This is a genomic window from Dyadobacter sp. CY327 (genome assembly GCF_021390415.1).
Classification (GTDB): Bacteria; Bacteroidota; Bacteroidia; order Cytophagales; family Spirosomataceae; genus Dyadobacter; species Dyadobacter chenhuakuii.
The window spans coordinates 2,191,517-2,248,741 of the sequence record NZ_JAJUXJ010000001.1 but is presented as its reverse complement, the minus strand read 5'-3'; the positions used below and the strand labels follow the sequence as shown (position 1 = coordinate 2,248,741).

Genomic DNA, 57,225 nt, shown 5'->3' with positions numbered 1-57,225 from the left:
GTTCATATATCCGCTTTACATTAACTACAAAATCTTGGTCAGTCGTTTCCATACTATCAGACCTGTATTCTAATTAAAGGTTAAGGTTATACTATCAGCCGCGTGCAATTTCTTTTTCAGTGAAACGGCTTTTGGAAAAAAGGTATCAACTTCTATATATGAGCTTAAGCAGATCAAGCTCCCAGCCCTCATTGTCTTGAAGGACCTGCGGCATCAGCGTTCCTGGACCTGCATCTCAATAATACGATGTTGGGTTTGAGCCGGAGGTTATAAAATCACACGTGATGGATCGCTTTGGTAGTACTTGATCTTGTGTTCAAACATTTCGGCCATTTTCTGCGCCCTGACCTTTGCTTCTTTGGCCTTCACGCCAGTAAACAGTTCATCAATGGTCCCGAAAAATAAATCCATCCATTTTTCAAAGTGCGTATGGTCAACCTGTAACATAGCGTGCGGCGTAAACGGGCTGCCGTAATAGGTATGCTCCTTCAAAAGCACTGTTTGCCAGAACTTATACATTTTTTCCATGTGCTGCGGCCAGTTATCGCTGATCCGCTCATTAAAAACAGGCGATAGTAATGCATCTTCCCTGACTTTTGCGTAAAAAGAATCTACCAGAAGCTTGATATCGTCGATGTCGAGTATGTCTTGTTTCGTTTTCATTTCAATTATTAATCAAGTCAATGTATCGGATAAGGTAATAGATCGACCATCCTAAAAAGCCGATGAGTAAGATCCATATCCACGCAGGAATGCTTTGAGGTGTTTCACTTCCGGTAATCAGAAATCGCTTTTGGTCCCCTTTTCCGTATGCATTGATCATTAATGGAACTACTCCATCCACAACTGCATTTTCGGTGATACCCTCGACTGCAATGGCAGGCCCATTTTTTACCTCGAAAGGAATAATGCGGATACCTTCCTTTCCTGTCGGATCTTTACTGATGATTTTCAGTTCATGTTTGCCGTCAACCATTTTACGGGTATCCAGCTCAAAATTCACAGGAGAGATAAACTCAGCGATTGGCGTTTGTTCCTTATCCAGGAAGAGAAAAACTGTGCTTTTATCGTCCATGTCATTGAATGTTTATAATAAGCCTTTTGATATGGTCGCCGGATTTTTCACCAGGTTTGATCAACATCATTGCCGAGAAGAAGAGCGTCAGTATCACAATGATGGCGGCTACCGAAACGATCAGATAGTCCCAGTTGCTTTCCGGGCCCGAACCATGCGCGATACCTCGTAATAACTTTGGCTGACGCTGGTCACATACTGGGCAAGCGGCAGCAAATAGGCCCATAAAGATAAATAAGGTTAACAAAAAGGCTTTTTTCATATCAAATCTCAGTTCTATAAATTTGAAAATTCCATTATTAACTATTGCACAGGCATTTCTTTGATTTTCTGCACAATCTGCTCCACTTCCTGCACCGATACCTTGGGCGCATCGTTGCCCCAGCTACTGCGCTCGTGGTTGATAATGCCGGCAATTTGCTCGGGACTTAAATCCGCGTTTGCTCCGACAGCGGGCATCACTCCGAATTCCTGGCGGGCGTCATACCCCCGCATGATGATGTTCACGATTAATGAGGGATCTTTATCAAGTACAACCGTACTACCTTTCAAAGGGGGAAAAGCGCCTTGCAAGCCTTCTCCGCTTTCCTGGTGACATGCCTGGCAATGGGTGGCGTAAAGCATCTGGCCACTTTCGCAATTATCAGTATTGGACGGCATGGCTTGGCTCGCGGCTTCTGTTTTTTGCTGTTGTTTTGGGTATAAAAAAGCAGGGGAACCCGTTGAACCAGGGAGCTCGGTCTGTTTCAATGACTGTAAATAAGCGACCAGGTCCAGGGCATCCTGAGTGGCTACCAAAGTCATCCCTTCTCTCTGAAACGCATCTGGAACATTTACAATCACATCCTCTTTCGCTGGCTCGGCTTTACTTTCGAACAGCCAGGGATATGCCGGCATAATGGACTGCTTGATGACAATGCGTGGATTATATAAATGCACCAGGTTCCATTCACGGCTGGGCTGGCGGCTTCCGATAGAAGTCAGGTCAGGACCGGTCCGCTCGGTACCCATCAGCGTGGCGGTATTACGCCAGAAATCGGTGCGGCGGTTGGATGCATAGTCTGCCGCCAGCCCTGGCCGCTGGCCCCAAACCTTATCCATATCTACATTCCGGACTTGCTGGGTATGGCACGCCACGCATCCGTTGGAAACATACAATGCTTTTCCCCTGATCGCCTCATCACTGAGCGCCACAGCACCCGGCAGCGGCGCATTGTTTTGTTCATTATTAATGGCAGGTAAAACGGCCACGAAGGCAGTTAAGCCAATGAAGAGCAGGAAAGCAGCGCCAAATAGCTTGTTATGATTATTGAAAAAATCCATGATTTCAATCGGAAAGGTTTTACGGTTTCAGGACACTCGATCCATAGATCTTAGCTTTTCAAATGCTGTTTCTTTAATATCAACCGTGCCCGGCACGACCATCATCCGGTAGAGATTATAAGCGAAAAACAAGTGCGAGAGCCACATCAGACTTCCCCCGATTGCCCGCCAAAGCCAAAACGGCGCCATAAAGCTGACCGAGTCAATAAAGGGTTTGGCTTCCATCCACATCAATCCGCGCATGGTACTGCCATACATCAATGGTATCGTATAAAACAAAAGTCCAATCAATGCCAGCCAAAAGTGCGCGCCAACTGTAACCTGCGGCGGCTCATGGCCCGTAATGCGCGGCATGAGTGCATAAATGCCTGCCCAGAGCAAAAAGCAGATAATGCCATACATTGTCAAGTGGGAATGCGCGACGGTAAAATCAGTAAAATGCCATATCAGATTGGTTGACCGGAACGCTTCGGCAGTTCCCTGCATGGAACCGGTAAAGTAAAAAAGGATACCCGTCAAGAAGAACGGAAGCGTATAACTGTCGGTGATCTTGTACCATGCGCCTTTGAATGTCAGCAGGAAATTGGTTGTTCCTGCCACTACCGGAATGATCATACCCACACTGCCTACAATGGCGACCGTTTGCAGCCACCAGGGAATCGCGCTGAAAACAAAATGATGGGTCCCAATGAGCGTATAAAAAAGGATCTGGGTCCAAAAAGCGAGTATGCCCAGGCTATACGAATAAATCGGTTTATTGAGCTGCTGGGGTAGGAAGTAATAAACAATCCCGAGCGTAAAGAGCATGAACCACATTCCCACACCCTGATGCATGTAATAGCCTTGAATGATCGTTTCACCCAGCCCATTTTGCCAAAGAGGCACGTATGCAACGATTACGATCACAATTCCGAAAATTACCGAAGAGACAATGTACCAGTTTGAAATATAGATCTCCTTCGTAGTGCGGCTTGCGACTGTCTTAAAGTAATTGATCAGGGTCAGCAGAAGCCCAATGCCAAACAGCAGCATCACCGGCCATATATATTCCCGGTACTCCCCGCCCCCATTATTGATTCCAGCCATCAAACATAATGTGCCCAGTAGCACTGCCGTATTAATCAGGATCAATGAGTACCAGCCCAGTTTTATGCTGAACAGTTTTGCATTGCTTACCCTGGGCACGACATAATTGCCTAACCCAATCATTGCCAGCGATGCCCATCCCCAGAAAACTGCATTGGTATGGACCGGCCGCAGCCGCCCAAAACTCAGCCAGCTGACTTGATCCGCATCTGGCGAAACAAATTTTATCCCAATGTATTCCCCCACCGTCGTCCCGAAAACAAGCCAGAATGTCGCAGTGATAATGAACCAGGTGATGAGCCTGGAAAGTTGCGGGTCTACTTTCGGGCGGACATGCGCCTTTCTTTTACGTGCCACGAAGGGAAGCGAAGCCTCATGTTCCACATTGTTGATCAAGCCCTTATGGTCTTTGGCAGGCAATCCACCCGATAATTCATTATGACTCAATGCAAAATCCAGCGCATCTTTTCTTTGTTGCAGTGCTGCTGCAAGCACCTCAACTTCAATTCCATCTAAATATGCTGCCACACGCCCGGCCTCTGCCACGCGCTGCTGGTTTCTGTACCTGTTTAATGTGTTGGTGATTTTGAAAAATAAGAAGATAGCTCCTGCCAGCACAGGGATTGCTATCAGGACAATGGTAATTAATATACCGCCCTGGCTCAGTAGCGAGTTAATATTTGGCCGACTCGACTGTGCGAATGCGGAAGAATTTACTAAACTCAGGATTGCAAGTAAAATGAACCCTAAATGCTGCTTTTTTACAATCCGGTCGAGCAGTAACGAGATCTGTCGACTGCTGAGGTTCTGGAGATATTTTGAATAATCCTTTTTACCAGGGTAGATCTTACTTGTATGATAATTTTGCACAACGTCTTTGACCAAGATCAATATAGAAAGCAACCCCAGCGCCATCGCCAATGCCACAATCCCTACTAATAGCGCAACGGCTTGTCTGAATTGGGTTTCGGCATGAGCAGGTATGGCAACCAAGTAAATACTAAGGCATAAGCCACTGGCGATTTTACACTTACTAACAGTCATCATATTGTATATATTAAGACCCGAATATCTTTTAATCTATAAAAATTTATCTCTCTCTAATGTAGCTTAGCCCTAAATTCAAATTCTCATTAAACTCTCCGATTGTCGCCGACTGCAATGTGAGATGCATTTTTTTTCTGATTTCTTTAAATTCATTGTGCAGCGGGCAGGGCTTTGTTTCAGAGCAACTTTTTAACCCCAGGCCGCAGCCCTTAAATATTTTTTCCCCGTCAATCGCTTTGACAATGTCGGCCAGTGTATTGCTTTGGGCGCTACTGTCAACATAAAAGCCACCATTTGGACCCTTACTGGATTGTATGAGCTCCCGTTTGCTGAGATCCTGGAGAATCTTGGCAATGAAGTGTTCTGGTGAATCAATACCAGCAGCAATCTCCTTAATGCCTATTTTCCTGCCTCCTTCTGATTTCTGGGCTATAAAAATGACTGCTCTTATTGCGTACTCGCACGTTTTTGAAAAAAACATCTGCATCTGGTTTATATGCAAATATATATTCAAGACTCGAAAAATAAAATACTTTTTAGTCTTTTATTTTCAATACAACCCTGCTCCATGCTGTGCTTATGCCCGTTATCCCATTTGGGGATGTTAATTGCGTAATTATTACAGACTGACCAGTAAAGAAGGCTGGGCAGCAATAGAAATCAGGCTAAAAGGATGGGTAAATCCTTTTTCGTTGTGCTGTAATCATTAACTGCCTAATGTGCAAAATGATCGAATCCGGGTCGAGTTTGGAAAGCTTTTGATGATAAGCCTGACTTCCGTAGCGGTTGTTTGGATATCCTTCCGCTTTCAGGCTTTTAAAATTATGCGGAAGAACGTCTCTTTCCAGCAATTGAACAGAAAGTTGCTGCGCAAGTCCGCCGGTGCTGATATGTTCTTCGGCCACCAGAATGGAGGGCGCTTTTCTAATCAATGTTTCCAAATCGCCGCTGATTTCCAAGGGGAAATGCAATGCAGTAACCACATTCACTTTGGACACCAGATCCTTTGAAAGAGAAAGCGCTGTCATGACATTGTTGGCAATAGGGCCGAGTGCAAAAACGGTAACCTCAGCGTTTTCGGGGGCGTGAATCACTTTAAAAGAACCAGACATATAACTATTGTCCGGAGTCGTTTGGCCAGTGCCTAATCGCAGGTAAGCAGGACGCGCATCTGCCACAATTTGCCGCATAACAGGCTCTACTTCATCCGAAAAGGCAGGAACCCACACATTTGCATTCTGTTGTCCACTTAAACAGGCCAGATCTTCAATAGCATGGTGACTGCTCCCCATGATTCCGTAACCATAGCCGCCACCGTTTCCAACCAGGAATACAGGCAAGTTGTTAAAACAGACATCGTTGCGGAACTGTTCCAGACAACGGTAGACAATAAACGGGGCAATGCTGTAACAAAAAACTTTGTAACCTTTATGTGCAAAACCCGCTGCCACACCGACCATATTTTGCTCTGCAACGCCTGCATTTATAAATCTATTACCCAACTTGGGCTGTAAATTTTCCAATGCATTATAGCCAAGGTCGCCGGTGATGAAAACAATGGAATCATCCTCCACTGCTAACTGCTCCAAAGCGTTCGAAAATTCTCTTCTCATTTGGTTTGTATGATGTTGTCCTTTACTTCCAGCGTGGCTTGCTCGTATTGGTTTTTGTTCATCGGTAAATAATGCCACTCTAACCTATTCTCCATATAGGACACTCCTTTGCCCTTAACTGTATTGGCAATAATCGCCTTAGGAAGCCTGTTCTTGTGTGTTTTCAATTCACCAATTGCCTGACTAATGGAAGCAATGTCATGACCATCGATTGTAATGGTTTCAAAACCGATCGCATTCCATTTTTCCACAGAAGCCGTTTCACCTAAAACTTTATCTGTAGTCCCAAAACCTTGCAAACCGTTGCTATCAACAATCATAAAAAGGTTATCTAGTCCGTTCTGAATCGCATAATGTGCTGCTTCCCAGGTTGTTCCTTCATTTGTTTCTCCATCTGAAAGCAATGCAAACGAATAAGTTTCTTCACCGCTTACTTTGGCTGCGTGTGCAATTCCCGTGGCAATCGGCAAACCGTGACCTAATGATCCGGTTGCAAATGGAATCCCCTTAAATTGTCTTGGCGCAGGGTGGGCAGGAAGTGAGGTTCCATCTTGATAGAAAGTATCAAGTTCGTCGTCCGTGATTTCGCCAGTAACATTCAGGCAGGCATATAATGCTGCTGCTGCGTGCCCTTTGGATAAAATGACTGTGTCATCTTCTGACTTTTGAAGAAATAGCACGGCAATCATCAGATCAATGCAGCTTAGTGAGCAGCCGATATGTCCGGCATTTGCCTTATGGTAGAGGCCCAATATTTTAAGCCGAAGTGCTCCGCTGATTTGTTTTGAATCATTCATTATCTCTTCTGCGCTCATGCCTGTATATAATGTTGTTGCTTCTTTTGATATAACTGCTTTGATCTTGCAAGACGTTAAGTAATGGAGTCGTCAATGCCCCACTTATAAACAGGAACGCAGGAAAGTAAAAGCGAGGCTGCACTAACGGTGAACACAGAGGAAGCAAACGGTGCATTTTTGCCTACGAAGAAAAACATGCTTAATGCAAAAATTAGGGTTAATAAAAAACTTCCGAGGGATGCTAGCCTGGTTTTGAAACCGATGATCAGCGCGATGGCAAATATTATTTCAGCAGCCGTTGCGGCAGCACCCATAAAGTTTGCCACCGCAGCATTTACGTATGGCAGCAGGACATTGGTGTATCCCACAAAATTTTCCCACTTACCCCAGTTAATCCCCTTTTCGCCAGGTTGGCCCAGCAGACCAAAACGGTCCAAAACCGGCAGCAAGAAACCAATGCCTAGTGAAAGGCGTAAAAATAATTGAGCAATTTCACATCTTATTTTCATATGAATATTAAAGAGAATGTATGATTTAAATTTGGTCAATTGGAAAGCGGGAATGCCGCTATCAAGTTTTTGAATTTTGATCGGCTTCGCGGTTGTCTGTATGGAAAATCATTCTTAAAACCTGGTCATTGGTTAGGTAAGCCACGATCCAGTTATAGAATGTCTTGATCATATTATTGTAATTGACCAGGGATATCAAATGGATAAAAAGCCAGCTTAACAATCCCAGGATGCCACTTAAATGCAGCTTGTGTTTAAACAGGTCAGCCACGGCCATGTTTTTACCAATAATGGCCATATCGCCGCGATCAAAATATTTGAAGGCCCTTAGCTGTTTGCCCTTTGCCATCCGAAGCAGGTTTTTAGCCAAAGATGCGCCTTGTTGTATGGCCGGCTGGGCTAGTTGTGGATGCCCAGCAGGATAGATTTCATCAGTAAACTGAATACCAATATCGCCAATGGCGAAAACATCATCGTAGCCTTTTACGCGGTTGAATTCATCGGTAACCATTCGGTTTCCCCTGCCCAGACGGTCCGCCGAAATTCCATCAAAAGTTTTCGCTACTACACCAGCCGCCCATATCATTGTTTTGGCTTCAATGGTTGTCCCGTCAGATAAACTGACCAAATCATTTTCAAAGCTGGTAACCTGGACATTGAGCTTAATGTGGACACCCAATTTGCTTAGCGCATTGTAGGCAGCATGGTGCGTTTTATCACTCATCGGGGCTAGTAAAACCGGGAGGCCATCGATGATATGGATAGCGACTTCGCTTTCATCCAGTTCGGGGTAATCCTTTTTCAACATGTATTGCTTCATCTCGGCCAGCATGCCTGCCAGCTCTACGCCCGTTGGCCCGCCACCGGCAATGACAATCGTCAATAATTTCCGGCGCTCATGTATGTCTTTTTCCAGCGAAGCTTTTTCAAGAACTCTGATCAATTCGTTGCGCATGTAAAGCGCATCGTCAATCCCCTTTAATGAAAGTGCGTTTTTACAAACAGTTTCATTTCGAAAAAAATTAGTGCTGGTGCCAGCCGCAAAAACAAGTATATCATAACCCAGTGTTTCCCCATCACTCAGAAATAATGTTTTTTCAATTGTATCAACTTTTTCCAGCGCAGCCATTCTAAAATGAATGCCCTTGTTCCTGAAAATCTTCCGGAACGGATAACTAATGCTGGTGGGTTCCAAAAAACTGGTTGCGACCTGATAAAGTAATGGTGTAAAATAATTGTAATTGTTTTTATCGATCAGCGTCACTTCATAGTAACTGTTATTGAACAGCTGCTTGGCAAAATTAAGGCCGGCGAATCCGCCGCCAATAACTACAATATGTTGTTTTGGTTTCATTGCCTTGTACATTTAAATGTATTACAGCAAAAATTCAGCTGCAATTAAAATCCGTATCTCTGCTGCCGCATTTCTTGCAGAAATTGCATGTGCATCTCTTTCAAACATCGCCCCATTCAATGCCACTTCGCGGATGTCGGTGATGCCTATTACATTAAAAACACGTCGGAGATAAGGCGCCTGAAAATTAATTCTATCATTATATTCTCCCGGCTCGTAACCTTCGGCGCCTCTTGAGAATAACAGAAAAACAGTTTTATTTTTGAGCAGCCCAATGTAGGGGTCAAGCCTGTTTTCCCGGTTCAAAGCCCAGGTCTCATCCATCCGCAGTACCTGGTCTATATAGGCTTTTAAGGAACTGGTAATAGACCAGTTATACATCGGTGCCCCTATAACAATGACATCAGCCGCTTTCAATTCGCAAATCAGTTCCGTGCTGATTTTGAGTGCTTCCAACTCGTCATCGTTTCGCTGCGATTCGGGCTTGAATGCAGCAGAAATCCAGGTTTCGCTTACATGCGGAATATTGCTGGATGCCAGGTCCCGGAAAGTAATCGGGCTATCGGGATAAGCCTCTCTCCAGGTGTCGGCGAAGACGTCCGTCAGTTTCCTGCTGTGTGAGCCGGCCGCGCGAGGACTTGAATTGATAATTAGTAATTTTTTCATAGTTTGTTTGATAAAATTATGAGGCACAATTTTCGTACTTCATAAAGTGAATGAAGAAAAGATTCAAATCTCAAAACCTTGCCCAGGCATTTTTCCCTTCACGTTCCAACTGCCTGTAAAGCGTTCTTATATAAATCAAATCCAGCAGGAATGTGGCCCCGATGATGATATTCATCAGATCTGCTTTTCCTTTATGAAGATCAAATAAATAATAGATACCAACGGTAAGCCCCGTTCCGATACATTTAAAAACACCAATTGTGAGTGACTGCCCCTCACTGCTTCTCCGCTGCCAAATCATCAAAAGGAAACAAATGGAAATAACTAGATTCTGCACATAAGCAATGAATATAGCCCCCTGGAAAATATCACCCTTGAAATACGGAATGAATTGCCCTAAAAATGGCCCGCCTGCAAGCATGATCCCGAATGCAAGCACAAATGCAAAAACCGAATAACCAATCCATTGCAATTTTGACATGCCATAATACTGCTCATAATACTTATAGCCGTAGTTAAAATAAGTATAGATGATCCCAATGTCACAAACCATCCAAACCGCATTGATAATGATACCTGCTAAGCCCGTTGCAGCCGGTGGGTAGACCATTGAAAAGACAGTTTCCCAGGCAAAATTTAAGGCCAGTGGCACCAGTGGCATTCCATAAGATTTGTCTTTAATTCCCCTATATACGAGCGCAAAATAAACGATCGTCCATGCAATCCCGCTAGTGCCCGTAGCGATCAACTCTGTGTTCACACTATTCTCGCAAAATGATTGCATGCTAGCACATAGCGGTTATTTAGATAAAGCCGGTGCGCATCGTGAAGGTCATAACCGCTATCCAGATGGATCGTTTTAATACCGGCTTGGGTAGCCTCGCCAGCGACAAAATCCAGTAATTTTCCAGCAAATCCTCCACCTCGATAAGCAGGATCCGTGTATAGGTCGTCGATGTAAATCATCCACCCGGTAAGAAGCATGTGCTTTGTACGGAAGCCAATAAACGCAGCTGCCTTTGTATTGTCATGGTTAGGCAAATATGCTAATATGTAATTTTGATCGGTGATCATATGCATGATCAGGTCCAGGTATGTTGCTTCCTTCACGTCGGGTCTGAATGCAAAAATGATCTCCTTACAAAACTCGATTTGCTCTCTTGTCTTTGCTACTATAATTTCCATTATTATTTGTTAAAAGTGATACATTATCTTATTGTTGGAACAAACTTACCCTTGATACAGGCCCAGAAAAGGAACCAGATACAAATAAACTGGTAGTCCAGTAAAAATTTCCTCTGGACTACCAGTTTGTAACTTTCTGGTACCCTGCCAGGCAAGTGTGTTCTTATAGTTTTGCAGCGTAAATCAAAAATATTCTTATGAAAATTTTGCATATTGATTGCAGTGTCCGCAATGAGGAATCTGATTCAAGACAGCTTTCAGGGTACTTCCTAGGGCAATTGCGCGATAAAAATTCCGACATTCTAGTCGATTACCTTGATCTGGCTGTGACCGCGCCACGCCATCCATCGCCATTATTTATTGAAGGCATATACTGCCCACCCGACCAACGTACTCCTGAAATGCTGGAAGAACTTGCAGAATCGGATACACTTGTGGACCGTATGCTGGATGCTGAATTATATGTCATCGGTATGCCAATGTATAACTTTACAGTTCCCTCTAATTTTAAAGCTTTCATCGACAACATTGTACGCGCGGGACGGACATACAGAGGCACGTCTACCGGTATCGAGGGTGTACTGACAGATAAAAGAGCGGTTATAATCAATACGCGCGGTGTTGATTTCTCACAAGAAAAGATGGCATCCATGGATCAGCTGCAACCATACCTGAAAACGATCTTTGGCTTCATTGGGTTAACTGATATCCATTTCATTAATGTGTATCCAGTAAAATTCAGCTCAGAGGAGTTGCGAAACAAGGCGATTCTGAATGCACAGAAAGAAATCGCTGCCATGGTCGAAAGCCTCTGATATATTTATCCGGGATAAGAAGCATTACAACTGCCCTTGTCCCGGAAAACTACTCGGATCATTCACCTTAAAATTTCCCGCATAATAGAGATTGCCTGCCCCATTCGATCTTCTGACAACGAGGCAAAGCCAAATCTGAGACTATTAAGATTTGCAATGTGACCTTCAAAGTAAGCGCTGCCTTGAAAATGCAAATTTCGTGCAGAAGCTTTTACCAGGATCTGTGCAAGTGGGTAACGATTGTCAAAGCGTAGCCAAAGCGCCATTCCTCCTTGCGGCTTTTCAAAATAAATGGATTCAGCAAACGGGTCGGCAATAAGTTTTGAAGCACTTTCGAGCCGGTCAGCGTAGATTTTTTTGCTGCGTCTAATATGTCTGCCCAGCTCTCCATTCTCGATTAAGTTTGCCAGTGCAGACTCCATCATAAAGTCGCCGCGAATGTCAATCAGTCTTTTGAAACGTATCGCCTGGTTGATGAAATGCTTTTCGGCCACCATATAGCCAATCCGGAATGAGGGGCCAAGCAGCTTGGTGTAAGACCCAATGTAAATGATTCGTCCACCGTGATCGGCGCTTGCAAGGGGAAGAATCGGACTATTACGGTAATGAAAATCGTAGTCATAATCGTCCTCAATGGTCCATAGCCCGTATTGTTTAATCACATTGAGCAGTTGTATTCTTCTGGAACTGCTCATTGTAACAGTCGTAGGATGATGGTGGTGCGGGATTACATACAGCATTCTGAACTGTTTTGTTTTTAATAGATCTTCCAGCTGGTTGACATCCATCCCTTCCTGATCCACAGCAACCCGATGGATCACAGCCCCCAATTTTTGAAAAATGAAGTCGGCAATAAAGTAACTCGGGTCGCTTACCACAATGTTATCCCCAGGCCGGATCAGCAACGCCGCCGCCATATAAATAGCCATTTGTGCCCCGCGCGTTATGATTAAATGCTCATCGGTGATGTTCAATCCTCGCGAGCGGTTCAGGAACGTGCTGGTAGCGGATTTCAAATGTGGCACGCCGCCCCGGTCTATGTGCAATGAAATCTGGTATTGCTCCTTGGATCGAAGCAGCTGCCTGTATTGCTGCAAGAAAGATTCATGCGGGCTTAACAAAGGGTCAGGGAAACCGTCATCAACGATGATAGCCCCATCTGTTGGCTCACTCACCCAGCCTGGACGGACCAAAACTGGCAGCTGCAATAAATCCTCGGTCAATGATATTGGCTGCGAGAAATTGCTTTTGGGATGATACGTTCGAGGTTTGACTACCGGAAGATCCGGTACGACGCGAAACCCTTTTTGTGGCAGCGACTCGATCCAACCCTGAGTGGCAAGTTCATCATAAGCATTGATGACTGTTTTGCGGTGAATCTGAATTATCCGTGCCATTTCCCGTGTTCCAGGTAAGAATGTACCCGGAATAATCTTGCCATCACGGATTAGATTGATCAGTCCATTAGCCAGCTGAATATATACTGCCGGGTGGCCGGTACGGTCAATTTTGATCAGGGTTTTGAATGGAAGCATGCTCATAGGAGTCTGTGCGCCGGCGTTTGTTTCTGGTACAAAGATCATATATCAAATTGATAGAACCGACAGGCCAAACTCGTCGTAATGGATAAAGTAAGCGTTGCCCTACTATGTGAGTAGCCCACTAGGCTGTCTGCTTTATCGCATGCGTAGCAACCCATTCACCGAAAGCCACCATAAAATCTTTCAAAAAGTCTTCTGTAGAGCTATTGGTAAGGATGCCGTTATCATCAAACATCCCCGTTGCGTATCCTATATAGGCTTCCGGCTGCGCCATTGTGGGCACATTCAAAAAGAACAATGACTGGCGCAAGTGGTGGTTTGCGCCAAAACCGCCAATGGCTCCGATAGAGACACTTACCACGGCAGCAGGTTTTCCGTCCCATGAACTCTGCCCATACGGACGCGAGCCCACATCAATAGCATTTTTCAATACGCCTGGTATGGAGCGGTTATATTCAGGTGTGAGGAAAAGCAAGCCATCAGCGTCGCGGATTTTCTCCCGAAATGACACCCATTCACGCGGCGGTGTCTCTTCCAGATCTTCATTAAAAATAGGAAGTTCCGCGATGCTCACCAATTGAAGTGAGAGTGACTCCGGTGCGAGCGCCATTAGGATTTTCGCTGTTTTCAGGTTAAAGGATTCTTTGCGAAGGCTGCCTACAACAACAGCGATTTTATAGTTTTCCATTGTCTTAATTAAGTTATATACATCAACTGCACAAAGGTATCCTGCATAAAAGAGGATTTGACTAACCAGAAATTAATATGTAGGTAGTCCAGATGATTTTAGTGCATTCCCAACAGCAAAAACATCTGGTCTAGCACCTCATCATTGTCTGGTCCGTCAAATGGATTTTAGTGCAGCGTACTTTTACATTGTTATCAATACAAAATGTAAAATAATCATAACCATGGGATGGTTTTTCAAATCATTTAGAAGCTCTATCGGAAAAAAGATTTCAGTAGCGATGACTGGCTTTTTTCTAATCAGTTTTTTAATTGTCCATGCCGGAGTTAATGCACTCATTTTTTACAATGATCAAGGAGAGACATTTAATAAGGCAGCTCATTTCATGGGAAGTAATCCTATCATTAGGACGATCGAGATTTTATTGGTGATTGGCATACTTTTGCATATAATTCAGTCTCTTCTGCTCTGGCGTTCCAATAGAGCCGCACGTTCAATAGGCTATGCTATGGTAAAGCCAACACCGGAAGTCACTTGGTACAGCAAGAGCATGACATTACTAGGAACCTTGATATTATTGTTCCTAATAGTACATACATCTAACTTTTGGATACCGAACCGTACACATCAGTTTCTACATGGTAAAGAGTTGCCATTGTATTTAATGATGTTGCAAAAATTTAGCAATCCAATAGAGGTTATTATTTATTTACTGGGAATATTCTCTTTGTTTTGGCACCTGTTACATGGCTTCGCCAGTGCTTTCCAGAGTCTGGGTATAAATCACCGGAAGTATAATTCACTGATAAGATACTCAGGGGGAATATTTGCTTTTATTATTTGTCTAACGTTGGCCATGATGCCTATATCGATCTTTTTGAAATGGATAAAATGATAAAATATATCCTTTTTCACAGCAGGAGGAAAAACATCATGAAAAAATGGAACAAATAAGACGGTTTTGATGGTGAAGGATTATTTACAGTTGTAGTTATAAAGCCATCCTAGCTTCTGGGTTGGCTTTTTTCGGACTTGACAAATTCACTTTCATCATATCTCTCATTCCTTCGCAGGGTTACTTTTAAAAAAGAGACCATTACTAGAAATGGGCTCACAAAGTGAGGTGAACGAATATTACAAAACATCCACGACAATAGCTGTTTTGATCTCAGAAAACCTAACTGATCATCCTTGGATCTAGGTTTATTTATTATTAGGTGATTACCTAACCTTCATTGGTACATTTTTACCTGTACTATCACTACTTAAGTGTACATTAATGTCATTTCTAATGCTCATAACTCATATAATCATTTGACGGGCCAAGTTCGTTTATACCACGGTATTTGTGTACTATCCGAAATTCAGAAATTACTAAGAGGTTTGGATACACCCATCCTTGCCACGGCCATTTGATGGCGGTCGTCGATAACCTTAATAACTCCATGGGTCAAAACAAGGTGCTACAAGCAGGTCAGGGCTTGGACACGCGTTGGAAGATGAAGCAGAACAAACTGTCTCCCCGTTACAACACCCGGATTCAAGAGATCATTACGATTCATGCTAAACAAAGCCTGAAACAAACAGCTAATTTGGATAACTACTTCAAGGACAAACAAAAAGGCTTGGAGTTATCCTAGCCTAACGGTAGTTGCATTCGAATTCTTCAAGGTTTGAAAAGGCTAATCGCCTTTTTTAAGCTTGTGTGGTTTTAAGGAAGGCGTATTGCCTGGAGACTCCTTATTGTCCCGTTGGCGCTTGTCCCGCTCATCGGTCGACTTGGCAACTTTTTTAGGTCCTGTTTTTATTCCCAATTCGATAATCGTTTTGTGTTACAGATAGGTAAAATACAAAAGCTATACCATCAGTTGCAGTTTTGCTGGGATTAACTAAGGTTTGCGATCAGCTACAATAAATGACCATCTACTTTACAGATCCTTGATCTGCTCAGTCAATTTAGTCATTATCTCTACTAGCAAGGTTTTATCTCGCTCCTCAACCGAATAGCTTTTCACCCTAAGGCTACTATGGGAAATGTCGGTGCGGTGTGGCGTAGATAAATATGGGGCCACTGTATGAAAAATTGCCGATAATGAACGCGCTGATATGATGTTCGACATATCGGCAGCTTTGAAAAACAGCGAGAGTTGGTCAACGGTAAGATTGCACAGGATCTTATCCGAAGTCTTTCTTTCATATTTCTTCCCGGGTTTTTGTGGCTGCTCACAGGGCTCACTTATTGCAACGCGACTCTTTTTTGACTGAAAATCAATCTCCTGAATAAACCACGCATTGATGGTGAAACTCAGGTCGTCGAATTGACTATTAAAAATCGTATCCTTCATGACCGGGATCTGATTGAATGTTTTTTGCCAGAAGGCCAGGTTTTGCGCGACTGATTCCGGATCGACAAAACTGTCGAGTCCATCAGAAAATTTGGAAGTCAGATATTTCACGAATAACGGCGAATTAAAATTTCGCTCTATCATGATCAGTTCCAACCTGTCTAACGGTTCGATCACTTCTAATGAGCCAGCACCGTGCGTGACTGCCTGACTTACGCTGACCCAATTATCAAGTTTGCGTATTGTGATTTCACCACCTCGATGATCAACGAAAATATCGCAGAACGTTTTAATCACGAGTTTCGCTAATTCAGGATTGCGTTTCATGACGTAACTCTCTTCAAGACTCTGTAGATCATGTGCTCCTTGATCAGAATTAATCATGTCCAAAGACAGATCCGGATCGACTAGATTCTTATAACGGAACGCTATAAACGCAGATACTTTACGAATACATGAAAACACACTTTCTAGAGCGACGCGATAATTATCCGCTCGGACAGGTATTTGATTTAAATTCCTCCCAGCGACTCCCATCAAACTTTCTGCCGCAGAAAGATAATGGTTAACTGAATTTCTAATCTGCTTGGTTTTCTGTTCTTGGAAAACGAACTGTTTAAACAATTGGATAAGCCGTTTTTCCTCCTTGGCAGCCTTTTCCACGATCGCCATAGCTTGATGATTATCCAAATTCTCCGGCCTTATTCTCTGCGGATCTAGCTCGTGAACCATCTGGTCCAGCCAGTCCAAAGCATACTCTTGTGCCATACCTTAAAAGTTAAGTGCGCATCACAACATCGCTGAATGTCTGTGACGAAACTCAATGATTTGGGACAAGAAGTAAATACGAGAAAACAACTATTTCAATGCTTTTGACCTACGCAAAAAGACGCAAATCATCTACGCGAAAACACGTATTTCGTGCTTGGAAGCCTAAATTAGCCACTTTCCCAAATATCCAACCGATTGAGCAACTCAAGACGGCTCGACACACCGAGTTTCTCAAAAATATTTTGGACATGCTTGCTCACAGTCCGTTCGGAGATGAAAAGTTCATCGGCAATGACCTTGTAAGTCTTACCGACTTTTATCAATCGGACAATTCCTTTTTCCCTCGCGGTAAGCCCAACGGTATTCAAATTGATCTCAAAGCGCTGTGAAGGAGAAATTTCGCTCGACTGTAGTTGTTTGACCATTTGATCGATTAAATCTAGCTTTGATAGTGAGACTTGCCCGTCTCCGCCTGCAAGCTTGCTCAGCCGCTCGTATTCTTCCCGACTTTCTTGTATTGACCGTCTAATAAACAAGACTGTGATCACGATGAAGCCGATGTTTGTTAATAATGCCTCTGGGACTTGGTGAATCCTGAAAAATGCGAAGAATGGAAGTGATGCCCACGGTATTACGGCCATATAGACCGCTGTCACTTCAAAGAATCTTCGATCCTGAATGTCTTTCTTATATTTGGCTTGGATTGACTGTTGAATCAAATACAAAAGTACTAACGCATATCCGGCGGGAATTACCATACCGTAGTTGATCGCCTTGTCTATATTGCCGTCAAAAATGAATTTACCGGGGAATATGATAGCAAAGGGCAAAAGGATAAATAGTGGAACGCCATATAAGGCGTGCCATCGCAGACGCGTTAAGTCAAAGGCCTTGTAAAAGTAATAGGGAAAATAAGCACCCATCAAAAACCCCATTCCATAGGCTATGGCATATTGAACGACGATTGGAGGGCTATCAAGATTTGGATCAGGAAAGAAGCCACTTGCTGTATTTTTCAAAATCAAAAACAGCAACAATCCCACATAATATAATCGCTTTCTGTCTTGTGGGTGAGACAGGTAATAAAACACCTGATAACTTTTGGCGGCTTTTATTTAGTCTCAGGAAATAGGGCCACTTATTTAGCTGCGCTTTTGCCGAGTTTGTTTGTCAGACATAATCAATGAGCTATTTCAAATTCCCTTCAATTCGAGTTTCAAACGTAATGCATCCATGTCATTGCTAACTTTCTTGTCAACTATTTTTGCATAATGTTGGGTAGTTCTCAAATCCTTATGACCTAACATTTTTGAAACACTCTCAATAGGCACATTGTTGGATAAAGTCACGGTCGTTGCAAAGGTGTGACGGGCCAAGTGAAAAGTAATATTCCTTTCAATTCCACATACGTCAGCAATTTCTTTCAAGTAAGAATTCATCCGTTGATTCGTCATAACAGGCAGCAATCTGTCTTGACTAATGCATTGAATGTGATCAGCATATTGTTCCAAGATCTTTAAAGGAATTGGTAACAAAGGAATTTTAGAAGGCGTGTCAGTTTTCTGCCTCTTGATAGATAACCACTTCCGACCGTCGAAGCCATCAATGATTTCAGACCGTTTTAGTTTTTGAACATCAACGTAAGAAAGTCCAGTATAACAGCAAAAAATGAAAATGTCCCGAACCTTTCGTAACCTCTCATTTGGAAATTTCTTATTCGATATTGTTTCAAGTTCCACATCATCTAACGGCCGCCTATCTACCTCTTGTTTTGCCATACTAAATGCAAAAAATGGGTCGCGGACTATCCATCCATTTTTTACGCAGAGTAATACTATCTTTTTAAAATAGACGAGATATTTCATCGTCGTATTGTGAGAAATATTTCTTTTGCCTTTTAGATAAAACGCGTAGGCTGATATTAGGCTGTAATCAAGCTTATCCAGGCTTACATCCGAGACCATGTACTTAAAAAGCAAAAATTCTTTTACATTTCGGAATGCTGCTTCATAACGGTTATAAGTACTTCGTGTGAAGTCTTTCCCAATGAGTGCCTGCATTTCATGGTTATGCTCCTTAAAAATCTCCATGATCATCTTCGGACGATCTTCGATTCCCAACAGAACATTTCTAATGCTGTCAGCCGTTATTGCCTTTCCAGAATTCAGTAAAACCTGTTGCGCCTCATGCACTTTACTTTGCAATGAATCGAGAAAGGAATTAAGTCGCTTAGCCTCCTCCTTCGAGCCGATCATCCTCCCTGTCTCTAAGTTCCATCTGTCAGGATCGCACTCCCGCTTTATTGCTAATTCGAAACGTTTTCCGTTTGCTGTGACTCTTAAATAAACTGGCATTTTGCCAGAATTGTAATTCTTCGGCCTCTTTAAGTAAAAGAGTAAATAGAATGTTTTGCTTAACATAACAAACCTGTTTTATGTGAATAAAAATAGGTTTGCAGTCTAAAAGAATCAAGATGTTTATTAGGTGAACAGGCTGACTTACAATATCTTACATGTGTTCGAGGGAGTCAAAATCCGCGATTACATTGACTCTCGATTAACTCCCTCGGCATATGTGCAAAATTGCAAATTTTGACACTTTTTCAAAAAACAATAAACCCTGTAAATCACTGATTTGCAGGGTTTTGATTGATTTTGATAAGCTATCTGGTGCACCCAACGAGATTCGAACTCATATCGTCGGTACCGGAAACCGAAATTCTATCCATTGAACTATGGGTGCTTCTGGTGGCTTGGGGCCGGTAATGGGGTGCAAATATAGCCCCTATTTTGAATTATGACCAATTGGCGAAGGAAATGTTTTGTAAAAATCCTTCGTTATCGCCATTTAAAGCTGCTTTAAAAGATCCCAATCCCCGACGCCTTTGAGATACAGGTAATTAAGTAAAATGCCATTTACGTTTGTTATCAGCTTGTGGCCTTCTGCAAATGGGACAACCTGAGTGTTGATATATTCATGATCCGACAGTAAGCCTTGCGTTTGGTTGTGATAAGACTGGATGGCTTCGGAGCTAAGTTCGAGCTCGCAATAGAACATATACATGGCCTCGTCGCTGGTGCCCGTGGATGGGTAAAAGGGTTGGTCATTTACTTTTACGAGCTGCTCCTTATCAACCTGTATGCCAGTTTCCTCGAAAACTTCCCTTGCTGCAACAGCCGCCGCATCGCTTTCGCTGTCGAGCATTCCGGCCGGATGTTCAAATGTCATAGAGCCGTCGCAAATTCTCCGCTGCTGAACGAGCAACAGGTATTTTTCCCGGCTTGCAATGTCAATAAAACAAATCAGGACGCTGACCACTTCGCCTTTCAAGAAGCATATGGGTGGAATTTTATTGCCTTCGGGCGTTGTTGCGTCGGTGTAGAGCAATGAGAACAGAACTTCTCCTTTGCCGTTTCTGCGGCTGTAAAGTTCGTCTACGCGGTGAATGTCAAGACCGTTCGTTTCGAGCTTGCCTTTCCAAAGCTTGTATTTATGAGAATCTGTAAGCTTTTCGCTCATAGGGTGAGGAATGCGTGCGTTTGTTAATTATACAATGGAAATGACAACGCAAAATAGGGAACGCCGTAGGTTTTACTGAAACGTTTCTGTCCGTTGTCCAGCTTGGCTTCAGTTGCGTAGGTAATGCGCCCGACGGTGTAACCGAGCTTGACGCCGAAACGGTCGGTGATCCAGTAACGTAAAAATATTTCCGACTGACCATTCTGCTTGTCCAGCGCGAGCGGCAGGAAGTTGAGTGTGGCCGGATTGCTTCTTACATAGGCATTGTAATATTTCGCGCCCTCTCCTTCTGAAAAACCAGGTTTTGTATATAATCCCTTTCTCCTCAGCCCGATTGCTATTCCAAAAATATCTGTATTTGCACCAATGTCAAACCGCCATAACTTAACATTTGCACCCAGTACAAAGCTCGCTCCGTTGGCAGTTAGCCGGCCAAATTCCAGCGTATCACGTGATAATGCATTGTCTTTTGGGGTCAAATTGGTTCTGCCGGCGTAATATCCCCATGTCCTGACACCCCAGCCTACTCTGAACCATTTAAAATTGGCCAGACTTAGTTCCTGGTGATATAAAGCTGCCGGCACCCATTCGTCTTTTTGATATCCCAGTCCCAGATCAATACCTGACGTCACACGGGAAAGACTTTGTGTAAACCCCGGGATTGAACCAACAAGAATAAAAAGTACTATTAATCGGAAGCTTTTCATTGATTTCTAAATGATGTGATGGGCAAAGGTAAAAAAATGTACAAAAAAATAAGGCAGAGATCTGCTTCTCTGCCTAAGTAATCTACAATTTATGTAAACGGTTAAATACTACTTATATGCTTCGTGCCGGTGCACTTTTTTTGAGAACGATGGCTCCCATAGGCGGCAGATCCAGGATGACGGAATTGCTTTTGCCATGCCATTGATGTGCTTCTGAGGTTACAGGACCTACATTAACAACCCCACTGCCCTGAAATTCCGCCTGATCAGAGTTGAATATTTCCTGCCAGCTGCCTGCTGTGAGCACACCTACGCGGTAACCTTTGCGTGGAATGGGTGTCAGATTCAGCACTACAACCAGGTTCTGACTCGGATCTGTGCCTTTTCTGGCAAATACAAGCACTGAATTTTCCCTGTCCTGCGTATCGATCCACTCGAACCCGTCGTGCGAGAAAGAGAAATCATACATGGCCGGTTCGGTTCTGTACAGCTTGTTTAGCGCTGTTACGCACAGTTTCATGCCGTTATGATTTGGATTATCGAGCAAATGCCAGTCAAGGCTTTGTTCAAAATTCCACTCGGATGTCTGACCGAATTCGCACCCCATGAACATCAGTTTTGTTCCCGGATGCGTGAACATATAGGTGAACATCAGTCTCAGATTGGCAAACTTCTGCCATTCGTCGCCGGGCATTTTATTAATCAGCGATTTCTTGCCATAAACCACCTCATCATGAGAAAATGGCAGCATATAGTTTTCAGAAAAAGCATACACCAGGCTGAATGTCAGCTGATCCTGATGCCATCTGCGGAATGCGGAGTCCTTTTCAAAATACTTTAATGTATCGTTCATCCAGCCCATCATCCATTTCATCCCAAAACCAAGTCCGCCAACAAAAACAGGACGGGAAACGCCCGGAAATGCGGTTGACTCTTCTGCTATGGTCTGAATGTCAGGGAACTCCGTGTAGGCGGCAACATTCATTTCTCTTAGTAATGCAATAGCTTCCAGGTTTTCCCTTCCGCCAAATTCGTTCGGGATCCATTCGCCATGCTTTCTTGAATAATCGAGATAAAGCATCGATGCCACGGCATCCACCCGCAAACCGTCGGTATGATAACGATCCAGCCAAAAAATGGCGTTACTGATCAGAAACGACTTTACTTCATTGCGTCCGTAATTGAAAATGTAGCTTTTCCAGTCAGGATGGTAGCCTTTCCGCGGATCTTCGTGCTCATAAAGAGATGTGCCGTCGAAGCGGAAAAGTCCGTGCGCATCTCCTGGAAAATGGGAAGGGACCCAATCCACGTAAACGCCGATTCCGGCCTGGTGAAGCTGGTCGATCAGATACATCAGTTCCTGGGGAGTTCCCATCCGGGATGCGCATGAAAAATATCCGGTAATCTGATAGCCCCAGGAAGGCGGATAAGGATGCTCCATAATCGGCATCAGTTCCACGTGCGTAAAGCCCATTTCCTTTACATAAGGAACCAGCGTTACCGCAATTTCTTTATAGGTCAAGTATCTTTCAGGATCCGAAGGGTCACGTTGCCAGGAACCCAAATGCACTTCATAAACGGAAATTGGCGCATTCAGCTTGTTTTTTTCCTTGCGGACTTTCATCCAGTCCGAATCTCCCCATTCATACCAGGTATCCCAGACTATGGATGCCGTCCGCGGCGCAACTTCGCACCATAGGGCAAACGGATCTGACTTTTCCTGTGCGCCGCCGTTTTGGGAAACTATATAATATTTGTAAACCTCTCCTACGCCAACGTCCGGGATCCAGCCTTCCCAAATCCCCGAGCTGTCCCATCGGGGTGCCAGCACATGTGTGGCATTGTTCCAGCCATTAAAATTCCCGATAACCGATATATTAGCGGCATTGGGCGCCCAGACTGCGAAATAGGTTCCGGTTACGCCCTTATAATCCATTACGTGAGAGCCCAGCTTCTCGTAGAGCTTGAAGTGCTTGCCCTGCCGAAAAAGGTGAATATCGAAGTCAGTAAAACGGCTAACAGTTTCTACTGCGTTCAGCCCGTGATCCCGTGCGACGTCCACCTTATTTTCAGTGGGATCAGTAGTCGAGTCTGTCTTTTTTTTATCAGTTAACTTAGCCATCTGCAATACACAATTTTAAAATCTCAATGAACATGTAAGATTTACAATTTTATTAAACTATTTCTCAAAATGTATATATTTTTTTAGTCTAAAATGGTAAATCCATCAATTACAGCGGCATATTACAATATAGTAGAAGGAATTGTATCGGGCATACAGAAATTAATTTTGCACTTTTGCTGAATGGAAAGGCCTTAAATTTAACGATCACTGTATTCCTTCATGATGAACATTTTTACCAGACGCAGTATACTATCCCTTCTGTCCGCGTGCATTCTTTCCGTTTTTTTGAGCTGCTGTCAATCTGCCAGAAAGGCTGGTTCGCGAGCTCATTCCGAGCAGGATTTTATGTATCAATACTCTATTATTGATGCGCTGATGGCCGGTGTGTTTGATGGCGACCTTACCATTGGAAACCTGAAACCGAAAGGCGATTTTGGCGTGGGTACATTTAATAAAGTGGATGGCGAGTTAATTATGCTCAAAGGTAAAGTTTACAAAATGAGCTCAGACGGCAGTGTGAAAGAGGTTCCCGACAGCGACAGCACCTCTGCCGCATTTGTCAAATTTTTCAAAGCTGATACGACGATCTATCTGAAAGAACCGAATCTGACTTACGAAAAATTGCAGGAGCGTCTCATAGAGAAATTGAACGCCAACACCATTTACGCAATTAAGATCACCGGAACATTCTCGAAAATGACCACCCGGGCCGCCAGTCCGGCGAAACCACCCTATACCACGCTTCCGGCACATCTGGGTGAGCATCAGAAACTTTTCAACTACAATAACACAACCGGCACATGCGTTGGATTCCTGCTCCCGCCGTATCTGGCCAGAACCAATGTTCCGGGATTTCATTTGCATTATATTGCGGACGATCTCAAAGCGGGGGGACATATTTTCAAATTTGATACAGACGCAGTAATCGTTGAAATTGATTTTGCCAAAGGATTTACAATTGAAAATAACACCAATGCGGAGTTCTTGAATGTAAACCTACAACCCGACCGCGGTGCTGAACTTAAAAAAATCGAGTAATTGATGCATTCTTTATCAAAAACCCTGCTCTTCTATCTAACCCTGACCATCGTCGGTATCGGTTCCGCACACGCACAGGTCACCTATTTTGCTGATATACTGGGCAATGGATTCAAACAGGCGACCATTGTGCAACCTGCTGATTACGAGGGCAGTGTAACGTGCACCATTATTAAGAAACAAACCCCTGAAAAAAGCAACAAGGCCGTGCTTTACGTGCATGGTTTCAACGACTATTTTTTCCAGGAAGAAATGGCGGAGCGCTACATTCAGGAAGGCTACAACTTTTACGCCGTTGATCTACGCAAATACGGGCGCTCTTTTCTGGCCAATCAAAAGTTCAACAATGTCCGCGACCTGTCCGAGTATTTTGCTGATATCGACACCGTTTTAAGTGTTATGAAGGCCGAAGGATCGGAGAAAATCCTCCTCAGCGGCCATTCAACAGGTGGATTGATCATTTCGCTTTACGCAGCAGAGCAGAATGGGAAGGAAATGTTTGACGCGATTTTATTAAACAGTCCGTTTTTTGATTTAAATGTAAAATCCGTTTTAAAAAAAACCGCAATTCCTGTCATTGTAAAACGCGCGGAAAAGCACCCCGAAACGACCATTAGCGCAGGGCTAAGTCCCTTATATGGAGAAAGTTTGCATAAAGACGCACATGGTGAGTGGACTTACAATCTGGGCTGGAAACCACATATTGCCCCACCCGTTAATTTCGGCTGGATAAGGGCTATACATTTGGGCCAGCTCAAATTATCTCAGGGATTGCAGATCGACAAACCCGTGCTGGTTCTTCATTCGGCAAAATCGATTGACGAGAAGAAATGGAGCGACGTCATGTTTACCGGCGACGCAGTGCTGAATGTGGAGGAAATCGCGCGTCAGGCGCAAAATATTGTGGGTCAATACAGCATTCAGGCGATTCAGGGCGGCATGCATGACCTCATTCTCTCGCGGAAACCCGTGCGGGAAGAAGTGTATTCCACCATTTTCAATTGGGCAAAACGCAATGTGAAATAGCATATTTCATATATTGCAGGCGTGACTAACTGTTAACGGCAAATTCCTTTCGCAATGCAAATCAGTGATCTAAAAATTCTCTTCTTCGATATTGGCGGCGTATTACTCAGCAATGGCTGGGGCCATGAATCCCGCATCCTGGCCGCAGAGAAATTCGGGCTGGATTACAAGGAAATGGACCAGCTTCATAATTTCATTTTCAATGTCTACGAAGTCGGCAGCATTAATCTGGATCAATATCTGGACACGGTGATTTTCAATCATCCCAGGGATTTTGTGCGTGAAGATTTTAAGGAGTTTATGTATTCGCAATCCGTGGAGCTTCCCGGAATGCTCGCTTGGCTGAAAGAATGGAAAAAGGACTGCGGCTTTCGCATTATATCAATCAATAACGAAGGCAAGGAATTGAATGATTACCGCGTCCAGAAATTCAAACTGCACACCTGTTTCGACGCTTTCATCTCATCCTGCGAAGTAAAAATGCGCAAGCCCGACCCGCGGATATTCGAACTGGCTATGGGCATAGCGCAAGCCACGCCGAGTCAATGTGTGTATTTCGACGACCGGATCATGTTCGCTAATATGGCAAAAAAGCTCGGGTTACGAGCTTTTCACCACACGGGTTTCGAATCAACCAAAGAGATTCTGGAAGATTTGAAAAAAGAACGCTTTGAACGCGTTTAGCCAAAGCTCTTGTCATCCGCCGACGGCCCGTAAATCGAGGGAACTGCAATGTCGTTCAACCGCATGTATACAGTAAGCTGGCCGCGGTGATGTACCCAATGGTTGATCGTTGATCCGATGGCTTCAATCATGGGTTGCGCATATAAAAGATGGCCGTTGTTCATCAGCCTGAACTCTTTCGCCAGACTTTCCTCCGTGGCATTCTGGAGCGCGGTTTTTGCGCGCTCAATGCTTTCGTCGTAATGCCTTACCACGGCATTTCTTTCCCTGGTTTCAAGATGTTTGAAGGTTACGAAATCAATTTCGCCCTCTTCCACCATCACCGCCACCCATAAAGGAATTTCGGCTACCAACAGCGTCAGGTAACCCATTTCCATCGACTTGGGATGCGGTTTGAAACCATAAGCTGATTCAGGAATTCTTTCCAGGCACTTTTTAGTGGAAGTGTACTCTGCCTCCAACTCCCGGATGTAGGCAGTCGCAAAAAGTTTGTTTTCCATAGCGTCTATTTTTTACTTTAAATGCAAAAAAATAGTGCCCGGTTTATGAAACGTTATGCATAACAACCCAACTTGTTAAGTACACCCCGGCTGAGGGAAATGATTGTGCATAGGGCTTGTCATTGCATCCTTCCGGGATTTTGTTCAGGCGGTCACTTTTCTACCAATATTCCATCGCTCCGCGATTTACATAATCCCGAAGGGATGACATATTGGTAACAACAGGTCATCCGCATTAAGCAAAATCCCGGAGGGATGACATATTGGTAGCAACAGGTCATCCGTATTAAACAAAATCCCTCCGGGATAACATATTGGTAGCAACAAGTTATCGGCATTAACCGAAATCCCGAAGGGATGACATATTGGTAGCAACAGATCATCCGCATTAGACGAAATCCCGGAGGGATGACACGTTATGCATAACACCTTTATTAACGCTTCAACCTTGCAGCTCTTTGCGGCATGTCGATGGCCTGCAACACCTTGTTTTTGAGGAAGTAAGGGTAATTCGGATGTTCGTTAAGGAATTTTGTGGCAATGTCGGTCGCGTCCCCGGACGAATGTCCAGAAAACGTGGTGTTGGTCCAGCGCGTCGGGAAGAAAATATCGCCTGTGAGCTGGATTTCCTGCAACAGATCCAGCGACGGCCGCAAGTATTTGATAGCGCTAGCGGATCGCAATGGATGATGCAGATTCGATAGCCCGTCCAGCACCCAGGCTTCTTTTTCACGGTTTTCCGGCTTTTTCAAAGATTCAAAAAACGCATCCCGCTCAGCTTCACTTTGACTTAATGAAGGAATGACAAACTGCATTCTCGTTTTTCGGTCGGGATTCTTGGTGCTATCGAGTTGCGTCTGCATAATCGCCTTCACATCTCCCTTGCCCCTGATAGCCAGTTCATAAGCCAGCGAAATATTGTCTTCCTCCGACAATGTAAGGTTTTGAATTATCAAAGTTTTAGTCCATAGCGATTCCATTTTTTGATAAGCGTCATCACTGAGCGCAATACGCTTGAATGTCCGGAAATATGACTTTTTGATTCCCTTATCTTTTGTCGAATTGAGTAAATCCCAGGTCACTTTTTCAACCTCCGACTGATATCTGTTTCTGCTTTCATCGCTTAGGAACGACCACCATAGGCTTTGCAGGCGCCCCAGCAAATAATCGGTGAGCAACGGATCTTTTTCCCTGGGTAATGTGTGCAGCACATTACGCAAAAGCTGATTAGCTGCCGGGCCTTCGCCACGTAGGAAGCCTTCCCAAATGTTCACAAGCATTGCTCCGCGGAAAACGGGCTTTGACAAAACAGAATCACCGGATTGGTTATAATGTTGAAAAAAGTAATCGGTGCTCCCACTATCCATCTTAAAATAACCATATGCAGTGCCATCCGGATTCGGGAAGCGGTAATGTTGGCCCCTAATCTCAAAATCTTTCAGTCCAACCGGCTGCTGCCAGGTGCGTTTCGAGACAGAATCTTGTTTTTGAATGTACTTCCCCGCTCCTTCGCCGGAAGCATATTGATACTCGGGCATACCCGGCGTTTTTACCCACACCTGGCTCCAATCCGCAATGTTGAGCGGTGTTTTTTTATCAATAATATGTATCAGATCATCCCAACGGGCGTTTCCAAATGCGTAGGTTTTCAGATATTCCCCAAGGCTCTCGCGCATGAGCTTCGTTCCTATCTTCCGTTCAAGCTGGCGCATTACGATAGGTGCTTTCATGTAAATAATGGCTCCGTATAATGTCCCTGCATTTTTAAGATTACCCAAATTCTGCAAAATGGGGTTTGTGCCGGCCGTCCGGTCCACCTCATATGCGCCCGGATAATGTGCCAGCAGAAAACGTAAATCGTGGTTGATTTCGGGGAAGCTTGGATGGACGATTTTTGCAGCCATAAAATTGGCAAAAACCTCTTTCAGCCACACATCATTGAACCAGTCCATGGTTACCAGATCGCCAAACCACATATGCGCCGACTCGTGCGCAATAACACTCGCCCGTGCCATTTTCTCATTCACCGACGCATTTTCATCCAGAATCAGCGCCGGCTCATTGTAAAATATAGAACCCGGATGCTCCATTCCGCCATATTGAAATGAGGGAATCAGGACAAAATCAAATTTTCCAAAAGGGTAATCAATGTTCGTATAATCTTCCAGCCAGGAAAGCGACTTGGCGTGCAGATCGAAAATTTCATCCTTATTCCGGTTCACTTTGGCAGCATCCGTTTCGCGGTAATACATGGTCATTGCCCTTCCCTTTACCGTTTTTTCAGTTTTAAAAAACTTGCCGGCTGCAAAGGCAAACAGATAGGAACTGATGGGCTTGGTTTGGGTAAACTGAAAAACGCATTTGCCGCTTCTCGACGTTTTGGACTTCAAACTTCCGTTCGAAACCGCTTCCCAGCCGTCGGGCACACTTAATGTTAAGCTGTATGTGGCCTTTAAATTGGGCTGATCAAACAAAGGAAAACAGGTCGAAGCGCGGTCGGGAACGAAAAGCGTGTAGAGATATTCGTCACTCCTGTTCAGTGAAAGGTTACCGGCGATGAAGCCGATCGTCAATGTATTTCTTCCTTTTTTTAATCCTTCGGGGTGAATGATAATGTGCTGGTTGGCCACTTCAAACTCGATTTCGTCGCCCTCGGACTGTACAGAAATAATGTGTGTGCTATCGGAATTAAAATCCAAAACCAGCGCCGAATCGAGCGCATTCAGGTTAAAAGAAATTGTTTCAATGCCTTTTATCTGCTCACTTTTCTTACTTGGAATATCAAGCTGAATGTTATAATCAATGCTGTCAATCGTACTTTTCCGCCGCTCATTGAGCTGATAACTAACGCCTTTATCCGGTATTTTCGACTTCTGATCCGAGCATCCAAACTGAAACAAAACAACAATCAATAAAGCAATCCAGCCAGAAATTTTCATACGTGAGTAAATGGTAATCGCCAAAAATAGCATTAAGCATTTTAATTTTGCGCCATAGTTTTGTTGTTACGCACCGTAACATTGTTTACATTTATTCACTTTTGATTTACACACTATGAATGAAATCGATTTGAGAATGCGGCTAGCTGCATTAAGGCAGTATTTGCGGGATAATCAGGACAGACTTAGCTCAGAAGAAATCGATGACATTTTGGATGTGATAACTAAAATAATGGAAGTGCTGGCAGTGCTGAGTAAAAAGTGAGGCAGATTTTAATGCCTTTAACCAAACTAATGATATGCAAACAATAGCAAAACCAAAGTCGGATGAGTTGGCCACTTTGCTTTCCGAAAGTCGGGAAATGCTTGAAGAGGCGAAAAACTATCTTTCAAAGGACGGAAAAAGATATGAGCTGCATGATTGGATCACCATTGCAGAATATTGCAAGAGGTTCAATATCCCAAATACACAAACCGTAAGCAACTGGATCAAACGGGGAATTATTTCAGCCGAGAATACGGTGGTCATCGAAGAGTACAATAATATCCGGCTGATCAAAGCCATCCCTTACCACGATCAGAACTGATTAATTTATTTCTTACAACACCGTAAGCCTCTTTCATGCGTCAAATTTTACGTTACGCCGCCGTTGCCGTACTTCTGTTTTCCAGTATATCAAAAGCCCAAACCCTCGGTCCGCTTACGGTTGAGAAGATTATGCGGGATCCTAAGAAGTGGATCGGAACTTCGCCGAGCGACATTAGCTGGTCTGAGGATAGCAAGACGATTTATTTCAATTGGAATCCGGATAAGCATGCGGCTGACTCGCTGTATGGATATGATCTGACTTCCAAGAAAATCAGCAAGATAGCCCCAGCTATTCGCAAAACATTGCCCGGTAAAAGTGATGTTTTTAACAAGCAAAAAACGCAGCGGCTCTACGAAAAGAATGGGGACATTTATCTGATCTCAACTACTGATTACAAAATCAGACAGCTTACTAACACTGTCGAGCGGGAAAGTAATCCAGCTTTCAGTGGCGATGACCAGCGCGTGGTTTTTATACGTGGAATGAACCTGTTCAGCATTGCACCAGACAGCGGGCTTCTGAGCCAACTTACTGATTTTAAGAGCGGCACAAAGAAAGCCGATAGCAAACCAGAAGGCCACGAAAAATTTTTGAAAGACGATCAGCTCGCAATGTTCGAGGTTTTGAAGGAAAGAAATGAGAAGAAAGATGCGGGCAAAAAAATAACCGATGCCGAAAAGGCAGCTTATCCGAAAGAAATTTACCTGGGCGAAAAGAACGTTTCCAGCCAGCAAATCAGTCCGGACGGGCAGTTCATTACTTACCGGTTGACGCAACCGAACAAGTCCGCAAAGTCGACTATTGTTCCCAATTACGTCACTGAATCCGGTTTTACAGAAGATATCGATGCCAGGACCAAAGTCGGGGCGCCAGTTTCGCAATCCGAATTCTGGGTTTATAATATTAAAAAAGATACAACATTAAAAGTTGCAGTAAAGAACATTCCGGGCATCGGTGACAAGCCTGATTATCTGAAAGATTATCCCAAACTGGATTCCGCCTGGAAAAAAGATAAAGAGCGGGACGTGGTCATTAACGGGCCGTTCTGGTCGGATAACAGCAAAAATGCAGTGGTGGTTGTCCGCTCGCTGGACGGCAAGGACCGCTGGATTATGGCGCTTGATCCCGAAACTGCAACATTGAAATTGCTGGATCGCCAGCGGGATGAAGCCTGGATCGGCGGGCCGGGCATTGGCGGTTATCCGATGAGTTCGGGAGAAATTGGCTTTATTGATGATAACAACATTTATTTCCAGAGTGAGGAAACGGGTTACTCGCATCTTTACAGTCTGGATGTTGTCAGCGGCAAGAAAACGGCGCTTACCAGTGGGAAATTTGAAATACAAAATGTCGTTTTATCAAAAAACAAAAAATCGTTTTACCTCATAACCAACGAAGTACATCCGGGAGAGCAGCACTTTTATAAAATGTCTGTAACGGGCGGACCGCGCACCCGCATTACGCAGCAGACCGGCGCGCACGAAGTAACGTTATCTCCGGACGAGACCAAACTCGCTGTTCGCTCTTCGCAGAGCAATGTTCCCTGGGAACTGTTCGTAATGGATAATCCAGACGCAAATACAAAAAGCATTAACTCAGAGCAGGTTACCAGATCTACGTCTCCTGAATTCCTATCTTACGCATGGCGAAAAGCCAAAGTGGTCACCATTAAGGCGACCGACGGACAGGACATTTATGCAAGGGTTTACGAACCTAAAAAATCAAATGGCAAAGCGGTCATTTTTGTACATGGAGCCGGTTATCTGCAAAACGCGCACAAATGGTGGAGCCAGTATTTCAGGGAATATATGTTCAATAACATGCTGGTGGATAAGGGTTATACCGTGCTTGACCTCGATTACCGGGCAAGCTCGGGTTACGGCCGCGACTGGCGCACGGGCATTTACCGCTTTATGGGAGGTAAAGATCTCACAGACAACACGGATGGTGCCAAATGGCTGGTTAAAAATTATGGGATCAATCCAAAGAAAATAGGAATCTATGGCGGTTCCTACGGCGGTTTTATAACATTAATGGGCCTTTTTACAACGCCCGATATTTTCGCTGCCGGTGCAGCACTGCGCCCGGTTACGGACTGGGCTGCATACAATCATCCCTACACAGCCAACATTCTCAACGAACCACAATCCGACAGCCTCGCTTACCGAAAAAGCTCACCGATATACCACGCAGCCGGTCTTAAAAACCACTTGCTCATGTGCCACGGAATGGTGGATGTAAATGTCCATTATCAGGATGTTGTCAGACTTTCGCAACGGCTTATCGAACTGGGTAAAAACAATTGGGAACTAGCTTCCTACCCCATGGAAGACCACGCTTTTGTGGAAGCGTCGTCCTGGATGGATGAATATAAGCGGATATTAAAGCTTTTTGAGGAGAAACTATAAGACAAAAAGCCGTGCAGGAAATCCTGCACGGCTTTTCAATTTGAAAACACCCTTATGCTGCGTTGTTGACCCTGCGGACCAGCGAATAACCGCCGTAATTTTCCCAAAGGTTCATAATCAGGTTGCGTTCCTTAATATTATGTAAGCCAAAATCGATCAGGATTTCGCCTTCCTGAATGCGTTTCTGAAAATAAGTCGCATATTCGTCCGACAAAACAGTGCTTGCAATAGCTCGCTGACCTCTTTCGTCCAATTTCCCTGCCACTACAAGTGCCAGTCCCGGAATCGCCACAAACCTACCTAACACATCCAATGCATCCGAGATCCTGGTTACCTGTAGCTTTTTACCTTTTCCTAAACCCGATTCTCTTTTATCGTCATAGTCCTTATCATGATATTGATAAAGTCTTTCGCTCGTTTCTTCAGACATGATCAGCGTAATTTCCTCCGCTTCATAGCCAAGTTTTAACAATGCCTTATATGCGTTTTCCGCATCTGTTCTGGTCGCAAATACACTCGTTACGGTATTGACGCTTCTTTTGGTATGTGTGCTGTTCATCATCTCTCTCCTCGTAATAGTTCAACATCTACTTAAATAATTTATGCGCTCAGAGTAAAGAACCGTTCCATCAGCGAAATGCGTGATTTTATTCCTGAAAGAGCTGTGAGTGTGGAACCGACTGATTTTTACGTTATTATACGTCAGGTTACATGTGGCTTTTGTTCTACATCGTAACAAAAGACATCGCAAAAAGAGTATTTACAAATTCAGTAAGCCTTATCAACAATGCCAGACTAAAACTGGCACCAACCGATTTCAATCACTAACATCTTCTATATGAAGCAGATTTTTTCCAGAATAAAAATGGCAGTTACGGTCCAGGGCTTACTTGCCTTTGCATTTGTGGCGGTGTCTCATGCACAGGTGGGCGTTGGGACGAAGGCGCCGAAAGGTGCGGAGGTTTTCATGGACGGCAGCCGCAAAATGCTGGATGAGAAGTGGATTTACTGGGAAGGTCCGCGCTTTTCGGCCAAGCCTCCTATCAAATGGACCGTAGTAAACGATCCGGTGGACAAAGGAACGGTTATCAACTGCAACGATCCAGCATCTGCTGGCGGAAAGTATGGCTCCGCGGACATTGTTACCAAAAAGCAGTTTAAGGATTTCCGCGCTCACGTCGAATTCCTTATTACCAAAGAAGGCGGCAATAGCGGCGTTTATTTACAAAACCGTTACGAAATCCAGGTTTTGGACGGCGATACCACGTCTCACGGAATGGCTGCGGTCATCAACGAGTCCAGGTCACCTTATGCCGCTTATAATGGCATAGGCAAGTGGAATTCCTATGACATTTTGTTCCGGGCGGCTCGTTTTAAGGAAGGCAAGCTGGTTGAAAAGCCTATGGTAACATTGTATTTCAATGGTAAAAAGGTTCATACCAATCAGCAGATCAGCCAGGTTTGGGGTGGTCCTAATTCCGGAATCGATGGTGGAAATGATGGAGGAAAAGGCATTACAGACACACCGGGCGGGTTGAAACTGCAATCCGAAGGCCATGATGTTTACTATCGGAATATCTGGATAAAAGAGGAATCCCTGGATAAACCAAATACCGATTTTTAAAGAAAATAACCGTTGTTAGAGCCTGCCTGATTTTTCGGGCAGGCATTTTTTTTGGCAATTTGCAGGGCATTGGCCAGCAACATTGGCATGAAAATATTGTTTTCGGGAGTTTTTAAACACGAACGTCTTAGTACACGAACGTTATGATCTCTGAAAACTTCAACTTAAAAGGAAAAACTGCGCTGGTAACCGGTTCGAGCCAGGGAATCGGCGAAGGCATTGCACTGGCCCTGGCCGAATATGGCGCAAATGTAATTCTGCATTGCAGGAGCGACGAAGATGAGGGCGAAAAAGTGGCAGAGAGAATCAGGGAATTGGGGGTCAAATGTTCCGTTGTCCAGTCGGACCTTGCGAAGGCCAATGTTGCTTCTGAAATTTTTGATCATGTTAAACAAAACGGACAGCATGTGGATATTCTCGTACTGAATGCTTCTGTCCAGATTCCGAAGAACTGGGATGAAATTCGTTTCGAGGACTTTGACACACAGATTAATGCCAACTTCCGGTCTACGCTCTTGCTTATCCAGCAATTCGCTCCGCTGATGATCCAGAATGGCTGGGGACGCATTGTGACATTAGGCAGCGTACAGCAAACCAGGCCGCATCCTTCCATGCTCGTTTATGCTGCTACAAAATCGGCTGTTCTTAATATGGTGCAAAATCTGGCCATGCAGTTCGCTGACAAAGGCGTGACCGTTAATAATCTGGCTCCCGGCGTCATCGGAACGCCACGGCTCGAACAGGATGTTCCGGAGGTCGAAGAAAGGATTAACAAGCGGTTGGAAACGCCTTCGGGCCAGATTGGTGACCCGAAGGATTGCGCTGCCATGGCCGTTTTATTGTGTTCCGAAGCCGGGCGCTTCATCACGGGCCAGAATATTAATGTTGATGGCGGATTAAGCCTCTGACTTATTTTTTCTTGTAATCAATTTTAAAAATAGTGCCGTTCAGGTCGTCGGTCACGTAAAGTGCGCCATCCGGTCCTTGTGCGAGACCGCATGGGCGATGCTGGATCGGGCCGGTTGGTTTAGCCAGGTCAGTTCCGGCAAAATTATCCGCAAAAATTTCCCATTTGCCAGGCTTACCATTCACAAATGGCACAAATGCAACCAGATAGCCTTTTTTCAGCTCAGCAGACTGGCTGTGAAATGCAATGAATGCACCATTTTTATATCTCGCCGGGAACTGGTTACCAGTGTAAAACATGATCGCATTAGGACCGAGATGCGCCGGAAACGCAACCAGAGGATTGATCGCTTTTTCACCCGCCGTCTTCTTGCCATCACCGCCATATTCCGGTGCGAGGATTTTTTTGTTCTGGAAATGGTCGTAGTAAATGTAGGGCCAGCCCGCATCGTCGCCTTCTTTTAATCTGTAAAGGGTTTCAGCAGGAAGTTCAGCACTTTGTTTTGGAGTGTAGTATTGAGGGTAAAAATCATCAAACTTTCCACGCCCGTGCACGGTTGCGTACAATGCATTTGTTTTTTGATCCCAGTCAATTCCTACTGCATTCTTTACACCCGTCGCGAAACGTACGCCGTCCGAAAAAGTCTGTCCGGCTTTATCCGCCTTGAATTTCCAGACTCCACCCGCAGAATCCAGAATTGTGCAGGGTGACATTCCCTTCCCCGACCCGGCTTCACGGCAATTATCACTGTATGAACCTACTGTAACATAAATGCTACCCGCATTATCCAGCGTGATCGGCTTGGCATTATCGCGGCCATGATCGGTCAGTCCTTCAATGATCTTTTCCGGTTTTTCAAAATCTACAACTTCCTCCTTATCATTCAGTTTATAACGAAAAACGCCTTTGTTGGAAGAGCTGTATAAATAACCGTTTTTGATTGCAATGCCCGTTCCCTGGTAATCCCCGAAAAGCGTTTTGCTCTCAATTTCACCATCGCCGTTTGTATCTTTGATGTGGTAAATCCCTTTTCCGTCTTTCAGCTTGGAAAGCTTCACATACATATCACCATTTTTCCCGATCACCATGTGCCGGGTAGCGCCGAGGTCTGTTGCCAGGATTTTTGCTGAAAAGCCGGCGGGCAGTTTAAGTTCAGCTGCTTCAATCGGGAATTTTTTGTTACCGGATGTAGGAGGATTAGCCGGAACATTTGTGTAAGCAAACAAGCCGGTGGCGCCTGCTAATGCCAGAAATGCCCCTGTGATTTTTGATAATTTTTTGCTCATGCAATGAGTAATAATGAGTTAAATAAATAAATTGCTGACCGCCATGCGGACAAATTTCGTGTCTATATTAGAAAGCATTTCACCGAAACTTTATTACTTGTTGTGCCGCTCAATTTTCCTTATATAAATGTAAATTGGAATGATTTTTTTTAACATATTTGAACCGTAGAACTAGAAAAACCTCGCTTACAACCAGCAAACCAATAAATTTTGAGCTATGAATCCATATGACGATGATGACGATGAATTGTTTGACGACGATTTGCCAGGAAATTATCCCGCGGAGGAAGACATTTTTCGTCAGGGCCTGATTGATCCGGATATTGATCCTGAGGACATTTCAAAAGTAAAGAGTGAAATCGAACTGGAATCGGATGACTGGAATGAAAAATCCTTCGACGATGATCTGATCGGCGGCGACCTGGACGTTCCGGGATCAGAGGACGATGACGAGGACGAAATGATCGGCAGAGAAGACGAAGAAAACAACTATTACAGCCTCGGCGGAGACAATCACGATAACTTGGAAGAAAACCAGGGCGACTAGTCTCTTCAAACATATTCTTAAAACCGGACAACTCCCTTGCCCGGTTTTTTTATGTCCGGATTCGCCATAAGTATGATTAGTCGGCCGTATACTTTTGCTAAAAACGAATTGGAACATGGCCGAATTTACTCCCGAAGCTTTCAAGAAAGAATTGATCAGCATCCTTACTTATTGGGAAAAACACGGCCCTGACCCAGAAAACGGCGGATTTTACGGTCGGGTGAATTATGAAAATCAGCCTGTTAAAGATGCTGATCGCTCGGTTGTATTAACAGGCCGTATTTTATGGACTTATTCACTCGCACACCGGCTGTTCAAAGAAGCCAAATATCTGACATTGGCCGACCGCGCTTACCAGCAACTGGTAAAGCATTTTTTTGATCCTGAGCATGGTGGCGTTTATTGGTCTGTGAAAGCGGACGGAACGCCTTTGGAAACCAAAAAACAGATCTACGGCAATGCATTTGCCATGTACGGACTCAGCGAATATTTCCGCGTTACACATTTTCAGCCTGCATTGGATAAGGCCAAAGAACTGTTTAGTGTCATCGAAAAATACGCATTTGACCCGGTTAATGGCGGCTACCGCGAAGCATTTGCCCGCGACTGGTCCAGCACAGACGATTACATTCTTAGCAAAAGTCCCTGGATCAAAAGCATGAACACGCATTTGCACCTGGTGGAGGCTTATGCCAATTTGTACAGCGTGTGGCCGGATCCGAAATTGAAAAAACAAACTGCTAACATGCTGGAAGCGATCATTACCAGGATCGTGAACCCGAAAACGAACAGTATGGAGCTGTTTTTTGACGAAAAATGGAAATCGAAAGATCACATTGTTTCCTATGGGCACGACATTGAAGCTTCCTGGCTTTTATTTGAAACTGCGGAAATCCTGCACGATGAGCGCCTGATTGGCAAACTCAAAAAAGTGGCGATCGCGATGGCCGATTCCGCTAGTAAGGGACTGGCAGCGGACGGCGCGCTGAATTACGAATTTGATCCTGAAACAAAACATTTGCAAACGGATCGTTCCTGGTGGGTTTTGGCGGAACAAATGGTTGGATTTTACAATGCTTACCAGCTGACCAAAGACGAACAATATAAAGTTAAGGCTGAACGCAGCTGGGATTACATCGTAGGGAAGTTCGTAGATCACGAAAAAGGTGAATGGCACGGCACCGTAAAGGCCGACGGCACGCCCGTGAAAGGCGACAAGATCAACTTCTGGAAATGTCCTTATCACAATGCGCGCGCATGTGCGGAAATGTTAAGACGCGCCTCTAAAAGCTAGAATGCAGTTAATTGAGGAACATTTCATCCACCAGCAGCAGTGCTTTATTGCCTTTGCTTCTGTGCCAGTCCGGAATTTTGTTTAATGGTTTCGCGATGATTTTAAGGTAAGAAACACTCTGTGGTTTGAATGTTCCTTCCACGGTTTGTAAACTGGGTCTATCACCCTTTTTCGGCATTTTCGCCTTGAACCTCGTCAGTAATTTCAAATTTTGTGCATTATCACCACCCCATATTTCGATCGATTCGGGAGGGAAAATGCCGGTATCCTCTTCTACCATATAATGCACGCCGAGAGACGATAACAGGATCGGTTTTTTAAATTCTGAAATAAATGCCATGTCATTGTCCTTCACACCCGCCCAGTTGTTGGCCCAGGCGGGATTGTTTGCTCCGATAGCGCCCAGTTTATGATCGAAAAACGTCTTCGCTCCTTCTGCCTGGTGAACGCGGTTCAGCGGCGCTAACAAGTTGACGCTGTCTGGGTTATAGGCACTTTTAAAAAACTCAAAAATAGCCAGATCGCTTCCATACCAGCCATCTTTATATGCTTTGGCTTTAATAGTCCCGCTTTTGGTGACCAGCATTTTATCAAACAACGGCGACTTGACGCTGTCCGGCTCCGAACCATCGGTCGTATAACGAATATCTACATTCTTGATCGTGTGCCTGAGCTCTAAATCAAGCGATTTTGCAAAAATCGTGGAGCTGTTTTTAACCTGCGGCGGGTTGAGTTTCAAAGGACTTTTGCCATCGTCTTTAAACCCGCCGATGATTTCAATGTTTTTATTCGCCTTTTGCAGATTCTGAACATCCGCCGCAGTCAGCTTCGTGTCCCATACTGCAACTGTTTTTAGTGGTTTAAGATTCGGCAATAATGCTTTCAGATCATTGAAATCGACTTTCGTGCCGGATAATGTGAGGTTTTCCAGCTGTTTCAATGCTGTTAATGTCTTCAAACCATCGGCTGTAACGTCTGTGAAGTTCAGATCGAGCCGGCGCAGGTTCTCAAACTGGGTAATGCTTTTCAAATCCGCATCTTTTACTGGCATCTTATTCAGGTTCAACGATATAACCTGCTGTTTGATCTCGCTCAGTTCATCCAGTTGCTTCACATCATATGTTGCGCTGTTGTAAATGTTCACAGCGAGCGCGGGGGATTCCCGGGCAAGAGGCAAAATGGTGCGGTAATCTGTATTAAGTTTCGCAATAGTTTCTTCATCAGCAGCATCAAATTGGTAGTCTGTCTCCTGTTCAACGGGCTTCAAGTAGGCAGCGGAAAATATCCTAAGTGAATCGTTTGCAGGCAATTCGGTAAGCTTTTTCGTAAAATCCGCATTCTTTTTAACCCAAAGTGTAAGCAAAGAAATCTCCTGCAATGTCAGTTGCGCCTTGCCCGTCGGAGGCATATGTTTTTTATCATCCAGGGGCAAATGCACGCGTTTCAGCAGCAAGCTCACCTCTGGATTTCCAGCCACAAACAACTTTCCGGATTTGCCGCCTTTCAGCAAAGATTCAGCATCCGTCATATTCAGCTGGCCTTTCAGCTTATCCGGATTATGGCAGCTGGTGCATTTTTGTTCTAGAATCGGCTGGATAACGTGGGTAAATACAACGGCCTGCTCCAAAGGAACCGCCGCCATGGTTTTCTGACTATCGATCGGTTCCCAGATAAAGTTGCTGCCATGCGTTAATGCAGCACCATAATGTCCCGTCATCACCAATACTGCGACCGTCAGAAAAGCGCCCGCCCTGGCAATAGGCGCCTTATACCAGGTTGTATTTCGTACAAAATAAATGAGTGATGCGAAAAAGAAAATGCCCGCGCCGGTCCATTTGTGGTAATCAAGAATATCCCCGGAGTAACCTTCCTCCTGCGACAAAAAAAGCCCCATCACCACCGTTACAGCAGCGAAAAGCGACCCTACCAGCAGCAAATTTTGCAGGAAATTTTTGTAAAAAAGATTGGTCGCATACTCAGGCCGGAACCGGAAAAATTCCAGTAACATGGCAATGAGCAAGATCACAATCGGGAAATGCAGGATCAGCGGATGCATGCGCCCGACCGTTTGCAACCACGCCGGGATGACCAGTTTGTCTTCGAAGATCAGTAAAAATAGGATGACAATATTAGAGGCAACTAATAACTGTTCTGCAAAAACCCTGAATCTTAAATGCATTAAAATTTAGCCGATAAATTGATCAATCGTTTACTGCCAGATATTTTAACTGATAATGTCTTTCACCACTTTGCCGGAAACATCCGTGAGCCGGTATCTTCTTCCTAAGTGTTTGAAGATCAGTTTTTCGTGGTTCAGGCCCAGCTGGTGCAGGATAGTTGCCTGGAAATCATGCACATGCACGGGATCTTTGGCAATGTTGTAGCCCAGCTCATCCGTTTCGCCGTACACCATTCCTGGTTTAATGCCACCGCCAGCCATCCATATCGTGAAGCATCTGGGATGGTGGTCCCGGCCATAATTATCAGCAGTTAATTTGCCTTGCGTGTAACTGGTCCGGCCAAATTCGCCGCCCCAGATTACAAGCGTTTCATCCAGTAACCCACGCTGTTTCAGGTCAGTAACCAATGCTGCCGATGCCTGATCTACGTCCATGGCCTGTTTGGTAATCTCAAAAGGCAGGTTACCATGCTGGTCCCAGCCCTGGTGATAAAGCTGCACAAAGCGTACGCCATTTTCGGATAGTTTCCTCGCCAGCAGACAGTTCGCCGCATAAGTGCCCGGGACGAGGCATTCGGGTCCGTATAATTTGATAATGTCGTCCGATTCTTTGGACAAATCCATCACCTCCGGCACGGCAGTCTGCATGCGGTAAGCCATTTCATACTGCTTGATTTTGGCCGTAATTTCGGGATCGCCAAATTCCTGGTATGAAAGCTCATTCAGTTGCGAAAGATTGTCGAGCATATCCCGGCGATCGTGACGGTCCATTCCTTCCGGGTCGCGGAGATACAGAACCGGGTCCTCGCCCTTACTGAACTGCACGCCCTGATGCACCGAATCCAGGAAGCCATTGGACCATAATTTGGAATAAACCCCTTGTCCGTTCCCAACGCCGCGTGAGAGCAGAACCGTAAAGTTGGGCAGGTTTTTGTTCTCATTACCAAGCCCGTAGCTCAACCAGGAACCCATACTTGGCCGGTTTCCCTGCTGCGAGCCCGTTTGCAGGAATGTTAAAGCAGGGTCATGGTTAATTGCCTCCGTGTACATGGATTTCACAAAACAGAGATCATTCACAATCTTGGCCGTATAAGGCATCAGATCACTCACCCAGGCACGCGAATCGCCATATTGCTTAAAATCTACAAACGATCCGACCAGCGGAAACGACGCCTGGTTGGCTGTCATGCCGGTCAACCGCTGCGTCCCGCGAACCGATGGCGGAATTTCCTTTCCGAGCATTTCGCGCAATTTCGGCTTATAATCAAACAGTTCCTGCTGCGAAGGAGCGCCGTTCTGGAACATATAAATAACCCTTTTTGCTTTCGGTGCAAAATGCGGAATGCCGGGCGCCAAACCGTCTTCCTCAAATCCTCCGCCTTTCAACAGATCGGGCATAAGCAAAGAGCCTAATGCCACACCGCCAATCCCGAGGCTCATGGAAGACAAAAAACGTCTCCTGTTGAAGTTGAACCCGTGCTCTAATATTTCCTTTTCCATATTATTTCAAACTTTGGCTTTCAGTTTTTTGCTGTCGGCTTCAAGATTTTGTTATGGTTTCTTCCAGATTATAAATGGTTGAAATGACGCGCATTAATGCTGCCTGTGCCTTTTTATCCACCTTTTTGGTCAGCGGATACTCTCCTACCGTCACCATTTTCTCCGCCTTTTCAGGCTTAATGGATTGCAACTGCTTGTCGTAATACGCGCTCAGCACGTCCAGTTCCTTATCACTCGGCTTGCGGCAAACGATCAGCCGGAATGCTTTTGTGATCTTCTCTTTTGCCTCACTTTTTTCCTGCAGCAGTTTCGCCGCCAGCACACGCGAAGCTTCCAGCACAGCCGGGTCGTTCATCATTACGAGCGCCTGCAATGGTGTGTTTGTTTTTAACCTTTTTACTTCGCACAAGTCGCGGTTACTCGCATCGAAAATGCTCATGGTTGGCGGCGGAACCGTTCTTTTGATTAAAGTATACATCCCGCGGCGATACAATGCACCGCCATGATCCTGATTATAAACGGATAGTAACCCGCGTCCTGACGTTGCGCCTTCCCAGAGCCCGGCGGGCTGATACGGTTTCACGCTGGGACCGCCAATGGTTTTGTTGAGCAGGCCGCTGCTGGCAAGCACGAGATCTTTGATAAATTCTGCATGTATGCGGTAACGCGGCCCGCGGGCGAGGAGAATGTTGTCCGGGTCAGTGGCTAGCTTTTCTTTCGTCACAACAGCGGATTGCTTGTAAGTGGCAGACGTAACCATTTGTTTTACAAGCCGTTTAATGTCCCACCCGTGGTCCATAAAATCCGTCGCGAGCCAGTCCAGCAATGCAGGATGGGAAGGAAGCTCGCCTTGCATGCCGAAATCTCCGGACGTTTTTACAATGCCTTTTCCGAAGAATTCCTGCCAGAGAATGTTCACGTAAACCCGCGAAGTCAAAGGATTTCTTTTATCAAAAAGCCATTTGGAAAGCCCTAACCTATTTTTGGGATAATTTTTATCAAATGGCAAAATCGAAGTGGGCGTTGCAGGCTGCACTTCATCGCCCAGCGCATCGTAAACGCCACGTTCCAAAATATGCGTCTTCCGCAATGTGTCCAGATCGCCCATCACCGAGACGATCAACCGGTTCGTGTCAGGTTTGTTAATAAATGTCAGAATGTTCTTCACATCGTCATTACTGATCTCCATCAAGGGCTTTTTCGCATAAGTTTCCGGCCCGCCGATCACGGATTCTATCCCCACTTCTTTCACATTATTGAAGAACGCGAACATCTGGTAATATTCCTTTTGGGAAAAAGGATCGTATTTATGATCATGGCAATGCGCACATTCCAGCGTAACGCCTAGTAACCCCTTACCAAACAGGTCGTTACGGTCCGTTACATACATAATGCGATATTCTTCGGGGATCACTCCGCCTTCTTCGGTGATTTTATGGTTTCGGTTAAAACCTGTCGCCAGTAGTTGTTCCTTTGAACTGTTTGGCAACAAATCGCCTGCTAACTGCCACGTTACGAAGTCATTGTAATGCATGTTTTTGTTAAATGCATGGATCACCCAGTCGCGCCATGGCCACTGTGTGCGGTAACCGTCATCCTGGTAACCGTGCGAGTCCGCATAGCGCGCCAGATCCAGCCAGTGAATGGTCATTTTCTCGCCATATGCAGGGTTTTTCAAGAGCTGGTCCACCATTTTTTCATAGGCGTTTGCACTATTGTCGGCCATGAACTCGTCCATCATTTTCAATGTCGGCGGCAATCCGGTAATGTCCAGGCTGAGGCGTTTAAGCAGTCGCTCCTTATCGGCTTCTTCATTGGGTTTAACCCCCTTTTGTTCCTGTTTTTGTAAAATGAAATAGTCAATCTCATTTTTAGGCCAATCCTTATCGTCGACTTCCGGCAACGCAGGTTTTTTCGGCGCCACAAATGCCCAGTGCTTTTCATACTTCGCACCTTGTTTAATCCATTTTTCGATGAGGTCAACTTCGCGTTGTGTTAATTTAAGATTGGAGCCTGTGGGAGGCATGCGAAGTGCTGTGTCGGCGGTGGTAATGCGCAGATAGACCTGTGAAAGTTCGGGCTTACCAGCAACCAATGCGTGCGCTTTTGGATTTTCCTGCAAAGCTTTAAACGCATCTTCGGCCACATCCAGCCGTAATCCCGCCTCGCGCTTGTTGGCATCGGGACCATGGCAGGCGAGGCATTTGTCAGACAGGATAGGCCGGATGTCAAAGTTATAGCTGACTTCCTTTGGAATATCTTCTTCAACAGCCTGGTTATCCGACGATTTGTTGCAGGACTGGAAACAGAGCGCCGATCCAGCCAGCAGCATGGTAAAAATCAATCTTCCTATAAAAATCATAACTGTGGGTTCAGGAAAAAACGCGCAATTTTTATTTAATATAATCAATTAACTAAAAAAATACACATTTATTGATACAATAATGCCAATTCAAATATCTTAACTATCCTGCTCTGTACTGTTTTGCTACGGATATGCGCTTGGTTCGGCTTAGAAGTTTGCTACGTGCTCGATCCGGAAAGCTTTTCCATCGTTTTGCTCCATGTTTTGATGAAATCAGTTGTCCGTGTCTGAATTTTTTATTCTAGGTTTGTGATAACTATATGCGACATGCCATGGGATTAAGAACTTACATTCGTGAGAATTTTATTGCGGATATCAAACCATATAAGCCGAAGAATTTTCGAAAGCCTGAAAAGATGCTGGATATTGTTTCAGCTTGGAAAGGGCTTGAAATGATCGTGGAGGACATTATCGATCAATTTGACTTAAAGCGGGACCGCTGCATTGAATTTGGTGTGGAGTTTGGATATTCGACGGTGGTTTTTTCCAATTATTTCAAAAGCGTCACTGGCGTGGACACCTTCGAGGGGGATGTTCATACGGTCAATAAAAATGAGCATTTTGAAGAAACGAGTAAGCGGCTAGCTGGCTATGCCAACATTCAGCTGGTAAAATCAGACTACAAAGATTGGATTGCTACTGATAATCAACATTATAATCTGGCCCACGTGGACATTGTCCATAATTACGCAGAAACATTTGAATGTGGCCTCTGGGCGGCACAACATAGCGATTGCACGATTTTTCACGACACCGAGAGTTTCCCTGAGGTGCGGAGGGCTGTGAAGGACCTGGCAAAAAAAACGGGTCACAAACTCTATAACTATCCGCAGCATTACGGATTAGGGATTTTGGTTGCCAGAAAACGTTGAGGAATGGGAAATAAGGTGCTCGTGATCGGAAGCTCCAATACGGACATGGTTGTGCGAACGGTTGAATTTCCAAAACCCGGTGAAACCGTTCTCGGTGGAACATTTATGATGAATGCCGGGGGAAAAGGTGCTAATCAGGCCGTTGCAGCTGCGCGGCTGGGCGCTGACGTTCGCTTTGTGGCTAAAATCGGTCGGGATATTTTTGGGGAAGAGGCAAAAAAAGGTTTTCTGAAAGAAGGCCTTGACATTCAATATCTGCTTGAAACCGCTGATTATGCTTCCGGCGTCGCGCTTATTACCGTCAATGCAAATGGTGAAAACGAGATTGTCGTGGCATCCGGCGCGAATATGGATCTGCGCCCCACAGACCTTCCAGATGAGATTTTCAATGATGTCGCTTTTGTGCTGATCCAGCTTGAAATTCCTTTGGAAACCGTTGCATACATTATTGATAAGTGTCTGCGTTCCAACATTAAAGTTATCCTCAACCCCGCTCCTGCAGTAGCGTTAAGCAAACAACTGCTCGAAGGCATTTTTCTGATCACGCCCAATGAAACAGAAACCGGGATCCTGACCGGTATTTATCCAGATAATGAGGTCTCCATGCATCAAGCTGCCAACTTCTTTCACCGAGCTGGCATTGAGCATGTTATCATTACGCTGGGCAGTGCAGGAGTTTATTTATCCAATCAACAATTTGCTGAAATTATCCCTTCCAAAAAAGTGAACGCGCTGGACTCGACGGCTGCCGGGGACGTATTTAACGGGGCTCTACTCACCGCCCTTTCTTGTGGCAAAGACTGGCCGGATGCTTGCCGTTTTGCCTGCGATGCGGCTGCCATATCCGTAACCCGTGCGGGTGCGCAAAATTCTGCGCCATATAGCAGTGAGCTCGATTAAAGCAAAACCGAAACCTCGTCTTCAACTTCTTTTCTGCTTACCTGATGTTTTACAACTGCATTACCAGCATGTAAAATAACCAGCCCACCTAAAGAACAGGCCGCCATCATACCGACCATCGGTAAGGCTGTGTTGTTGTGCAGAATACTCACAATCGCAGAAATTATTGCCCCGGCGCCCATTCTCCAGCTCCCCATCAGTGCCGAAGCGCTGCCCGTATGTTTGCGGAATGGCGCAAGTGACAATGCGGAACTGTTTGGGCCGGTCAGGCCTTGTCCGGTGAGGAAAATGAACATCATCCCAATCAGTGAATACAGACCAAACCAGTTGTTATAAACACCTGCTATAAGCAAAATGCCCACAATGCTTTGGTAAAACAAAGTGACTTTTATGATTTGCTCGCTCTTGAATTTTTTAAGCAAAATGTGGTTCAGTTGCGTGGAACCGATCATGGCAACGGCAAGAAACGCAAAAATCCAACCGTACTGTTGCTCAGAAACTCTGTAAATGTTCATGAAGACATCCGAAGAACCGGCGATATAAGCAAACGGAGCCGCTGTTGCAAGACCGCCTGCCAATGTGTAGATGAGGAATTGAGGCTGTCTGATAACTGTCGCGAAACCATTCATAACCGCCTTGGGACGCAGTGAAACCGAAGTATCAGCCGGTCTGCCCGTTGGAAGAAAGAAATAAATGGCGCCAATAATCATGGAAACAATTCCGGCCAGAATGATGAATATCCACTGCCACGCGATGGAAGCAGTCACATAACCGCCTATCGTAGGGGCGATCATGGGTGAAACGGCAATAACGAGGGTAATCAGGGAGAAAACTTCGGCGCGTTTTTCAGATGGAAAAAGGTCACTCACAAGCGCTTGCGAAGCCACCAGACCCACACATCCGCCCATGGCCTGAAAGAAACGCATCACAATCAGTGAATCCACAGAAGATGTAAGCGCACAACCGAAAGATGCCACCACATACAAGGCTAACCCGGCATACAATGGTTTTTTTCTGCCAAAACGATCCAGGAGCGGACCATACAATATTTGCCCAAGACAGATCCCGATAAGATAGCTAGTCAGGGACAACTGCACCTGATCAATTGTAGTCCCCAGATCCGACGCAATCCGCGGAAAACCAGGAAGATACATATCAATGGAAAAAGGGCTGACTGTGGCCAGGAAACCAAGGATGAGAATGATGAAAAAATACTGCTTGCGACTCATGAATTTCTAAAAACTTACTAATTATGAACGGGTGTTTCAGGCAATTAAGTTCCTGTTTATCAATAAGTACAATATTTTCACCATTGATCAATATCTAAAAGTGGGTTCTTTGTAAAATACAAATGCCCATCAAAACGGGAATGTTCTGATGGGCATGCAAATCAACGGAGTTTCCGTTAGTTATCTACTTTTTCTTTAATGTCTTCTTTGGCTTCTTTGGCCTCTCTTTTGGTTGCTTTGTAAGCTTTTTTGCTTCCTTTTTCAACCTTGTCAGCGCCTCTTTCTACACCATCACCCACTGCCTCTGCGCCTTCTTTGGTTTTTTCACCAACGACCTTAGCGTCTTTTTTAATCTCTTTACCAGCTTTTTTGCCAGCAGCTTTCGTATTATCGACAGCCTTTTCCGTTTTTGTCCTCGAGTCGTCCTGTTGTGCAAATGCTGCCGTCGACAATCCGATCATTGCAGCTAAAACAAATACTTTTTTCATGATCATTCTTTTTGATGAGATAAATCGCCCCGCACCAACCGCCTTATCAGCAATCCAAGCAAAAGCAAAATAACTCAACAAAAATCGTTCCGGGGGAAGTTAATGGTCGGCTGAAATGATTTCTTCTACCTGAATTTTTATAACGGGGATAATATTTTTCGCGACATCCCAGACGATAGCATAATTAACTCCCATATAATCATGAATCAGCCGGTCACGCATTCCCGCCATATTTTTCCATGCAATTTTGCTCCATTTAACTTTCACGTCAGCCGGAATTTTCTTGGTTGCTTCTCCGATGATCTCCAAACTGCGAACTACGGCCCTTTTTAGGGTTTCGTCACGCATGAATTCATCCTTGCTCGTATTTGCAGATATGACCGAAGCAATGTATTCGCATTCCAGTAAAATATGGCGTAAATATTCAATGTATGTCTTAGACATATTCAACCTCATTAAGAATATGAGGGCCTATAAACGGGCTCAGCCCTTTCAATGAAACGACCTCAACTTTCTCCTCTTGGAACATTGATTCCAAAAAGTCGCACGCAGCGATAAAATTGAGATACGTCTCCATATCATTATCAAAGTCTACCAAGATGTCTATATCGCTGTCCTCATTTCTTTCATTTCTCCGTGCTGAACCAAACAAGCCGATCTTACTAACACCCATTTTACTTAACTGGGGTTTCGAAGACTTCAAGCGCTGCTGTATTACAGATTTACTCAACATTGGTTCTTAATCGAAGTTATTAATGATCAAAAGATGCAATTTTATTGACTAAAAACAAAAAAACCGCCCGACAAACTGACGCCGGGCGGTTTTGAATAATAATAAGCAACTATTCCACAATCTTCTTTAAAGGATAAACCGCAACATTCGCCTCACTTTCAACAGTTGAAACCTGAGCCGTAGTAACCTGAATTTCTTTGGGTTTCAAACTTCTTTCCAGATCGTCCTTATCCACAGCGATGTGCGGGGCGATTACCAGGGAGACGATGGACATTAGCTTAATCAGGATGTTCATGGATGGACCCGATGTGTCTTTGAATGGGTCCCCTACTGTATCTCCCGTCACGGCTGCCTTGTGCGGCTCTGACTTTTTGTAGAAGGTTTCGCCATTGATGACCGCACCTTTTTCAAAGGATTTTTTCGCATTATCCCAGGCGCCACCGGCATTGTTCTGGAAAATACCCATTAACACACCCGACACCGTCACACCCGCCAATGTTCCACCAAGCACTTCCGGCCCGAAAAGAAAACCGACCAGGACGGGAACGATAAGTGCGATCAAGCCCGGCGCAACCATTTCACGGATAGAAGCCTGCGTAGAAATAGCCACACATTTGTCATATTCCGGCTTTGCTGTGCCTTCCATAATGCCAGGTATTTCGCGGAACTGTCTGCGCACTTCTTCAACCATTTTCATGGCCGCACGACCTACGGCTGCAATGGCCAGCGATGAGAAAATGAACGGGATCATAGCCCCTACAAATAGGCCGGCCAGCACATTGGCTTTATAAATATCAATAGAACTAATTCCTGCTACACCGCAGAAAGCAGCAAAAAGCGCCAGCGAAGTAAGTGCGGCGGAAGCGATGGCAAAACCTTTTCCGGAAGCAGCGGTTGTGTTACCAACGGCATCCAAAATGTCCGTACGGCCACGAACTTCTTCAGGCAAATGTGCCATTTCGGCGATTCCACCCGCATTGTCCGCGATTGGCCCAAAGGCGTCGATAGCCAATTGCATGGCTGTGGTGGCCATCATTCCGGCTGCGGCAATCGCAACACCATATAAGCCTGCAAATTCATAACTGATAAAAATACCGGCTGCCAGCACCAATGTTGGGATAACCGTAGATTCCATACCCACGGAAAGCCCGCCGATAATGTTAGTAGCGTGACCAGTTGAGGATTGATTTACAATGGATTGAACAGGTCTTTTGCCCATAGCCGTGTAATATTCGGTCACCATAGACATGATTGCACCTACAATGGATCCCAGCAAAATAGCCCAGAAAACGTCCAACGCAGTGAAATCAACACCGCGAATGGTTAAAGTTCCTTCGGGCAGCATCCACAGGGTGAGCGGATAGCTGACGATCAGAACAAGAATGATTGAGGCCCAGTTACCCAAATTCAAAGCGGCCTGCACATTTCCCTGATCATTTTTAACCCGAACCAGCAGCATACCAATGATGGAAGCGATAAGGCCCATTCCGGCAATGACCATAGGAAGCAAAATCGGAGCGATGCCGCCAAAATTATCCGTTCCCTCAGCAATGATCTCGCGGCCAAGAACCATCGTTGCTAAAATTGTTGCCACATATGACCCGAACAAATCCGCTCCCATACCGGCTACGTCGCCCACATTATCACCTACGTTATCTGCAATGGTTGCAGGGTTTCTCGGATCATCCTCCGGAATTCCGGCTTCCACTTTTCCTACAAGGTCGGCGCCAACATCAGCAGCTTTTGTATAAATACCACCTCCTACGCGTGCAAAAAGCGCGATAGACTCCGCGCCAAGCGAAAATCCGGCAAGCACTTCAAGCACTTTTTCCATGCCCAGACCATTGACGTCCGTGCTGTCACCAACAAAAAAATGATATAAAATGATGAACAATCCGCCCAAACCAATTACGGCGAGGCTCGCCACCCCGATGCCCATTACAGAACCGCCGGTGAATGACACTTCCAATGCTTTGGTAAGGCTTGTGCGTGCCGCCTGCGTGGTGCGGACGTTGGATTTTGTTGCAATATTCATCCCGATATAGCCCGCAAATGCCGAAATGAACGCACCAATCAGGAATGAAATACCAATGAAGGCACTGGAATTCTCAACCAATGTGCCCGAGTAACCGAGTAAAATACTAACAATGATACCAAATACTATGAGTACACGCCATTCGGCTTTCAGGAAGGCAAGGGCACCATCTGCAATTGCGTCCGCGATCTCTTTCATCTCAGGACTTCCACCATCCTGCCGGACGACCCAGCCTCTTTTGAAGAACATAACCAGCAAGCCAACAAGGCCTAAAGCCGGCACTAAATAGGTAATGTTACTCATGCGATAAACAAATTAGGTTATAGGTTTTAAAATCTCGTAAATATAGAGAATGGGACCTCATAACAAAATGCGAAACCGCTAATTTTTGATCAATTCGTATAGATTTTATAAAAATTTGTAGAATTCAGTAATTGGGGAAGCGCCGGGCCAGCGCCGTTACTTGCGAAAAATAGCCAGTAAAAGATAGGTTATAAGGAAGCCTGCCAGTCCGGCTGCGACTGCGAGCAATGTGCCGCCTATAAAATATTGTACGAAATTTACATGGATCGAGCTGAGCGTAAGATTCTCAAATGAAGTGAGTTGTACACCATTCTGATAAAACATGCCGCCGAATTTGTAGCTCCCAAAAATGATAAACGGAATAAAAGGCGGGATGCTAATGTTAGCGGCAGTCAGAAAAAGGACCTTGTTCATCTTGAAATAAATCGACAATGGAATGCCAATAAGCAACTGAAAGCCCCAAACCGGAACAATGCCCATAAAAAATCCGAAACCAATGGATCTTGCCTTGCTTAAATTAGACTCATCCGATTTTACAGCCTCGTCCCTGATAATCTTCCAAATGCCCTTCTTATTAATCTGCCGGATCAGTCTTTTGGGCAAATAATAAAGTAAAGTGAGGATGACCAGGAATGTATTCAGGATGCTGATCCGGGTAAAATCCTTGAACGGTCGGAAGTGCGTGACACGCTCGTCTTTGTCATAGATCACATGTATTTTCACGGGGACGATCGGGACATTGCGCCAGGCCAGCCTTACCAGCACTTCAATTTCCGTTTCAAACTTCATAGTAAAAAGCCTGATCTTCCCGATTTCCCGCAAAGGATAGAGCCGGAAGCCAGTCTGCGTATCGGGCAGCGAGATGCCCGTTTCAAATTTGAACCAGAAATTGGAAAATTTATTTCCAAAAGAACTTTTGCCCGGCACGCCTTCCTGCTCCATGTCCCTCGAACCCATAATCACAGCGCCAGAATTTTGTTTTGCTGCTTCCAGAAACAACGGAATGTCGGATGCAAGGTGCTGGCCGTCGGAGTCGATGCTGATCGCGTTGTCGTAATGCTGTCTTAATGCTTCTGCAAACCCGGCGCGAAGTGCGTAGCCTTTCCCGCGGTTGACGCCATTGTCCAGAATAGTTAGTTGATCGCCATATTGAGCCAGCAAAGCGGCTGTTCCGTCCGTAGAACCGTCGTTGATGACAATGATATCCCGGTTTTGAGAGTAAGGAAGAAGGGAGTCAATGACACGGCCCAGTGTGTTGATATTGTTGTAAGTAGGAACAATGATGCAGCAATTAAGGTCCTGTAAGGTCATTATGAAACGGACTTTCTGTTAAAGATAGCTTGCCTGCATTTTGAAAAAAACTTTCCCATTGCCCTCCCCTGAGGCGTTGACTTCCAAAAGTTCTGACTGCTTGAATTTGATAGTAATACGAACATTTGGATTTTCCCGGGGATCAAGCACTTCAAGAAATTTGCATGTCCGCATGGATTTCATGGCCAGCTTTTGGCTCAAACGTGTTTCCAGGAGCTCCTTCACGATCTGCATCTGTACAACACCCGGAGTAACCGGCGCACCCGGAAAGTGGCCGGCAAAGACGGCATGCTGCGCGTTGATAGCAATATCCGAAACAAGGCTTTCGGGAGTTGCTTCGGTGTTGATTACAACGTATAGACTTTTCGCAAACATGCTGAAATTGGATTATTATAAATTGATAAAAAGGTTGTCGTCTATCGGTTGATTGAACTTCTCATTCTGAAATTTCATCACGCTTTTATCGCCGCCTTTTTCATAAAAAGACAATTCTTTCAAATGCATCGTGCTCTTCGGGAAGACCATGGTTATCTTAGAATAAATGTTTTTCAGCCGACGGTTAACAGGAGTTAACACGACCATATACTGATCTGCGCTTTCCATAGCACTCTGCGAAAATGCTTTATTTTGCTGAAAATCACCGTTGACCAAGCCGATCATAAGCTCTTTGATCTGCGCTGCCATCCTACCAGCCTGACCAACACTTTTTTCCTTTCCAGCCTCCTGGACGCGTATTCTATCACCGTTAATTAATATTACATGTTTAACTGGCGATTTTTGCTCCCACCGCATCTTGTCATTTTTTTTGTAATAAAAATTTCCGGATGAATGCTCCGGCTCTTTCAAAACAGCTAGAAATTTCTCCTCGGTAAACGCAGCCTGAATCGAATTAACCTGTTGTGAAGTCTTGCTTAGTTCCTGGAAAACCTTTTCCGGGTTTGCTGATGGTTTGAATGTCTGTCCTTGCGCCCAGGCAATAGTCAGACAGAATGCGATCAGTATAGCACTAATTTTCTTCATAGGGCTCACGTTGAATTAGCTTGGAAAGCGGCTCAATTTTTAGTCCTTTCTGTAAACAATGTTCGATCAGATCTTCCATTGAATCGGCTGTGACTTTCCGGTTATCATGCAGCAAAACAATGTCCCTGACTCTTACTTTTGACATGACGCGATTGATAACCTCGTATTTATTTTGCGCTTTTGTATCAAAGCTTCGAACAGACCAGCCCACAGAATCCAGTTTTAGCTCACGCAACACGCGCGCGTAACGCGGGTTGGTCACGCCAAAGGGTGGACGGTAGAATTTTGGTGTTTTTCCAAGAATTCCACTGATAATGCTGGTGCAATGTTCCAGGTCCTTTGCCAGCTTGTCTTTCGAGAAGAAAGCGATCATTGTATGATGGCTGTATGAATGGTTGCCGATGATATGCCCCTCCTCATCGATACGGCGAATCAGCTCCGGATATTTTTCTGCCCGTTTCCCAATGACAAAAAACGTGGCCTTCACTCCTTTTTCCTTTAAAATGTCAAGAATCTTTGGTGTGGTGTCAGGATCCGGGCCGTCATCGAACGTTAGGGCGATGGATTTTCTTTTACCTGTGTTTATTGATTTCAGGAAGTAATTGGCCTGAATGTTGAACGAACCGTAGGCGGTAAGGGCAAGATATGCAAGGGCAATGAAGATGAAAATCAGCCATGCGAAGCCTGTCTCCCAGAAGATAATCCCGCTGAGCGCAAAAATGGTGATGGCGGTTCCTGTGACAATGTTATGCTTCAATCGATTGCAGGAGTGTTAACCCCAGGTTACTTTGAATTAATGTATTGCAAACCAGCACATTTCTAAGTGACTTGTCAGCTTTCATTCTATCCACAGCCAAATGTACAGCGAATGCGGAAGTCGTTGGATAAATGCCAGAGTAGGTTAAGTAATCCACACATTTACTTTTGTCTATCCCCAGGTTCTGAATTGGAGATAAGACGCCATCCGAATTATGCTTATGTACATCCGAAACCAGCACCAGATCCAGATCCGCTGCATTCAGCTCATTTTCTCTCAGAAAATCGTTAATCTCACTCGTAATATCTTTCACCAGACCAATGGCACGAGAGTCTTTGATACCAGCAACCGATTCTTCATTCCTGTTACTCGAAAGCATAAAAAAGGATGCCCCGGAAGTGATAGGATTAGCATTCAAATGCAGGTTTTCCGAAATGTTTGTTAAAAAATCAATGGCCTCATCCGCAGCACCAACCAGAATGTTGCCTTCACTTTCATCCAAAAGCAGCATAGCATCCACAAGTGCATTCTCGAATGAAATGGTGTTTTGCGTATGGGTCATATTATACCCATGGTTTCCAATGCTCAGCGAGATTTGACCTGCCATCGTATTATGAGTAGACTGGATAAAGGCTGTGGGCGGAAGCAGCCCTTCAATTGTTATAACATTGTTAAGAAATTTTTCAGTGTCTAAAAGGCAGCCTAATCCCGTCCCAACGATGATTGCATCCGGTTGCTCAATTTTTGCCTGCCCTATGCAATCCTTCGCGCAAGCCACCGACATCCTTAAAATCTTGCTCATTCTCCGCAAAAGTCCGGCGTCAATAAAGCCTTTGTAATCCGGACTTAACAGTGCAGACGACTCTTGCAGCGGCTCAATACTGGCAGAAAAGCCAACATTCCGGAATGTTGGCTGATGCGAAATGGTCGATGCGGCGGAAATGTAATACACCTAGGATATCTTGAATTTATGTAATCTACTTAATTATGGCTTGAAAAAACCAGCGATGAATTGTTCCCACCGAAACCAAATGAATTGGACAAAACAGCTTTAATAGGCTTCTCGCTTTGCAGGGAAGTGACTGGATTTAGCCCGGTCTCTGCAATGGGCGTTTTATAATTCAGGTTTGGGAAAATCAGGTTGCGCTGAATGGCAAGAACCGAAAAGACAGCTTCAATAGCACCGGCAGCAGCAAGGGTATGCCCCGTATAGGGTTTTGTTGAGCTGAATGCCGGAATATCATTCCCAAAAACATTCATCAGCGCCACTGACTCGGATAGATCGTTATTTTTCGTCCCGGTCCCGTGTGCATTAATGTAAGAAATATCAGACAACGAAACACCGGATTTGGCCAAAGCATTCTTTATCGCCAGGGTTGCCCCTTTTCCTTCCGGTGACGATGCAGTTTGATGATATGCGTCAGCCGCATTCGCCCAACCATTCACATATCCGATCGTCTTGTTCCCTGAAATCTGCACACTCTTTTCATTTTCCAGCAGCAAGAACGCAGCGCCCTCCCCCAGATTCAACCCACTTCTGCTTTCATCAAACGGCCTGCACCATGCATCGTCGTAGATCATCAATGAGCGAAAACCGTTAATTGTAAACCTGGTTATCGCATCCGAACCGCCCACCAGGACCCGGTCGAGCTTACCGTTTAGAAGCAGCCGCGCGCCTAGCATAATTGCATTAGCGCCTGAGGAACAAGCTGTTGAAAGCGTATTGATATAACCGGAAATGCCCAGTTCAGCAGCGATTCGTTCTGTCGTGCTGCCACTGTCGTGGGTTTTGAGGATATTGAAATCGGGGTTAGTGCCGGCGAGATAGCTTTTATAAAAGTCCTCTGTCCGATCCATTCCGCCAACGGAAGTTGCCGAGATAATGCCTGTTCGGAGTCCACTGACGTGCTTGTTATCGCCCCAGGCTTCTTTCGCAGCTTTTAACCCCAACAATGAGGTGCGGGAAATGCCTTTGGGACCTGTATCAAGCGCTTGCTGCAATGCTTCGTTGGACATTTTCACTTCTCCGACCAACAGCCCTTCGGCCTCTCTAAGAAACTGCACGGGCTCAATGCCCGACCTGCTTTCCATCAGCGCCTGCAAATTTTCTGCAACAGTCAGCCCAATTGCAGATACAATGCCCATACCGGTTATTCGGACGCCCATTTCGTGATTTTTATTCGACTGCCCTGTTACGGATGTACTCTGCCATTGAATTGATCGACTTAAAAGCCACCTTGCCCTCATCCGGGTTGACTACCTGAATCCCATGGTATTTTTCCAGCAACACGATCAGTTCCAGCGCGTCAATGGAATCCAGGCCGAGACCTCCTTCGTCAAAAAGCAACGCATCGTCCGCAATGTCAGCCGTCGTGATATCTTCAAGGTTCAACTGCTCTATTATCTGTTTTTTAAGGTCTTCCTTTAAATTATCCATTGTCAATTAATGTGTATACTTTGATTTTCGGATTGTTATGCGTGGCTCAAATCGGCAAGCATTGACAGATTGTGCTTATTGAAAACCATGCCGCCTTCCGATTCGCTTTCTACCAGTGCAATGAAAACTTCGATCTGATCGCCCATCACTCCGAGCCATCCGATCAGAACCGCTTTGGCGCCGGTGGACAGGAAAATCTGTCCGTAATCGACAAAAAAACCGGGGGCGAATTTAGGTAAAACAGCGAACATATTCTCGCCAAACCACTTGTTTCTGATCGCTATTTCACCCAAAACAATGTTGGGCAATGTGTAAACAAACAAAGATGGACTTGGTGCACCATTTTGTTCATAGGAGTGTAAAAATCGCAGATCTGTGTCCGCGCTGGACGACTGGTTTGCGAACAGCATTGCAATTTCATCGTCCTGATACTTACTCGCCAAACCCTTGTTAACACGTTTTATCACTTCCGAAGCCAAAAATCCTGCTTGCGACAGCGCGTCCATTTTATAAAACTTAGGATATACGATTTCCTGCTCCTTATAAATCTGTTTGAACCAACTGTCCGCAGCATCTTTTTCACGCGCTGCCACCAACTCGCCATTCACCGAAAAATGATCAGCCGACAAATGACAATATGTTGTAATCAAACTCATAAACTCTTGATAATCAAAGATGCATTACCGCCGCCGAAGCCCGACGCTGTTTTCAGAATTGTTACCGGCTTGCTAGGAATATTTTCTGCAATGACATTCAATTTTATTGAAGTGCCGCTTTCGTTATAACCCAGGCTTTTTAACAAAACTCCATGGCGCATCATTTGCATGGAAGCTGCTGTTTCTATCACACCCGCCGCACCCAGCGTATGTCCGAAATAGCCTTTCAAGCTGCTCAGCGGCACATTCGTCAAGCCGATCCGGTCGAAAGCAATGGATTCCATTTCATCATTAAAGACCGTCGCCGTGCCATGCGCGCAGATAAAATCGATTTCTTCCGGCGCTACGTTATTGGATTCCAATGTCTTTTTCACACTTCGAAACAATCCCTCACCCGTTCGGGAAGGGCCTGAAATGTGATTGGCATCATT

General features: G+C 44.9%; 58 protein-coding genes and 1 tRNA gene (2 of these 59 only partly in view). 15 read left to right on the top strand and 44 right to left on the bottom strand.

All coding sequences use genetic code 11. The features are described from left to right. The 14 genes from LZG74_RS09505 to LZG74_RS09440 form a co-directional block, all read right to left on the bottom strand. Window positions 1-52, bottom strand: partial view of a DUF488 domain-containing protein gene (locus LZG74_RS09505; protein WP_233796303.1) — the 5' end (the start) only. Its footprint begins 338 nt before the window's first position; 52 of the gene's 390 nt are visible here — the first part of the coding sequence; the start codon lies at window positions 50-52; the stop codon falls past the left edge of the window. A 215-nt stretch (window positions 53-267) separates the two neighbouring features. Continuing rightward, a complete protein-coding gene (locus LZG74_RS09500; protein WP_233796302.1) occupies window positions 268-663 on the bottom strand; it encodes a group III truncated hemoglobin in 396 nt (131 codons plus the stop codon). Between the two features lies 1 nt (window position 664). Continuing rightward, window positions 665-1,075, bottom strand: a complete 411-nt coding sequence (locus LZG74_RS09495) for a cytochrome C (RefSeq protein ID WP_233796301.1) — start codon at window positions 1,073-1,075, stop codon at window positions 665-667. 1 nt (window position 1,076) lies between these two features. Continuing rightward, a complete protein-coding gene (locus tag LZG74_RS09490; RefSeq protein ID WP_233796300.1) occupies window positions 1,077-1,337 on the bottom strand; it encodes a hypothetical protein in 261 nt (86 codons plus the stop codon). 41 nt (window positions 1,338-1,378) lie between these two features. After that, window positions 1,379-2,398 carry a cbb3-type cytochrome c oxidase subunit II gene (locus LZG74_RS09485; RefSeq protein ID WP_233796299.1) on the bottom strand — a complete coding sequence of 340 codons (1,020 nt, stop codon included), beginning with the start codon at window positions 2,396-2,398 and terminating at the stop codon, window positions 1,379-1,381. A gap of 27 nt (window positions 2,399-2,425) precedes the next feature. Continuing rightward, complete coding sequence (locus LZG74_RS09480) at window positions 2,426-4,531, bottom strand: cbb3-type cytochrome c oxidase subunit I (RefSeq protein WP_233796298.1); 2,106 nt, start codon at window positions 4,529-4,531, stop codon at window positions 2,426-2,428. 43 nt (window positions 4,532-4,574) lie between these two features. Further along, window positions 4,575-5,012, bottom strand: coding sequence for an Rrf2 family transcriptional regulator (locus tag LZG74_RS09475; RefSeq protein ID WP_233796297.1), 438 nt, complete (start codon window positions 5,010-5,012; stop codon window positions 4,575-4,577). A 184-nt stretch (window positions 5,013-5,196) separates the two neighbouring features. Next, window positions 5,197-6,144: a transketolase family protein gene (locus LZG74_RS09470; RefSeq protein ID WP_233796296.1), complete on the bottom strand. Its 948-nt coding sequence runs from the start codon at window positions 6,142-6,144 to the stop codon at window positions 5,197-5,199. Next, window positions 6,141-6,959, bottom strand: coding sequence for a transketolase (locus LZG74_RS09465; protein WP_233796295.1), 819 nt, complete (start codon window positions 6,957-6,959; stop codon window positions 6,141-6,143). The genes LZG74_RS09470 and LZG74_RS09465 overlap by 4 nt, the downstream gene beginning before the upstream one ends. A 56-nt stretch (window positions 6,960-7,015) precedes the next feature. After that, entirely contained in the window at window positions 7,016-7,450 is a 435-nt protein-coding gene (locus LZG74_RS09460; RefSeq protein WP_233796294.1) for a TQO small subunit DoxD, read from the bottom strand. 61 nt (window positions 7,451-7,511) lie between these two features. After that, complete coding sequence (locus LZG74_RS09455) at window positions 7,512-8,804, bottom strand: NAD(P)/FAD-dependent oxidoreductase (RefSeq protein WP_233796293.1); 1,293 nt, start codon at window positions 8,802-8,804, stop codon at window positions 7,512-7,514. 21 nt (window positions 8,805-8,825) lie between these two features. Next, entirely contained in the window at window positions 8,826-9,470 is a 645-nt protein-coding gene (locus LZG74_RS09450) for an FMN-dependent NADH-azoreductase (RefSeq protein WP_233796292.1), read from the bottom strand. 70 nt (window positions 9,471-9,540) lie between these two features. Beyond that, complete coding sequence (locus LZG74_RS09445; RefSeq protein ID WP_233796291.1) at window positions 9,541-10,254, bottom strand: hypothetical protein; 714 nt, start codon at window positions 10,252-10,254, stop codon at window positions 9,541-9,543. After that, a complete protein-coding gene (locus tag LZG74_RS09440; protein ID WP_233796290.1) occupies window positions 10,227-10,655 on the bottom strand; it encodes a GNAT family N-acetyltransferase in 429 nt (142 codons plus the stop codon). Before LZG74_RS09440 ends, LZG74_RS09445 begins: the two co-directional genes overlap by 28 nt. Window positions 10,656-10,852: 197 nt before the next feature. On the opposite strand from LZG74_RS09440, the gene LZG74_RS09435 reads away from it, so the two are divergent. After that, window positions 10,853-11,470, top strand: a complete 618-nt coding sequence (locus LZG74_RS09435) for an FMN-dependent NADH-azoreductase (protein ID WP_233796289.1) — start codon at window positions 10,853-10,855, stop codon at window positions 11,468-11,470. Window positions 11,471-11,532: 62 nt separating this feature from the next. On the opposite strand, the gene LZG74_RS09430 is transcribed toward LZG74_RS09435, so the two are convergent. After that, window positions 11,533-13,053: a PLP-dependent aminotransferase family protein gene (locus LZG74_RS09430; RefSeq protein ID WP_233796288.1), complete on the bottom strand. Its 1,521-nt coding sequence runs from the start codon at window positions 13,051-13,053 to the stop codon at window positions 11,533-11,535. A 79-nt stretch (window positions 13,054-13,132) separates the two neighbouring features. Continuing rightward, window positions 13,133-13,699 carry an NADPH-dependent FMN reductase gene (locus tag LZG74_RS09425; protein ID WP_233796287.1) on the bottom strand — a complete coding sequence of 189 codons (567 nt, stop codon included), beginning with the start codon at window positions 13,697-13,699 and terminating at the stop codon, window positions 13,133-13,135. Window positions 13,700-13,922: 223 nt separating this feature from the next. Between LZG74_RS09425 and LZG74_RS09420 the strand changes: the two genes are divergently transcribed. Continuing rightward, a complete protein-coding gene (locus LZG74_RS09420) occupies window positions 13,923-14,594 on the top strand; it encodes a succinate dehydrogenase cytochrome b subunit (protein ID WP_233796286.1) in 672 nt (223 codons plus the stop codon). A gap of 520 nt (window positions 14,595-15,114) precedes the next feature. Then, window positions 15,115-15,339 carry a DUF4113 domain-containing protein gene (locus LZG74_RS09415; RefSeq protein WP_255699074.1) on the top strand — a complete coding sequence of 75 codons (225 nt, stop codon included), beginning with the start codon at window positions 15,115-15,117 and terminating at the stop codon, window positions 15,337-15,339. 288 nt (window positions 15,340-15,627) lie between these two features. Here LZG74_RS09415 and LZG74_RS09410 read toward each other — a convergent pair whose 3' ends face one another. From LZG74_RS09410 to glgB, 7 genes are all read right to left on the bottom strand, one after another. Then, window positions 15,628-16,812 (bottom strand): hypothetical protein, encoded by a 1,185-nt coding sequence (locus LZG74_RS09410; protein WP_233796284.1) that lies wholly within the window; start codon window positions 16,810-16,812, stop codon window positions 15,628-15,630. Window positions 16,813-16,982: 170 nt separating this feature from the next. Next, entirely contained in the window at window positions 16,983-17,858 is an 876-nt protein-coding gene (locus LZG74_RS09405; protein WP_233796283.1) for a helix-turn-helix transcriptional regulator, read from the bottom strand. 150 nt (window positions 17,859-18,008) lie between these two features. Then, on the bottom strand, window positions 18,009-19,235 hold the full coding sequence (locus LZG74_RS09400) for a site-specific integrase (RefSeq protein ID WP_233796282.1): 1,227 nt from the start codon (window positions 19,233-19,235) through the stop codon (window positions 18,009-18,011). A 247-nt stretch (window positions 19,236-19,482) separates the two neighbouring features. Further along, window positions 19,483-19,557 (bottom strand) — tRNA-Arg (locus LZG74_RS09395). Window positions 19,558-19,662: 105 nt separating this feature from the next. Beyond that, window positions 19,663-20,334 carry an NUDIX hydrolase gene (locus LZG74_RS09390; protein WP_233796281.1) on the bottom strand — a complete coding sequence of 224 codons (672 nt, stop codon included), beginning with the start codon at window positions 20,332-20,334 and terminating at the stop codon, window positions 19,663-19,665. A 23-nt stretch (window positions 20,335-20,357) separates the two neighbouring features. Further along, on the bottom strand, window positions 20,358-20,966 hold the full coding sequence (locus tag LZG74_RS09385) for a hypothetical protein (RefSeq protein ID WP_233796280.1): 609 nt from the start codon (window positions 20,964-20,966) through the stop codon (window positions 20,358-20,360). A gap of 187 nt (window positions 20,967-21,153) precedes the next feature. After that, on the bottom strand, window positions 21,154-23,163 hold the full coding sequence (gene glgB, locus LZG74_RS09380; protein ID WP_233796279.1) for a 1,4-alpha-glucan branching protein GlgB: 2,010 nt from the start codon (window positions 23,161-23,163) through the stop codon (window positions 21,154-21,156). Window positions 23,164-23,511: 348 nt separating this feature from the next. Here glgB and budA point away from each other — a divergent pair, with 348 nt between their 5' ends. The 3 genes from budA to LZG74_RS09365 are packed head-to-tail and all read left to right on the top strand — an operon-like array spanning window position 23,512 to window position 25,914. Then, complete coding sequence (gene budA, locus LZG74_RS09375) at window positions 23,512-24,204, top strand: acetolactate decarboxylase (RefSeq protein ID WP_233796278.1); 693 nt, start codon at window positions 23,512-23,514, stop codon at window positions 24,202-24,204. Between the two features lie 3 nt (window positions 24,205-24,207). Next, window positions 24,208-25,230: an alpha/beta hydrolase gene (locus LZG74_RS09370; RefSeq protein WP_233796277.1), complete on the top strand. Its 1,023-nt coding sequence runs from the start codon at window positions 24,208-24,210 to the stop codon at window positions 25,228-25,230. 54 nt (window positions 25,231-25,284) lie between these two features. Next, window positions 25,285-25,914, top strand: coding sequence for an HAD family hydrolase (locus tag LZG74_RS09365; RefSeq protein ID WP_233796276.1), 630 nt, complete (start codon window positions 25,285-25,287; stop codon window positions 25,912-25,914). On the opposite strand, the gene LZG74_RS09360 is transcribed toward LZG74_RS09365, so the two are convergent. Both LZG74_RS09360 and LZG74_RS09355 read right to left on the bottom strand, forming a co-directional pair. Beyond that, window positions 25,911-26,414 carry a DinB family protein gene (locus LZG74_RS09360; RefSeq protein ID WP_233796275.1) on the bottom strand — a complete coding sequence of 168 codons (504 nt, stop codon included), beginning with the start codon at window positions 26,412-26,414 and terminating at the stop codon, window positions 25,911-25,913. The two genes, LZG74_RS09365 and LZG74_RS09360, sit on opposite strands and share 4 nt — an antisense overlap. Before the next feature lie 434 nt (window positions 26,415-26,848). Continuing rightward, entirely contained in the window at window positions 26,849-29,353 is a 2,505-nt protein-coding gene (locus tag LZG74_RS09355) for a M1 family aminopeptidase (RefSeq protein ID WP_233796274.1), read from the bottom strand. A 115-nt stretch (window positions 29,354-29,468) separates the two neighbouring features. Here LZG74_RS09355 and LZG74_RS09350 point away from each other — a divergent pair, with 115 nt between their 5' ends. Genes LZG74_RS09350 through LZG74_RS09340 form a run of 3 tightly spaced genes read left to right on the top strand, consistent with a single transcriptional unit; the run spans window position 29,469 to window position 32,351 of the window. Beyond that, entirely contained in the window at window positions 29,469-29,618 is a 150-nt protein-coding gene (locus LZG74_RS09350; protein ID WP_233796273.1) for a hypothetical protein, read from the top strand. Between the two features lie 34 nt (window positions 29,619-29,652). Next, window positions 29,653-29,940, top strand: a complete 288-nt coding sequence (locus tag LZG74_RS09345) for a hypothetical protein (protein ID WP_233796272.1) — start codon at window positions 29,653-29,655, stop codon at window positions 29,938-29,940. A gap of 35 nt (window positions 29,941-29,975) precedes the next feature. Next, window positions 29,976-32,351: a prolyl oligopeptidase family serine peptidase gene (locus LZG74_RS09340; protein WP_233796271.1), complete on the top strand. Its 2,376-nt coding sequence runs from the start codon at window positions 29,976-29,978 to the stop codon at window positions 32,349-32,351. 52 nt (window positions 32,352-32,403) lie between these two features. Here LZG74_RS09340 and LZG74_RS09335 read toward each other — a convergent pair whose 3' ends face one another. Then, window positions 32,404-32,913: a hypothetical protein gene (locus LZG74_RS09335; RefSeq protein WP_233796270.1), complete on the bottom strand. Its 510-nt coding sequence runs from the start codon at window positions 32,911-32,913 to the stop codon at window positions 32,404-32,406. A gap of 276 nt (window positions 32,914-33,189) precedes the next feature. On the opposite strand from LZG74_RS09335, the gene LZG74_RS09330 reads away from it, so the two are divergent. Then, a complete protein-coding gene (locus tag LZG74_RS09330) occupies window positions 33,190-33,975 on the top strand; it encodes a DUF1080 domain-containing protein (protein ID WP_409014449.1) in 786 nt (261 codons plus the stop codon). 143 nt (window positions 33,976-34,118) lie between these two features. Next, on the top strand, window positions 34,119-34,883 hold the full coding sequence (locus LZG74_RS09325; RefSeq protein ID WP_233796269.1) for an SDR family NAD(P)-dependent oxidoreductase: 765 nt from the start codon (window positions 34,119-34,121) through the stop codon (window positions 34,881-34,883). A 1-nt stretch (window position 34,884) separates the two neighbouring features. On the opposite strand, the gene LZG74_RS09320 is transcribed toward LZG74_RS09325, so the two are convergent. Beyond that, entirely contained in the window at window positions 34,885-36,168 is a 1,284-nt protein-coding gene (locus tag LZG74_RS09320) for a sorbosone dehydrogenase family protein (RefSeq protein ID WP_233796268.1), read from the bottom strand. Window positions 36,169-36,385: 217 nt separating this feature from the next. On the opposite strand from LZG74_RS09320, the gene LZG74_RS09315 reads away from it, so the two are divergent. Together LZG74_RS09315 and LZG74_RS09310 are read left to right on the top strand one after the other, a co-directional pair. Continuing rightward, window positions 36,386-36,715: a hypothetical protein gene (locus tag LZG74_RS09315; protein WP_233796267.1), complete on the top strand. Its 330-nt coding sequence runs from the start codon at window positions 36,386-36,388 to the stop codon at window positions 36,713-36,715. Between the two features lie 115 nt (window positions 36,716-36,830). After that, on the top strand, window positions 36,831-38,009 hold the full coding sequence (locus tag LZG74_RS09310; RefSeq protein WP_233796266.1) for an AGE family epimerase/isomerase: 1,179 nt from the start codon (window positions 36,831-36,833) through the stop codon (window positions 38,007-38,009). Window positions 38,010-38,016: 7 nt separating this feature from the next. On the opposite strand, the gene LZG74_RS09305 is transcribed toward LZG74_RS09310, so the two are convergent. Genes LZG74_RS09305 through LZG74_RS09295 form a run of 3 tightly spaced genes read right to left on the bottom strand, consistent with a single transcriptional unit; the run spans window position 38,017 to window position 44,050 of the window. Next, window positions 38,017-40,188, bottom strand: coding sequence for a c-type cytochrome domain-containing protein (locus LZG74_RS09305; RefSeq protein ID WP_233796265.1), 2,172 nt, complete (start codon window positions 40,186-40,188; stop codon window positions 38,017-38,019). A gap of 45 nt (window positions 40,189-40,233) precedes the next feature. Next, window positions 40,234-41,688, bottom strand: coding sequence for a DUF1501 domain-containing protein (locus tag LZG74_RS09300; RefSeq protein WP_233796264.1), 1,455 nt, complete (start codon window positions 41,686-41,688; stop codon window positions 40,234-40,236). A gap of 40 nt (window positions 41,689-41,728) precedes the next feature. After that, complete coding sequence (locus LZG74_RS09295; protein WP_233796263.1) at window positions 41,729-44,050, bottom strand: PSD1 and planctomycete cytochrome C domain-containing protein; 2,322 nt, start codon at window positions 44,048-44,050, stop codon at window positions 41,729-41,731. A 275-nt stretch (window positions 44,051-44,325) separates the two neighbouring features. Here LZG74_RS09295 and LZG74_RS09290 point away from each other — a divergent pair, with 275 nt between their 5' ends. Both LZG74_RS09290 and rbsK read left to right on the top strand, forming a co-directional pair. Further along, complete coding sequence (locus LZG74_RS09290) at window positions 44,326-44,925, top strand: class I SAM-dependent methyltransferase (RefSeq protein WP_233796262.1); 600 nt, start codon at window positions 44,326-44,328, stop codon at window positions 44,923-44,925. Between the two features lie 3 nt (window positions 44,926-44,928). Beyond that, window positions 44,929-45,825: a ribokinase gene (gene rbsK / locus LZG74_RS09285; protein WP_233796261.1), complete on the top strand. Its 897-nt coding sequence runs from the start codon at window positions 44,929-44,931 to the stop codon at window positions 45,823-45,825. Here the strand turns inward: rbsK and LZG74_RS09280 are convergent. From LZG74_RS09280 to LZG74_RS09215, 14 genes are all read right to left on the bottom strand, one after another. Continuing rightward, entirely contained in the window at window positions 45,822-47,054 is a 1,233-nt protein-coding gene (locus LZG74_RS09280) for a multidrug effflux MFS transporter (RefSeq protein ID WP_233796260.1), read from the bottom strand. The genes rbsK and LZG74_RS09280 overlap by 4 nt on opposite strands. Before the next feature lie 176 nt (window positions 47,055-47,230). After that, complete coding sequence (locus LZG74_RS09275; protein WP_026630148.1) at window positions 47,231-47,620, bottom strand: hypothetical protein; 390 nt, start codon at window positions 47,618-47,620, stop codon at window positions 47,231-47,233. Between the two features lie 21 nt (window positions 47,621-47,641). Continuing rightward, window positions 47,642-47,986, bottom strand: coding sequence for a DUF86 domain-containing protein (locus tag LZG74_RS09270; RefSeq protein ID WP_233796259.1), 345 nt, complete (start codon window positions 47,984-47,986; stop codon window positions 47,642-47,644). Next, window positions 47,979-48,215 (bottom strand): nucleotidyltransferase family protein, encoded by a 237-nt coding sequence (locus LZG74_RS09265; protein WP_233796258.1) that lies wholly within the window; start codon window positions 48,213-48,215, stop codon window positions 47,979-47,981. Before LZG74_RS09265 ends, LZG74_RS09270 begins: the two co-directional genes overlap by 8 nt. 169 nt (window positions 48,216-48,384) lie before the next feature. Beyond that, on the bottom strand, window positions 48,385-50,613 hold the full coding sequence (locus LZG74_RS09260) for a sodium-translocating pyrophosphatase (RefSeq protein WP_233796257.1): 2,229 nt from the start codon (window positions 50,611-50,613) through the stop codon (window positions 48,385-48,387). A 156-nt stretch (window positions 50,614-50,769) separates the two neighbouring features. Continuing rightward, window positions 50,770-51,924, bottom strand: a complete 1,155-nt coding sequence (locus LZG74_RS09255) for a DUF2062 domain-containing protein (protein ID WP_233796256.1) — start codon at window positions 51,922-51,924, stop codon at window positions 50,770-50,772. Window positions 51,925-51,942: 18 nt separating this feature from the next. Next, window positions 51,943-52,299 (bottom strand): 3-hydroxyacyl-ACP dehydratase, encoded by a 357-nt coding sequence (locus tag LZG74_RS09250; RefSeq protein ID WP_233796255.1) that lies wholly within the window; start codon window positions 52,297-52,299, stop codon window positions 51,943-51,945. Between the two features lie 15 nt (window positions 52,300-52,314). Next, complete coding sequence (locus LZG74_RS09245) at window positions 52,315-52,944, bottom strand: outer membrane lipoprotein carrier protein LolA (protein WP_233796254.1); 630 nt, start codon at window positions 52,942-52,944, stop codon at window positions 52,315-52,317. Further along, a complete protein-coding gene (locus LZG74_RS09240; protein ID WP_233796253.1) occupies window positions 52,931-53,701 on the bottom strand; it encodes a polysaccharide deacetylase family protein in 771 nt (256 codons plus the stop codon). The genes LZG74_RS09245 and LZG74_RS09240 overlap by 14 nt, the downstream gene beginning before the upstream one ends. Next, complete coding sequence (locus LZG74_RS09235) at window positions 53,691-54,653, bottom strand: beta-ketoacyl synthase chain length factor (protein WP_233796252.1); 963 nt, start codon at window positions 54,651-54,653, stop codon at window positions 53,691-53,693. Before LZG74_RS09235 ends, LZG74_RS09240 begins: the two co-directional genes overlap by 11 nt. 29 nt (window positions 54,654-54,682) lie before the next feature. Next, the gene (locus LZG74_RS09230; protein ID WP_233796251.1) at window positions 54,683-55,867 is read right to left on the bottom strand and encodes a beta-ketoacyl synthase; all 1,185 of its coding nucleotides are present in this window, start codon (window positions 55,865-55,867) and stop codon (window positions 54,683-54,685) included. 10 nt (window positions 55,868-55,877) lie between these two features. Further along, window positions 55,878-56,138, bottom strand: a complete 261-nt coding sequence (locus LZG74_RS09225; RefSeq protein WP_233796250.1) for a phosphopantetheine-binding protein — start codon at window positions 56,136-56,138, stop codon at window positions 55,878-55,880. Window positions 56,139-56,173: 35 nt separating this feature from the next. Then, a complete protein-coding gene (locus tag LZG74_RS09220) occupies window positions 56,174-56,794 on the bottom strand; it encodes a hypothetical protein (protein WP_233796249.1) in 621 nt (206 codons plus the stop codon). Continuing rightward, window positions 56,791-57,225: the 3' portion of a beta-ketoacyl synthase gene (locus tag LZG74_RS09215; RefSeq protein ID WP_233796248.1), read on the bottom strand. It continues 648 nt past the right edge of the window; 435 of the gene's 1,083 nt are visible here — the last part of the coding sequence; its start codon lies off the right edge, out of view; its stop codon occupies window positions 56,791-56,793. Before LZG74_RS09215 ends, LZG74_RS09220 begins: the two co-directional genes overlap by 4 nt.

What these genes read in the sequence shown, in the direction of transcription:
- LZG74_RS09390 (WP_233796281.1), bottom strand. Translation starts at nt 20,334, where the DNA reads ATGAGCGAAAAGCTTACAGATTCTCATAAATACAAGCTTTGGAAAGGC.
- LZG74_RS09415 (WP_255699074.1), top strand. Translation starts at nt 15,115, where the DNA reads ATGGCGGTCGTCGATAACCTTAATAACTCCATGGGTCAAAACAAGGTG.
- LZG74_RS09295 (WP_233796263.1), bottom strand. Translation starts at nt 44,050, where the DNA reads ATGATTTTTATAGGAAGATTGATTTTTACCATGCTGCTGGCTGGATCG.
- LZG74_RS09280 (WP_233796260.1), bottom strand. Translation starts at nt 47,054, where the DNA reads ATGAGTCGCAAGCAGTATTTTTTCATCATTCTCATCCTTGGTTTCCTG.
- LZG74_RS09445 (WP_233796291.1), bottom strand. Translation starts at nt 10,254, where the DNA reads ATGCAATCATTTTGCGAGAATAGTGTGAACACAGAGTTGATCGCTACG.
- LZG74_RS09420 (WP_233796286.1), top strand. Translation starts at nt 13,923, where the DNA reads ATGGGATGGTTTTTCAAATCATTTAGAAGCTCTATCGGAAAAAAGATT.
- LZG74_RS09310 (WP_233796266.1), top strand. Translation starts at nt 36,831, where the DNA reads ATGGCCGAATTTACTCCCGAAGCTTTCAAGAAAGAATTGATCAGCATC.
- LZG74_RS09370 (WP_233796277.1), top strand. Translation starts at nt 24,208, where the DNA reads ATGCATTCTTTATCAAAAACCCTGCTCTTCTATCTAACCCTGACCATC.
- LZG74_RS09305 (WP_233796265.1), bottom strand. Translation starts at nt 40,188, where the DNA reads ATGCATTTAAGATTCAGGGTTTTTGCAGAACAGTTATTAGTTGCCTCT.
- LZG74_RS09435 (WP_233796289.1), top strand. Translation starts at nt 10,853, where the DNA reads ATGAAAATTTTGCATATTGATTGCAGTGTCCGCAATGAGGAATCTGAT.
- LZG74_RS09490 (WP_233796300.1), bottom strand. Translation starts at nt 1,337, where the DNA reads ATGAAAAAAGCCTTTTTGTTAACCTTATTTATCTTTATGGGCCTATTT.
- LZG74_RS09440 (WP_233796290.1), bottom strand. Translation starts at nt 10,655, where the DNA reads ATGGAAATTATAGTAGCAAAGACAAGAGAGCAAATCGAGTTTTGTAAG.
- LZG74_RS09360 (WP_233796275.1), bottom strand. Translation starts at nt 26,414, where the DNA reads ATGGAAAACAAACTTTTTGCGACTGCCTACATCCGGGAGTTGGAGGCA.
- LZG74_RS09425 (WP_233796287.1), bottom strand. Translation starts at nt 13,699, where the DNA reads ATGGAAAACTATAAAATCGCTGTTGTTGTAGGCAGCCTTCGCAAAGAA.
- rbsK (WP_233796261.1), top strand. Translation starts at nt 44,929, where the DNA reads ATGGGAAATAAGGTGCTCGTGATCGGAAGCTCCAATACGGACATGGTT.
- LZG74_RS09325 (WP_233796269.1), top strand. Translation starts at nt 34,119, where the DNA reads ATGATCTCTGAAAACTTCAACTTAAAAGGAAAAACTGCGCTGGTAACC.
- LZG74_RS09365 (WP_233796276.1), top strand. Translation starts at nt 25,285, where the DNA reads ATGCAAATCAGTGATCTAAAAATTCTCTTCTTCGATATTGGCGGCGTA.
- LZG74_RS09480 (WP_233796298.1), bottom strand. Translation starts at nt 4,531, where the DNA reads ATGATGACTGTTAGTAAGTGTAAAATCGCCAGTGGCTTATGCCTTAGT.
- LZG74_RS09350 (WP_233796273.1), top strand. Translation starts at nt 29,469, where the DNA reads ATGAATGAAATCGATTTGAGAATGCGGCTAGCTGCATTAAGGCAGTAT.
- LZG74_RS09315 (WP_233796267.1), top strand. Translation starts at nt 36,386, where the DNA reads ATGAATCCATATGACGATGATGACGATGAATTGTTTGACGACGATTTG.
- LZG74_RS09290 (WP_233796262.1), top strand. Translation starts at nt 44,326, where the DNA reads ATGGGATTAAGAACTTACATTCGTGAGAATTTTATTGCGGATATCAAA.
- LZG74_RS09465 (WP_233796295.1), bottom strand. Translation starts at nt 6,959, where the DNA reads ATGAGCGCAGAAGAGATAATGAATGATTCAAAACAAATCAGCGGAGCA.
- LZG74_RS09245 (WP_233796254.1), bottom strand. Translation starts at nt 52,944, where the DNA reads ATGAAGAAAATTAGTGCTATACTGATCGCATTCTGTCTGACTATTGCC.
- budA (WP_233796278.1), top strand. Translation starts at nt 23,512, where the DNA reads ATGTATCAATACTCTATTATTGATGCGCTGATGGCCGGTGTGTTTGAT.
- LZG74_RS09265 (WP_233796258.1), bottom strand. Translation starts at nt 48,215, where the DNA reads ATGGGTGTTAGTAAGATCGGCTTGTTTGGTTCAGCACGGAGAAATGAA.
- LZG74_RS09455 (WP_233796293.1), bottom strand. Translation starts at nt 8,804, where the DNA reads ATGAAACCAAAACAACATATTGTAGTTATTGGCGGCGGATTCGCCGGC.
- LZG74_RS09220 (WP_233796249.1), bottom strand. Translation starts at nt 56,794, where the DNA reads ATGAGTTTGATTACAACATATTGTCATTTGTCGGCTGATCATTTTTCG.
- LZG74_RS09345 (WP_233796272.1), top strand. Translation starts at nt 29,653, where the DNA reads ATGCAAACAATAGCAAAACCAAAGTCGGATGAGTTGGCCACTTTGCTT.
- LZG74_RS09270 (WP_233796259.1), bottom strand. Translation starts at nt 47,986, where the DNA reads ATGTCTAAGACATACATTGAATATTTACGCCATATTTTACTGGAATGC.
- LZG74_RS09400 (WP_233796282.1), bottom strand. Translation starts at nt 19,235, where the DNA reads ATGTTAAGCAAAACATTCTATTTACTCTTTTACTTAAAGAGGCCGAAG.
- LZG74_RS09485 (WP_233796299.1), bottom strand. Translation starts at nt 2,398, where the DNA reads ATGGATTTTTTCAATAATCATAACAAGCTATTTGGCGCTGCTTTCCTG.
- LZG74_RS09320 (WP_233796268.1), bottom strand. Translation starts at nt 36,168, where the DNA reads ATGAGCAAAAAATTATCAAAAATCACAGGGGCATTTCTGGCATTAGCA.
- LZG74_RS09450 (WP_233796292.1), bottom strand. Translation starts at nt 9,470, where the DNA reads ATGAAAAAATTACTAATTATCAATTCAAGTCCTCGCGCGGCCGGCTCA.
- LZG74_RS09355 (WP_233796274.1), bottom strand. Translation starts at nt 29,353, where the DNA reads ATGAAAATTTCTGGCTGGATTGCTTTATTGATTGTTGTTTTGTTTCAG.
- LZG74_RS09230 (WP_233796251.1), bottom strand. Translation starts at nt 55,867, where the DNA reads ATGGGCGTCCGAATAACCGGTATGGGCATTGTATCTGCAATTGGGCTG.
- LZG74_RS09500 (WP_233796302.1), bottom strand. Translation starts at nt 663, where the DNA reads ATGAAAACGAAACAAGACATACTCGACATCGACGATATCAAGCTTCTG.
- LZG74_RS09340 (WP_233796271.1), top strand. Translation starts at nt 29,976, where the DNA reads ATGCGTCAAATTTTACGTTACGCCGCCGTTGCCGTACTTCTGTTTTCC.
- LZG74_RS09225 (WP_233796250.1), bottom strand. Translation starts at nt 56,138, where the DNA reads ATGGATAATTTAAAGGAAGACCTTAAAAAACAGATAATAGAGCAGTTG.
- LZG74_RS09470 (WP_233796296.1), bottom strand. Translation starts at nt 6,144, where the DNA reads ATGAGAAGAGAATTTTCGAACGCTTTGGAGCAGTTAGCAGTGGAGGAT.
- LZG74_RS09260 (WP_233796257.1), bottom strand. Translation starts at nt 50,613, where the DNA reads ATGAGTAACATTACCTATTTAGTGCCGGCTTTAGGCCTTGTTGGCTTG.
- LZG74_RS09255 (WP_233796256.1), bottom strand. Translation starts at nt 51,924, where the DNA reads ATGACCTTACAGGACCTTAATTGCTGCATCATTGTTCCTACTTACAAC.
- LZG74_RS09410 (WP_233796284.1), bottom strand. Translation starts at nt 16,812, where the DNA reads ATGGCACAAGAGTATGCTTTGGACTGGCTGGACCAGATGGTTCACGAG.
- LZG74_RS09495 (WP_233796301.1), bottom strand. Translation starts at nt 1,075, where the DNA reads ATGGACGATAAAAGCACAGTTTTTCTCTTCCTGGATAAGGAACAAACG.
- LZG74_RS09330 (WP_409014449.1), top strand. Translation starts at nt 33,190, where the DNA reads ATGAAGCAGATTTTTTCCAGAATAAAAATGGCAGTTACGGTCCAGGGC.
- glgB (WP_233796279.1), bottom strand. Translation starts at nt 23,163, where the DNA reads ATGGCTAAGTTAACTGATAAAAAAAAGACAGACTCGACTACTGATCCC.
- LZG74_RS09430 (WP_233796288.1), bottom strand. Translation starts at nt 13,053, where the DNA reads ATGATCTTTGTACCAGAAACAAACGCCGGCGCACAGACTCCTATGAGC.
- LZG74_RS09460 (WP_233796294.1), bottom strand. Translation starts at nt 7,450, where the DNA reads ATGAAAATAAGATGTGAAATTGCTCAATTATTTTTACGCCTTTCACTA.
- LZG74_RS09250 (WP_233796255.1), bottom strand. Translation starts at nt 52,299, where the DNA reads ATGTTTGCGAAAAGTCTATACGTTGTAATCAACACCGAAGCAACTCCC.
- LZG74_RS09475 (WP_233796297.1), bottom strand. Translation starts at nt 5,012, where the DNA reads ATGTTTTTTTCAAAAACGTGCGAGTACGCAATAAGAGCAGTCATTTTT.
- LZG74_RS09335 (WP_233796270.1), bottom strand. Translation starts at nt 32,913, where the DNA reads ATGATGAACAGCACACATACCAAAAGAAGCGTCAATACCGTAACGAGT.
- LZG74_RS09300 (WP_233796264.1), bottom strand. Translation starts at nt 41,688, where the DNA reads ATGGAAAAGGAAATATTAGAGCACGGGTTCAACTTCAACAGGAGACGT.